This is a genomic window from Kitasatospora sp. GP82, from assembly GCF_029892105.1.
Lineage (GTDB): Bacteria > Actinomycetota > Actinomycetes > Streptomycetales > Streptomycetaceae > Kitasatospora.
On sequence record NZ_JARZAJ010000044.1, the window covers coordinates 1 to 52,778 of the forward strand.

Genomic DNA, 52,778 nt, shown 5'->3' on the forward strand with positions numbered 1-52,778 from the left:
CGACGACACGACAGGTCACCACTCCCACGGGGCCACCGACCCTATGCCCGACCAACGAAAAGGCAGACCTCAAGATCGGAAAGACAACAGCTTCTTAGCTTGTTGTTTAACCTCGCAGGTCACCCAACCTGCTGATCTGCGGTTCTTCGCGAGACAGCAGAGGCGGCCGCCCCTCACGCTTCGAGATGTCGAGTAACGAAGCTGAAGGAACGGCCGCTGGTGACGAGTCTCCCTGTGCAACTGCCCGCCGTCGAGCAGTGGGGCGTGCTGTCCCGCTTTCGGATGGACTTCTACGAGTGCCTGTACACGCGTGCGGACGTGCTCTTCGAGCTCACCGACGCGCTGCTGTGCACGGACGGGCCGGTCAAGACGCTGGTGGACCTGTCGCTGGCGGCCGAGCACCGGCGGGGGCACGGTGCGATGTACGCCGCGCTGGACCGGGGCTGGCTCGAGCCCGCCCGACTCCGCCGCGCGCTGGCCGCCCTTCCGATACCCCGTCTCGCTGACGGGCGCATCGCCCTGGCCGTCGATGTCTCTAACTGGCTCCGCCCCGACGCGCCGACCAGCGATGACCGCCTGTTCTGCCATGTCTACGGGCGCGGCCGCAGCGCGGACCAGCTGATCCCCGGCTGGCCCTACTCCTTCGTAGCCGCCCTGGAGAGCGGCCGCACCTCCTGGACCGCGCTGCTGGACGCGGTCCGGCTGGGACCGGCCGATGACGCCACCGCGGTCACCGCCGACCAACTTCGCGAGGTCACCGGCCGCCTGATCGAAGCCGGGCACTGGCACTGCGGCGACCCTGACATTCTGCTCGTCATGGACGCCGGCTACGACGTCACCCGCCTGGCCCATCTCCTGTCCGACCTACCCGTCGAGCTCATCGGCCGACTGCGTTCGGACCGGGTCATGCTCCGCGATGCGGGCGAGCCCCGCTCCACGCCCAAGGGCGGACGCCCACGCAAGCACGGCACCGCCTTCACCTTCGCCAAACCCGAGTCCTGGCACGAGCCCGACGCCACCACCTGCACCGAGACCACCCGCTACGGCAAGGCCGAAGCGAAGGCGTGGGACCGGATGCACCAGCGCCTGCAAAAACGCGGGCCCTGGCTCGACCATGAAGGCGAAATCCCCATCACCCACGGCACGTTGGTCCGCCTCAAGGTCGACCACCTGCCGGGCGAGCGCGAAGCGAAGCCGCTGTGGCTATGGTCCTCTGCCACCGGCATCGATACCGTCCATCTGGACCGGATCTGGCGCACCTTTCTGCGCAGGTTCGACCTTGAGCACACCTTCCGCCTGCTCAAGGGCACCCTCGGCTGGACCGCGCCGCACTTCCGCGCGCCGGACACCGCCGACCTGTGGACCTGGCTGATCATCGTTGCCCACACCCAGCTCCGCCTGGCCCGCCCGCTCGCCGCCGACCTGCGCCGCCCCTGGGAACGCCCGCTGCCAGCAGCGAAGTTGACTCCGGCCCGGGTCCGTCGAGGGTTCCGCAACATCCGCGTGAAGGTTCTCACTCCGGCCCGCGTGCCAAAACCCTCCCGGCCCGGCCCCGGACGGCCACCGGGTTCGAAGAACCGCAACCGGGCATCCCGTCACGACGTCGGCAAGACCATCAAACGCGAACCCACGCTCCAGGCCCACCTCGCCGCGCGAGGTTAAACGTCAAGCTTAGATCCACCTGGCGGTCGAGCAGGCGCAGAAGCTGATGTCGCTCGTGATCACGGCCGGACAGCGCGGTGACTCCCCGCAGTTCCAGGTCGTACTGGGCCGCGTCCGTGTGCCCCGGCTCGGCCCGGGACGGCCGCGCACCCGCCCGGACAAGGTCCGCGCCGACAATGCGTACGGGTCCCGCGCGAACCGCGACTACCTGCGCCGACGCGGCATCCGGTGCACGATCCCGGAGAAGCGCGACCAGATCGCCAACCGGAAGAAGCGCGGCTCCCACGGTGGCCGGCCACCGAAGTTCGACAAGGTCGACTACCGCGAGCGCCACGCCGTGGAGTGCGGGATCAATCGTCTCAAGCGCCATCGCGCAGTCGCCACGAGGTTCGGCAAGCTCGCCGTTCGCTATGAGGCCACTGTGCTGGTCGCTGCTATCAACGAGTGGCTGTGAGCAGAGGACAAGGGGTGCTCAATGGGCGTCAGCGGGGGTGGGCCACGGAGCCCACGGCAGGGCGTCGCGCCACCTTGGGCGTCCGAAGGCCCAGTCCTGGAGTACCTGGGCCACGGTCTCATGGCCGTACAGGTCGAAGGGGCCGTCCACCCGCGCCTGGAAGTGGAAGTCCTGCCCGCCTTCCCGGAACTCGACCTGACAGCTCATGTCGTCGTTGAGACAGACCTGCATGTAGTGCTGGCCCGCAGGTTCCGTGTCCAGCCGTTCAACGATCACCCAGCGGTGGCGCAGATTCATCTCGCTCAGCAGATCGAACAGTGCATCCTCGGAAGGGTCATCCCAACAGTCTCCGCTCCAGGTCCTCGCTCGCAGTACCGGCTTCACCATGGGACGACCCTAGCGATGTTGATCCACTTCTGAAAAAGACCCTAGCCTCGCGCTTTCACCAGACTCAAAGTCCGTGGATTGATCAAATAAGAGAGGCGTGCCTCTGAGCTGGGAGGATCGGGTTGTCGAAGGCTCTGTCCACCCCGGTTCAGGAAGCACTCTCCAGGTGAACACGCCCACCGGGTGCTACCCGTACTTCCGCGCCGTCGACGTCGTGAGCTGGAATGGGGACATGGATCAGATCTGGATGGACCGCCTGGTGGCGGTGACCGGCTGGCAGCAGGAGCGCCAGGAGATCGACTGGGGCCCGGTGGAGGAGGGGTTCGGCATCTCCCCGCCCGCCGACTACAAGGACATCTGTGCACTCTTCGCGCCGGGGCACTTCTCGGCGTACCTCGAGGTCCTGCGGCCAGTCGGCGAAACGTCGTCGAGGAGCCTGCTGGACAGCTGGAAGTACGACCTGCAGTTGTGTGTGCAGTATCCGCGGACCCCACGGATCTACGAGCCTTACGGGCTCTACGGGAGGTCCGAGAATTCGGGCCTGATCCACTGGGGTAGTGACCAGACGGAGGGCGATTACTACTGGCTGGCGGACCACTCGGTGGATCCCGCCGGGTGGCCCGTGATCGCCAGGAAGGACCCGGCCGAGGAGTGGCACCGGTTCGATGTGCCCACTTCCGAGTTCATCTACCGGGTTCTCGCGGACCCCGAGTTCAAACCGTTCACCGTCGCTGGGCAGATGGGGCAGCCCTTCCTGCTGCCCTACGGGCAGCCGCTGCCCTGGCCAGTGGAATGAACGCACGGTCAGCCTCGCGTTTTGATCCGGGGTGGCGTCCGACGGGTGATCAGAAAAGCAAAGAGTGCCCCTGACCTGCAACGATGGGACTTGTCTAGGGTCCTGGTCGTCGTCAAGAAAGTTGCACTCCTCAGGTGAAGAAGCGTAGCGGGTCGTACCCGTCAGTCCGCGTCGAGGGCGGTGGGGTCTCGCAGGCCGGAGCCGTGTTGTTGGTCGAGACCGCTCGCAAGGCGGGGCTGGACGCGGCGATATCGGCGGCACTGGCGCCGTGGCGCAAGACGCGCGCGGTCCATGACCCGGGCAAGATCCTGCTGGACGTCGCGCTCGCGGTGGCCCTGGGCGGGGACTGCCTGTCCGATGTCGCGATGCTGCGGGCCGAGCCCGCCGTGTTCGGGCCGGTGTCCTCCGACCCGACCGTCTCCCGCCTGGTCGACACCCTCGCCGCGGCCGGACCCCCTGCACTCGCGGCGATCCGTCGGGCACGGGCCGAAGTCCGCGAGCGAGTCTGACGGTTGGCCGGCAACGCGACGCCCGACGTGGACGGCGAGGTGATCGTGGATATCGACGGGGTGCTGGTCCTGGCGCACTCCGAGAAGGAGCTGGCCACCAGGACCTGGAAGAAGACCTTCGGCCATCACCCGCTGGTCGCGTTCGTCGACCACGGACGCGAGGGCTCCGGGGAGCCGGTCGCCGGCCTGCTCAGGCCGGGCAACGCGGGCAGCAACACCGCCGCCGACCACATCGAAGCCGCCCGCCTGGCCCTGGCCCAGCTCCCGAGGAAGTACCGGCGCGGACGTCGCACGCTGATCCGCACGGACTCCGGCGGCGGCACCCACAAGTTCCTCAACTGGCTCACCGCACGCGGCCGATGGTTCTCCTACTCGGTTGGGATGACCATCACCGGCGCCATCCACCAGGCCGTGCTGAAGATCCCCGCCTCGGTCTGGACACCGGCCGTCGAGCCCGACGGCGAGATCCGCGACGGTGCCTGGGTCGCCGAACTCGCCGGCGACGTCCTCACGGGCTGGCCGAAGGGGATGCGGCTGATCGTCCGCAAGGAACGGCCGCACCCTGGCGCCCAGTTGCGCTTCACCGACGCCGACGGGTTGCGGCTGACCTGCTTCGCCACCAACACCACCCGCACTCCGATCGCCCAGCTGGAGCCGCGGCACCGCCAGCGTGCCCGCGCCGAGGACCGCATCCGCGCCGCCCGCGACACCGGCCTGCGCAACCTGCCCCTCCACCAGGCCGCCCAGAACCAGGTCTGGCTGGAGATCGTCCAGCTCGCACTCGACCTGCTCGCCTGGATGCCGATGCTCGCCCTGGCCGGACCCGCCCGCCGATGGGAGCCCAAGCGCATGCGGCTGCGGCTGTTCTCCGCCGCCGCCCAGCTCGTCACCTCCGGCCGCCGCCGCTATCTCCGCCTCGCCCGCCACTGGCCGTGGACCGACGTGATCATCGGCGCGTTCGAGCGCCTGCAAGCCCTGCCGGACCCCGGCTGACCAACGGCAACGCCCCATCCCGACGAGCACCCGATCACTTCCGGAGCCGTGGAACCCGGTGCCCACCCGGCGCATCAGCCGGGCCATCGGCGTGCCCACGATCGCCCGCACAAGTCGAAACGGCCCGTCGGACGAACCGACGGACCGTCACGAAAGATCGAGGCTGGTAGGGCTCGGTCAGGTTCATGTGCCGGTGGCGTGTCCGTTTGATCGGGTGCGTCGTTGACCGGGTGTGATGGGTGGGGAGTTGGCCGCGGTCTGGTGTGATCTGGAGGACTTCGCGGCGGAGATGTTCGAGCCGTTCGCGCGGGCGGATCGCCGGGCCTGGTTTCGGGCGTTAGGGACCACGGCGGCGAAGCTCGATGGGGGGGGAACCAGCGCCGGTTCAGTCCTACTCATCGAGTAGGGCGTACGTGCGATTAGACAGGGCGAAACCCTGCATAGTCAGCGCTCGATAGCGATGCGTTACCGAGGTTCATCCTGCGGACTGACAGGCCGTCCGGCGGGGCAATGCATCGCGTTCCTCGCGCGCCGGAGAGGACCTGACGGCCTAGGGTTGTCACTAAGAGATCCGCCTCAAGCGGATCTCTATTTGACAGGAGGCGACATGCAAATCGGTGTGGTCTTCCCGACGAGCGAGATCGGCAGCGACGTGGGCGCGGTGCGCGCCTACGCCCTCGCGGCGGAGGAACTCGGGTACCGCCACATCGTGGCCTACGACCACGTGGTCGGTGTGGACCCGGAGGTGCACAAGGACTGGAACGGTCCGGTGGACGTGCACACCATGTACCACGAGCCGCTGGTCCTGTTCGGCTACCTGGCCGCGCTGACTTCGATGGAGCTGGCCAGTGGCGTCGTCATCCTGCCCCAGCGGCAGACCGTGCTGGCCGCCAAGCAGGCCGCGCAGGTCGACCTGCTCACTGGCGGGAAGTTCCGGATGGGGATCGGCGTCGGCTTCGTCGAGGTGGAATTCGAGGCGCTGGGCCAGGACTTCCACACTCGAGGACAGCGGATAGAGGAACAGGTCACACTGATGCGCCGGCTGTGGACCGAGCATTCGGTGACCTTCGAAGGGGAATTCGACCGGATCACCGGGGCCGGCTTCGCGCCGATGCCGCTGCAACGGCCGATTCCGGTGTGGATGGGGGCCCAGTCACCTCGTGGCTACCAGCGCATCGGACGTGTCGCCGACGGCTGGTTCCCGTTGATGTCAACGGGTCCCGGGCTCGACGAAGCCATCCAGACCGTGGCGCGGGCCGCCACCGACGCCGGGCGCGACCCGGCCGACATCGGCATGGAGGGTCGTGTCAACTGGCAGAACGAGGACCAGGTGGCCGTCGACCTCCAGAAATGGCGCGACGCCGGGGCGACACACGTCGGGATCAACACGATGTACGCCGGTTTGAAGACCTTTGACGACCACCTGGCCGCGATAGCCGCGTCCGCCCGGGCCGCGAAGACGTTCACCGACTGACGCGCACCGCGCGACGAGCGGGATTTCTCACTCTCCGGGTACCTTTTCCGCGCGTGACTGTCCGGGTGACCCGAGGACGTGACGCCCAGGTGTCGCCGGGTGGCTAGGTGTACTGACCCGTGAGGTTGGGGACGCGGCTGGCGGGTGGCTGGCCCTTGAGCGCGGTGTGTCCGCGGTGGTGATTGTAGGTGATTGTAGGTGTGGAGCCAGGTGGGGTAGGCGTCGCGTCGTTCCTGCTCGGTGCGGTAGGTCTGTGCGTAGGCCCACTCGTCGAGCAGGGTGCGGTTGAAGCGTTCGACCTTGCCGTTGGTCTGCGGGCGGTAGGGCCGGGTTCGCTTGTGGGTGATGTCGGCGGCGGCCAGCACGTCCCGCCAGGGGTGGGACTTGTAGCAGGAGCCGTTGTCGGTCAGCACGCGTTGGACGGTGATCCCGGCTTGGGCGAAGAACTCCTGGGCGCGGGTCCAGAACGCGGCGGCGGTGTCCTTGCGCTCATCGGGGAGGATCTCGCTGTAGGCCAGGCGGGAGTGGTCGTCGACGGCGTTGTGGAGATAGCTGTAGCCGGCCCCGGCGCGGTTCTTGCGGCCGGCCTGGCAGCCGAGCGCCTGGTGGCCGCCGCTGTCGGGGATGTTGCCGAGCTTCTTGATGTCGACGTGGACCAACTCGCCCGGCGCGTCGTGCTCGTAGCGTCTGATGACGCGGCCGGTGGCGCGGTCCAGGTGGGTGAGTCGGGCGAGCTTGTAGCGGGTCAGGACCCGGTGCACGGTGGCCGGGTTGAGCTTGAGCAGGTAGGCGATGCGGGCCGTTCCCCAGCCGCGCAGGACGCGGACCTGCTGAACAGACACGGGGTGGGCAAGCACGCTGCCGTGCTCACCCGCCCCGGCCGGATCAAAGAGCCTTGACGTACAGCGGTTCGCTGGAGATCACATCACCCTGCCCGTTGCGGGTCAGAACGACGGTGACCTGGTCGTCGAAATCGTCCGACGCGGTGACCTGCGCCCACGTGGTGCCCGCGCACAGGGTGTCGATCGTCGCCTGCCCGTTAACAGGCGGCTGGGACGCTGTCCCGATGACCGTGTTGTTCTTGTCGGTCAGGTAGACGCGCAGCACATCCCCTGACTGGGTGCCCCGGAAGAACACCCCTACAGAGTCCTTGGCGACCGGGACGCGGTAGACCGCGAGCCGGTTCGGGTCGCTGGCCCCGGAAAGGTGCTGGCCGCAACTGCTGACAGGACTGCTGGCCGGGGCGGCGGCTTGACTGCTGGCCTGGGTCTGCTGACCGCAGGCGGTGAGAGCCAGAAGGGGAAGAGCTACGAGGGCAATACGTGGTTTCACCATGGTCCCTTGGATGCGTCGGGGCCACCTCGGGTTCCCGGGACGGCCCGGCCATGTCAGACGTGCGGGTTGAGGTGCAGATTCCAGGAGTTCAGGATGTCGGGGGCCTCGGTCCAGTAAACGGTTCCGCCGCCTCCGGCGGACATGATGCCGCGCGCCTGACGGGTGGTGGAGCCGGAGACGGTGAAGACCAGCGCCCCGGAGTCGCCGTGTTCGGCGGTCCACCCGGAGGACTGGCCCTGGACACCGCGCACGGTGATCACGGTGCCGTCGTCCCAGGTGATGTTGTAGTAGACGTCATGGTTGGTGACGTTGATGCCGCAGGGCACGCCGCAGCCGTCGTAGTAAGAACGCGCCCCGTCCTGGCAGACGGAGTCACCGTTGTAGGAGTACTGGCCTTCAAAGCGTGAAGGCGGGCTTGCCGATCGCGCGCGGGTTCACGGGTGGGCCAGGGCGAGGCCCAGGGCCGCTACTACACCGCGGGCCCGGTCCTGCCGGAGGAAATCACCCGCGGGGTGCGCGAGCCCCGGCCGCTGCGCGACCCGTACGCATAGGTGCGACGACCAGTTGGCCGGCTCCGCGCAGGTTGTCTTTGCCGCCGCCGTCGCCGCCGCGGGCACCGTGCTGTACGTCGCGGACGCACTGCAGTGGCATGGCGCCCGGGCATCTGCGTACGGGCTGGCCGCCACGGTGCTCGCTGGCGCACTCGTCCGGGCGCGGGCACGTGGCGGCGGAGACCGGCGGCGGGACGGTGGGTGAGGGCAGGCGTGGCGGCCACATCGGGCGCGAGGGGGTCATCGGTGGCGGCGTCTGAAGACGACCATCCGCAGGACGGTGAAGCGCACCACGGTCACCAGGGCGAAGCTCGGTGCGAGTACCAGGGTCTTTTCTGAACGAGAGCCAGTCGGGAAACGTGAATGAGAGCCACATTGCTCCGTCTGTAGAGGCGGTGGACACTGAGGTAGATCCATGATCGACAACGAAACGAGAGCCACCCCTTGCGAGTGACTTCACCCAACATGACCCGCAGTGGGGGTCCACTGTTCGACTCAGCTGCTGCATCCGTCGCGGTCTACAGCGACCGCGCCGACGACTATGCGGTCACCCACGCCCCCAAGATGGCCGACCAGGTCGAGCGGTTCGCCAACTCGCTGCCGGCTCCCTCGCTGATCCTGGACGCCGGTTGCGGCCCCGGCCGCGACCTCGCGCGATTCACCGCCCACGGTCACAGCGTCCGAGGTGTCGACCTCAACCCGGTGTTCGTCGCCATGGCCAACGCCCACGCACCCACCTCACAGTGCGACCTGCGCGACATCGGATCTCAATTCCCTGCTGGAACGGTCGACGGGATCTGGGCCTGCGCATCGCTCGTGCACCTTCGCGAGTCAGAGACCGTGGACGTGCTCGGCCAGTTCGCCAGGCTACTGCGCCCCGGCGGCAAGCTGTACGCGTGCGTCAGGTCCGTCGGCCGCACCGGCTGGCTCGATGAGCCCGACGGACGCCGCTGGTACACGGTGTGGGACGCCGAGGCGTTCGCTGACGCAGTCGCCGACGCTGGGTTCGAAGTCGACCACATTGACCAGGGCATATTTGTGGAGGTATGGGCCACTCGCAGCCCCATCAGCAGCCCGTAGCCGACAGCCCTGCGGGAACGACCGCACCGGGACGTCAAAGGACCGTAGCGTGTCGCGGCCAAGTGGAGCAGTCCACGACATTCCTCCGAACGCGGGCGTGTCACGCCCCCAGCCAAGGTGGCTCTCACTCTCGTTGCCCGACCGGCTCTCAAACGACCTGCCCAATACGACCGGGGTCTCCGCCGCTGGTGAGGCGGTGGGCCGGTAGTGGCGGAAGAGCAGGACGGCGCCTGAGGTGACCAGGTACGCCAGGACGAACAGGCCACCCGCGGCCAGATGCGCCTGGGGGCCTGGACCGCGGATCCGCGGAAGCTCAGCCGGCGGTTGGCCTCCGTGTTGAGGACGGTGACGACGAGAAGGGAGGCGAAGTTGGCCAGGATGGGCGGCAACCAGTGGCGCAGCGCCCAGTACAGCAGGGCCTGGGCCGCCGTGGAGGCGGCGCCGATCACGACGAACCAGAACACTTCCCTGGTCAGCGCGGTGCGGCCAGGCGCTGCGCCGTGGGCCCCGCCATGCGCTGAGGCGTCGCACTCCACCATCATGAGGCCACCGTGCGGGGACCCGTCGAGCCGTGCGGAGCGCCGGTTCGACCGTTCGGCTGGCGACGGACACCCGCATGCACGCCAGACGCGGACAGCCGACCCGATCCGTGCCAGTTTGTAGCTGACGACTTGCCCAGCACCGCCGATGCGTGGGTTTCGGCCCAACCCCGCTGCGAGGCAGCCTGGGCACGAAGGAAGTGGCCGATGGACAGTGGCGGAGGGCCTCCTGGAACCTCAAGCTCCGGCGGCCCGCAACGCCCGAGATCGGACGAGAAGCACGCGCCGCGGCGCCTCGAACGCGTTCGCGCTGCCGCGGCGGCTCGGGCCGCCAAGGCGGCCGCTCGTACCCGGGGCCTCGTGCGGCGGGTCGAGCAGATTCCTCCGCCCCCGGGGCCGTTCCGTCCGACTTCTGGCGCAGCCCGATCCGCGGGCCCTGGCTGACCTCCGTGTTCGGCCTGGTGCTGCTGATCGGCATCCCGCTGCTCTTCGTGACCGGCGCACGTCCTACGCCGCCTACAACCCCGGTCTCGGCCTGCTCAACGACCAGACCCCGCACAAGGGCCTGCTGGGCTTCTACCTCTTCGACTGGCCCACACATCCCTACTGGCTGTACCGGCTGACCCAGGGCGTGCACGTGACGCTCGGCGTGGTCCTGGTGCCGGTGGTGCTGGCCAAACTGTGGTCGGTGATCCCGAAGCTGTTCGAGTGGCCGCCGGCCCGCAGCGCCGCCACGCGCTGGAACGGCTGTCGCTGCTGGCGCTGGTCGGCGGGATCGTCTTCGAATTCGTCACCGGGATCCTCAACATCCAGCTCTACTACGTCTTCCCCGGCTCCTTCTACACCCTCCACTTCTACGGCGCCTGGGTGTTCATCGCCGCCTTCGTCGTCCACGTATCCCTCAAACTCGGCCGGATGACCCGCGCCCTGCGCTCCCGCAGCCTGGCCGCCGAACTGCGCACCGACCTCGCCCACACCCGGCCCGAGCCACCCGACCCCGACGGCCTGGTGCCGACCGCCCCCGCGGCACCGACGATGACCCGCCGCGGAGCGGTGGGCATGGTGGGGGCGGGCTCCCTGCTGCTTCTCGTGGTCACCGCGGGACAGAGCATCGGCGGTTGGCTGCGCGGCACGGCCCTGCTCGCGCCGCACAACCGCGACCCGGGCAGCGGCCCGAACGGCTTCCAGATCAACGAGACGGCCGCCGCCGTCGGCATCAACCCGGCGCATGTCGGCCCGGACTGGCGGCTGGAGATCCACGGCCCCGGACCGACGCTCGTCTTCACCCGCACACAGCTCCTCGCGATGCCCCAGCAAGCCGCCGCCCTGCCGATCGCCTGCGTCGAGGGATGGTCCACCCCCGACCAGCACTGGAGCGGCCTGCGGCTGGCCGACCTGGCCGACCTGGCCGCCCTGGCGGGCCTGCCGGACGCCGCAAGCGTCCTGGTGGAGTCCGTCCAACCACCCGGCCACAGGGGGCCGTTGCTTCCCTGGGCGCGGCTGGGAGCGCCAGCGCTCCGCAGGATCGCCCAGGTCTTGGCCCTCAGCGTCACCGACCAGTGGCAGAGCGGCAACCGATGCTTCCTCGCCCTCGGTCACCAGGGCCCACCCTCGGGTCATCCATGCTGAGGCCGGCTGACGGCGCGCCACAGGATACGAGCGGGCGGCGCCACCGGGCCGTCCCCACCCGGTCAGGGCAACCGCCGGCGGCCGGGACAATGGCCGTCAACCGGTCGATCGAGGCTGCATGTGCGTGGGTTGCCCCTCGGCATCGCGGATGGCGCGGGCGGCGTTGATCAGGCCGATGTGGCTGAAGGCTTGCGGGAAGTTACCGAGGGCCTCCCCTGTGGCGGAGTCGGTCTCCTCGGCCAGCAGCCCGACGTCGTTGGCATGCGCGAGGGAGGTCTGGAAGACGTGCCGTGCACGGGTGGTGTCGCCGGTGAGGGCGAGGGCATGGGCCAGCCAGAAGGTGCACAGCAGGAAGGCGCCTTCGTCTTCCGGCAGCTCGTCGCTGAGGTAGCGGCGGACCAGGCCGTCGCGGTCGGTCAGGTGGGTGGCGATGGCCAGCACGGTGGACTGGACGCGGGGGTCGTCAGGCGGCAGGAAGCCGACGATGGGCAGCATCAGCGTCGAGGCGTCGAGTTCCTCACTGCCGAATGCCTGGGTGAACGCGCCCAGGCGGGGACTCCAGCCGCGCTCTTCGATGGCTTCGCGGATCCGGTCGCGCTCGTGCCGCCAGTGGGGTACGCGGGCTTCGGCCTGGAGGGTGGATGCCATGGCGATGGCACGGTCCAGGGCGACCCAGCACATCAGTTTCGAGTGCAGGAAGTGTCTGCTGGGCCCGCGTCGCTCCCAGATGCCCTGATCCGGTTGGGACCACCGCCGGGCGGCTGTCTCCGCCGCCTGGACCAGGAGGGTGCGGGTGGCTGGGTCCAGACGCTCGCCGGGCGGGAGGGTCTCGTGCGCGGCGTCGAGGAGTTCGCCGTAGACATCGAGCTGACGTTGGCGCCACGCGTCGTTGCCGCTCCGAACGGGGCTGCTGTCGCGCCAGCCGGTCAGGTGGGGTAGGAGCCGCTCGCTCAGATCGCGTTCCCCGCCGATGCCGTACATGATCTGCAGGTCGACGCCGCGGTCGAGCTGATTCACCGCGGCTCGGGCGAGGAAGTCGAAGAACTTCTCCTTCTCCTTGTGGCAGGCGGCCGTGGCCAGCGCCTGAAGGGTGAAGCTCGCGTCGCGGACCCAGGTGTACCGGTAGTCCCAGTTGCGCGTTCCGCCCACTCGCTCGGGCAGGGAGGTGGTGGCCGCCGCGACGATGGCGCCGGTCGGCGCGAAGGTCAGGGCGCGTAGCACGCGTCCGCTGTGGCCCACCTCGTCCTGCCAGGGGCCGACATACGCGCGGTGGAGCTGCGACCACGAGCGCCAGCCCTTGATGGTGTCGCCAAGGCGGCGTCGGATACGCCCGGCACGCCAGCACATCGGCTCCCGCTCCCAGGCCGGCCCAACGTGCAGGGCGAATCCCAGGCGCTGCCCTCTCCGCAGCGGGACCAGACCGTGCGCCGTGGAACCGCTCACCCGCAAGTCCACAGGGCTCGACAGGAGCAGAATGTGAGCGGCCCCGTGGGCGGCGAGTCCGCCCCGGACGGGTGCGAGGAGCGGGTGGACGAGTCCGAACTCCGGGCGCGGCGCATAGGTCATCTCGATGGTCACCCATCCTTCGGTGCAGGTGATCTGTCGCAGGAGCACTCCCGGGGAGGCGCTGCCGAGTGCGTGGCCGCGTTCGCGCCGTCCCAGGGCGAGGGCGTCGCACAGCACCACCGTGCCGTCGGCCGTGCGGAAGGTCGTCTCCAGGACGAGGGTGTCTTCGAGGTAGCGGCGGCTGATGTCGGCAGGGCCGGTGGGGCGGATGGACCAGTGGCCGGCGCTCTCGTCGAGGAGGCGGGCGAAGATCGCCGGGCTGTCGAATCGGGGAAGGCACAGCCAGTCCACTGAGCCGTCGGAGGTGACCAGGGCGGCCGAACGGCAGTCGGAGAGCAGGGCGTGGTCACCGATCGGTCGCGCGCTCATTCGTCGCATCCCGTCCATCTCGGGCCAGGCGAGGCGGTCCGGCGAGGACGACGTGAGGATCGCTCGCCCGCGCCGCAGGTCGCTTCAGATACCTGAGAAGCATTGACCCCAAAGCCTCCGTGCACGGCGGATTCGCCCAACGTCGTACCTTGGCTGTAGGAGGAGCCAAGAGCGGCCGTCCGTGCCCCTGATGGCCGCATGCACGCCGTGGCCGGCCTCGCGGTTCACGAGGTCGGGAACAGGGGACCGCCCGCCATCAGGCCGCCGTCGGCCAGGAGGACGTGCCCGGTGACATAGCTCGCCTTGTCCGACCCCAGGAATTGGACGGCCTGGGCGATCTCCTCCGGGGTGCCCGCCCGGTGCATGGGCAGCACCGAATCGACCGCTTCACGCGCCGTGTCGTCGCCGGTGAACCGCTCGTACATAGCGGTCCGGGTGTAGCCGGGCGCGACCGCGTTGACCCGGATACCGTGAGCGGCGCCTTCGAGCGCGGCCGCCTTGGTGATGCCGACGACGGCGTGCTTGCTCCCGACGTACAACGTCGCCCCGGGGTAACCCATGAGGCCGTAGCCGGAGCTGACGTTGACGATGCTGCCGCCGCCCTGTTCCCTCATGACCCGGAACTCGTGCTTCAGGCACAGCAGCGTTCCCTTGACGTTGGTGTCGAAGGTGGCCTGGTAGGCCTCGTCGGTCACCTCCGTGACAGGGCCGGGCGTTCCCTCGGTGCCGGCGTTGTTGAAGGCGACGTCGATCCGCCCGAACCGCGCGACGGCGCGGTCGACGAGGTCCTTCACATCGGCGTCGAAACGGACGTCGGCACGCACGAACTCGACCGGGGCGCCGAGATCGGACAGTTCCCTGGCAAGCTGCTCACCCACGTCCTCGTGGCGGCCGGAGACCACAAGGTTCGCGCCCTGACGGGCGTAAGCCAAGGCGGTGGCGCGACCGATACCGGTGAGTGCGCCCGTGATGAGGACGACGGGATCAGACACGTCGGGCATCCCTTCCTGTAACCGCACAGGTGAACGACGGGTACGCGGTTGGAACCCGCACAACACCGGGTTCCTCTTCGGGCAGGGGCGTATCCCCCAGTACCCCTGCAAGGAAGGTGTCCCAGCCAGACGACCGGCCGCATCGGACCCGACCGCCGCATCCATCGAACGGCGGCACGTGATGGCCCGTATGGCCCGCAGACGGCGGCCTGGACAGACAACCCGAAGGCGGCCATAGACCCACCGGCGGAGAGAAGACCGAGGGCACTCGTACCGGCGGCTCGGAAGCGGCCGATCAGCAGCCGGGTACGAAGGCCTGAGGCAGCAAGCCGAACCGGCTCACTCACGCTGCCCGCTGGGCGTGGTTACCGGCGGGATCCGCCTGCGTGGCGGTCGCCTTCCAGGGCGGCCGAGGATCGCAACGCCTTGACGTGCTCGGTCATCTCGACCAGCCGGGCGAGTGGCGGTCACCCTCCGGGACGACTGAGGATCGCAACCTGGACCCGACCTGGAACCGATCCGTGCCGATCTGGGTGGCGGTCGCCCACTGGGGCGGCCGAGGATCGCGACCACCACCGCGGGCACGGTGGCGCGCACACCGCATCATGGCGGTCGCTCTTCAGGGCGGCCGAGGATCGCAACACTCTCGCCGAACTCGGCGCCGACGTCGCCGCCGTGTGGCGGCCGCCCTTCCAGGCGGCCGAGGGCCGCAACGGATCCAGCACGGCGTAAGCGCTGATCTCCGGTGGCCCTCCCGACGGCCGACCTTCGTTCAGTTCTGCCGGGTTCCTGGCGGCCAGACCTACGCGGCCAGGCAGGCGTTCGGGATGACCGGCGTGGTGCTGTCTGCGTGGAGGGCGTCCGCGTGGTCGAGGGCTTTGGCCAGGGCGAGGACGGCTTCGTCGGCGGAGTTCTTGAGGAGGTGGCCGTAGAGGTCGGCGGTGATGGCAAGGTGGGAGTGGCGCAGGGTCTTCGAGACGATGGCGAGCGGGATGCCAGCGGCGATCATGATGCTGGCGGCGGTGTGGCGCAGGTCGTGCAGGCCGATCTTGGGCAGGTCGAGTTCGGCGGTGCGCTTGCGGAGCTGGTCGAGGACCCATTGCGGGCGCAGGGGCTCGCCGTCCGGGCGGGTGAAGACCAGGCCTTCCAGCCGGCCGTCGGGGTGGGCGGCCATCTGGAGGGCGGCCTGGCGGTGGAGGGCGGCCATGGCTCTGGGGGAGAGGCTCACCCAGGCGCGGCTGGCTTCGGTTTTGGGTCCGCCGAGGTGGATCTTCCCGTTGTTCACGGCCGTCAGGGTCCAGCGGACGTAGAGCTTGTGGTCCATGAGGTGGACGTCGTTCCAGTGCAGGCCGAGGGCCTCGCCCTTGCGCATGCCGGTGCCGATGATCACCTCGATGAGGTCGGCGAAGGCCGGGTCGACGACGCGGCAGTAGCGCAGGAACCAGGCTGCCTCGGCGACGGTCCAGATGTGGCGTTCGGCGGCGGCGGGTCGGGGGATGATCGTCGGCCGGGCGGGGTTGCGTAGCAGGCGGTGGCAGCGGACGGCGTCGCCGAGGGCGCTGGAGAGGGTGGCGAGGATGCGGTGGATGGTGACCCTGCCGCGTCCGTGGGCGAGCTGGGTGTGGACGAATCCGGCGATGTGCGGGTAGCCGAGATCGTCCAGGCGGACGGCGCCGAGAGCGGGGATGAGGTCGGTGGTGACGTAGGTGCGGTAGCGGGCCAGGGTGGTGGGCTTGAGGACGAGTTCCTTGGCCTGGAGCCAGGCGGTGAGGTACTCGGCGACGGTCTGGTTGGGGTCGGCGGTGAAGCCGCCGGTGTGGCCTTCGATCATCCGGCGCAGCGCGGTGTGGGCGGCGTCCTCAGTGGGGAAGCCGCCGCGGCGCACTGTGTGCCGGCCGACGGTCGGGGCGGGCAGGTCGACGGCGAAGGTCCAGGTGCCGTGGTCGGGGTCTGCGGTTAGGAGCGGGCAGTGGGCGCCGAGCTGGTGGCGGTCATGGTCGTGGCAGCCGCAGCGGCGGTAGACGCGGCCGTGATCGACGATGGCGCGCATCGTGATCACTTCCCAGGTCGTGAGTAGGGATATGGCATGCCCATTCTCGACCGGCTCCGGCGCTCACACCGAGACCACGAGCGGTCCGATCGGGGGCCTGACCTGGGGCGATCCCTTGTCGTGGCCACAAGTGCGTCCTCGGTGCGATGACGTCGGCTGATGGCCGCCGTTCCGGCTGGACGAGCCGCTCGGGCGAGGGTGTCGCATCGCGCATCGATCAATAGATATCCCCTCGACATCTCTCAGATTGTTCACAGTTTCCTGAATTCAGGAGTTCCTGTATCGTCTGCCTCGTGCTGACGCTTGCCTCCGATGTCGAGGCGCTCGCCCGTTTCGGCCGTGCGCTCGCGGATCCGATCCGCTCCCGAATCCTGCTCGCCCTTCGCGTTGCACCGGCTCATCCCGCGGATTTGGCGGAGGAGCTGGGGATCTCCCGGACGCGCCTGTCGAACCACCTGGCCTGTCTGAGGGACTGTGGCCTGGTCGTCGCGGTCCCGGTGGGTCGCCGGACTCGCTACGAGCTCGCCGATCGGAGGCTTGGCTTGGCGCTCGACGCCGTTCGTGCGGCGGTGGTCGCTGTTGAGGGTGAGCGTGCCTGTGCGGACGCCGAGCGGAACGGTTGCTGCTGATGCACGGCGACGTGTCGGGTCGCGAGCTCGTACTGGCGCGTCGGATAAGGCTGTTGACCGCCTGCACCATCGGGTACAACCTGGCCGAGGCCGGCGTCGCGATCGCCGCCGGAACCGTCGCCTCGTCCGCGGCGCTGACCGGCTTCGGGCTGGACTCCCTCGTGGAGGTATCCTCGGCCGCCGCGCTCGCCTGGCAGTTCTCGGCGCGGGACCGTGCGGTGCGTGAGGCGCGGGAGCGGCGTGCGCTGCGGATCACCGCGGTCTCGTTCTTCGCGCTCGTGGGCTACGTCGCCATCGAGGCCGTTCGCAGCCTGGCGGGAGCCGGCGAGGCGGGGACTTCGCTGCCGGGGGTCGTGCTCGCGGCCGTCTCGCTGGTCGTCATGCCGGTGCTCTCGGCCGCTCAGCGCCGGGCCGGACGGGAGCTCGGGTCGGCCTCGGCCGTCGCGGACTCCCGGCAGACCCTGCTGTGCACGTACCTGTCGGCGGCCCTGCTGGGAGGCCTGCTGGTCCGCGGCCTCCTCGGTTGGGCCTGGGCGGACCCGGTGGTCGCACTTGCCATCGCCGCTGTCGCCGTCAAGGAGGGGCGCGACGCTTGGCGTGGGGAGGGCTGCTGTGGCGCTCCGCAGCCGGGCGCGGACGAGCATGTCGGTTGCGGGGCAGGTTGTGGCTGCTGCGGCTGAACCGGCGGGGCCGGCGCTGGGACCGGATGCGGGGCGGTGGGTTGTGGCTGTGGGCGGCGCCGGCCGCGACGGTGCCGCCCACAGGTCTGTGCGGAAGTGGCGGGTTCAGCAGCTGCGGAGTTCGGGGGTCTGGTTGAGGACCTGGGTGCGCTGCGAGGTGAACTCGCGGTAGGTGTCGCCCTGTTCGGCGCCGGGTCGGAAGGCGGCGACGCGGTGGCAGTTGACGAAGGCGAGTTTGACGCCGAAGTGCTCCTCCAGGCTGCCGCGGATGGCGTTGCTGGCCAGGGCGCGCAGCAGCTGGGCGCGTTCGTCGTCGGTCGGGGTTGTGTTGTTGTCGACGAACTCGTCGGTGGTGGTGCCGAGTTCCTCACGGAGACCGGCGACAACCCGGTAGGCGTAGGGGAGGGAGGTGCGGACGGTTTCGATGAAATCGGCCTGGCTGACCTCGCCGGCCTCGGCCTGGGCGAGGAGGGCGGGGGAGATGTCGAGCGACATGGGGCGGGTCCCTTCGTGTCTGGGGGATCGGTCAGCTGGAGGAGAGCGCCTGGAGGGCGGCGGGGCCGTGGACGAAGCCGGCGTCGACCTGCTGGGCCAGGTCCTCGCCGGTGCTCTCGTTGGCCCAGGCCGCGGCGTTCTTCAGGTGGAAGGCGACGGCCTGGGCCTGGAATTGCTGCCAGTCCTGGGGGCGGGCGTCGAGGGCGGCGCGCAGCCGGTCCAGGGCGGCCCGGTTGGCTTCTTCGAGCCGGTCGAGCGGCGTGTGGCGGCCCTGTTCCTGGGCGCGGACGTAGGGCGAGTGCTCGAGGCAGACGAGGAGGTCCTCGCCGACGTGCCGGCGCAGGAAGTCGACGTCCTCGGGACCGGTGATCTTGTTGCCGACCACGGCGAGCGCGACCGAGTGTTCGGCGGCGTAGTCGCGGTACTGGCGGTAGACGGAGACGCCCTTGCGGGTGGGTTCGGCCACGATGAAGGTGAGGTCGAAGCGGGTGAACAGGCCGGAGGCGAAGGAGTCGGCGCCGGCGGTCATGTCGACGACGACGTACTCGTCGGGCTGGTCGACCAGGTGGTTGAGGTAGAGCTCGACGGCGCCGACCTTGGAGTGGTAGCAGGCCACCCCGAGGTCGTCCTCGGTGAACGCGCCGGTGGCCATCAGGGTGACCGCGCCGGCGGGGCGGGCGAAGCGTTGGTGGATCGGGTCGTCTCCGGCGGGCCGGAGCAGGCGTGAGCCGCGCCCGGCCGGGGTGGTCTTGACCATGGCCGCGGCGGAGGAGATCAGCGGGTTGTCGCCGCGCAGGTAGTCCTTGATCTCCGGGAGGTGCTCGCCGAGCGCGGGCAGCAGGAACGCCTGGTCCTCGCTCATGCCGAGGGCGACGGCCAGGTGCTGGTTGATGTCCGCGTCGATGGCGACCACGGTCCGCGCGGACGCGGCCAGATGACGGGCGAAGAGTGCGGACAGCGTGGTCTTGCCGCTGCCGCCCTTGCCCACGAAGGCGACCTTCACGGGGGCTCACGTTCTATCGAAGATGAAAACCATTAACGTTAATGACTGTGGGCGATGAGGTGACGCTGTGTCAAGTCCGGCTCCCGGTGGCGCGATCCCCTGGCGGCGGTGGGGTGTGGCTGGGTGGGCGTCTGGAGGTTGCCCCGTCCAGGGCTTGGGTCGTGAGCGCGGGTCGGCGCGCCCATGGGGCCCGTGGTCAAGTTTTGGCAATGGTTTTCATCTCGTGGTTGAAGTTGATAGAGATGAAAATCGTTTCTATCTAGGGTGGTGCTTGTCCACCCGAACCGGGACCTGTGCCGTGGGTCCCGCACGTTCGAGGAGTCGTGCTGTCATGACCGCTCTGTTCTCCCGCAAGGTCCGCCGTCGCTCCCTGAGATTCGCGCTCGCTACTGCGGCGGTGGCGGGGCTGGCCGCCACCAGCGCGTGCTCCACGGCCTCCAATGCCTCGTCCGCATCGTCCGGCTCCTCGGCGGCCAGCGGTGGCTCGAAAACGATCCAGGTGGTGGCGGCGGAGAACTTCTGGGGCTCCATCGCCACCCAGCTCGGTGGCTCGCACGCGAAGGTGACCAGCATCATCACGGACCCGGACACCGACCCGCACTCCTACGAGCCGACCGCCGCCGACGGCCGTACCATCGCGGGCGCGGACTACGCGATCACCAACGGGATCGGGTACGACGCCTGGTCGGACAAGCTGCTGGCGGCGAACCCGGTCTCCGGCCGCACCCTGCTCAAGGTCGGGGACCTGGTGGGGAAGAAGGAGGGCGACAACCCGCACCAGTGGTACTCGCACGACAGCGTGTACAAGGTGATCGACCAGATCACGGCCGACTACAAGAAGATAGACCCGGCCGACGCGGCCTACTTCGACACCCAGAAGCAGAACTTCGAGTCGCAGACGCTGGCCAAGTACAACCAGCTGGAAGCCGACATCAAGGCGAAGTACGCGGACATGCCGATCGGCGCCTCGGAGTCGATCGTGACGCCGCTGGCCGAGAGTGTGGGTCTGAAGATGCTCACCCCGGAGACGTTCCTGGACGCGGAGAGCGAGGGCACCGACCCGACCGCCGCCGACAAGGCCACCATTGACCAGCAGATCTCCGGCAAGCAGATCAAGATCTACGTCTACAACACCCAGAACTCGAACCCCGACGTGGTCGCCCAGGTCAACGCCGCCAAGGCGCAGGGCATCCCGGTCGCGCAGGTCACCGAGACCCTCGCCCCGGCGAACGCCACCTTCCAGGACTGGCAGACCCAGGAACTGCAGGGCATCGAGGACGCGCTGAAGCAGGCGACGGGACGATGAGCGTTCACCCGACCGAGAAGGTCCGTACGAAGGCCGGCATGAATCCGGGAGCGAGCAAAGCGGGCGCAGCGGTGACCCGCACTGGACCCGAGGTGCCGCCGGTGCTGTCGCTGCGCGCTGCGGCGGTGCGGGTGGGTGGGCGGACCCTGTGGTCGGGTGTCGATCTGGCCGTGGGGGCGGGGGAGTTCACCGCGGTGCTGGGGCCCAACGGGGTCGGCAAGTCCACTCTGGTGAAGGTGCTGCTGGGGGTGCTGCCGGCCGCGGCAGGCGAGGTGCGTGTCCTCGGCGAGGCACCCGGCGTGCACAGCGCGGCCTCGGCCAGCAGTCGGCGGCGGGCCGTGGGATAAGCGCCGAGCAGCATCTCTAGGCCGTTCTCGACCTGCTGGCTGCCGAGCCGCGACCAGATCAGGACCGGCCACAGCCACACGCCGGGAAGGAGTATGCCGGTGACGGTGTCCATCGGCAGTGCGAAACCGACCGCGGTCAGCGCGGCCGCGACGAGCCACCACCAGCGGGAGACTCCCTGCAGCAGAATGCGTACCTCGCCGACGAGCAGCCGGCCGAAGGCTCCGGCCCGCTTCGATTCGGTCTGCGGAAGTACGCCCGGAGCGGTGGCCCAGCCCGTCGAGGCCGTCTCGACAGCGGGTGCGGCGGTCGGCACCGCCGCGGCGGGTGCAGCGTCCGCCGTACCGCTGGTGCGCGCCGGATCGAACCTGCCGAACCACAGCGCCGGCAGCACCACCACCGCGACCGCCAACAAGACGAGGACCAGCCGGCTGAACACGAAGCCGCCGGACGGGTCGAAGCCCTCCCAACACAGAGATCGATCCCGTGATGCCGCCGGTGGAGCCGAGTGCCGTCGGGCGGGGTTGCGCGCGCCGCAGGAGCGGCGCGGCAAGCGGAGGGTAGCCCGGTAGTCGGCCCAGGCGCCGGAGGTCGCCGAGGGCGGTCAACACGAAGATGTCCGCCATGCCGGAGAAGTCGTAGGGGATGGGACGTGGGGCGACCTGGTCGGGGACGGAGGTGAATCCGCCGTCGGGCCGCTGCCGGCGTGCCCGTCCTACTGGAGGGCGGGCACTCCCACACGGATTTGCGGTGGTGAGTCGGTTGCGGCGTGTTCTTCGGCGATCGCTCATTGGTTTGTATGCGTCGATCGCGTTCGTCACCGTCTTGCTGGCGGTTCATCAGATGGTGCGAACTCGTGGTTGTCAGCTGGTTGGGCCAGATGGGCGTGGTTACGCTCGGTCGCGTCGTCCGAGAGGGGGCGGCACCCGTTGCGTGCCGCACGCGTTCAGGCCGTCTTGGCCGTCATGCGCTGGTACGGATCGCGCTCGGGCAGTTCCCGTGGGAGTGGACATGAGTTTCGTAGGTCGTAAGACCGTCGCGGTGATGGCCGCGGCTCTGGCATCGCTGGGCGCGGGGAGCGGTGTCACCGCGTCTGCGACCACCCCGTCGGCCGCGTCGTGCAGCAGCGGGGCGCAGTGCCCCAGCCTGAAGCCGACCAGGCTCACGGCCAGCCAGGCCACCTTGAATGTCACCCAGATGCAACTGGAGAACATCAACGCGATGGCGTCCGACGCGGTGACCGGGGAGCCCATCCGCGGTGCGAAGATCGTGTTCGCCACCATGGGCGGCCGGACGCTGGGGATGGCCTACACGGACGACTCCGGCATCGCCGCGATCGCCGCTCCGGAGGACCTGGGCCCCGGAACCCTCCAGGAGTTGCTGGGCGGCTACGAAGCCGCGCTGGTCGGCGATGGCATCCACGCCCCCGCCGGGGCCCACGGAGCGATCACCGTCGGTACCGACCAGGGCCCTGGTGTCCCGGGCAACCCGTGTGCCGTCTGCAGTGACCGTGGGCTCAAGCAGGACGTGGTCCCGGTCGACTGGAGCCGGTGAGGATGCGGGTCTTCCGCCGGCGGCCTAGGGCGGCTGACCACAGTGCCCCGGCCCGTCGTTTGGCTGGCGCGCGGGAGAGCGGCGCTGCGGCCACGGTCGGTGCGGTCAACGGCTACGCGGTTCTGGAGAGCGTGGCCGCGCTGCCCGTCAGTACCTGGCGCTACCTCTGGGAGCCCGAAGACGTGCGCCACCTCGGGCCGATGGCCCAGGACTGGCACGCCGCCTTCGGCTTCAACCAGGACGACACCACCATCCCCGTCGTCGACGGCCTCGGCGTCGCCCTGGTCTGCATCCAGGCACTGCACCGCCGCGTGGAAGAACTCACGGCCGAAGTGGATCGTCTGCGAGACGCCGCGAGCGTGGACACGCCCGAGGGCGCGTGACGACGCCGGACGGTCTGCTGTGATGCTCCAGCGGTCGAAGGGCCCGGACGGCCGGTGGCCAGGGGCGCGTGCCAGGCCGAGCGCGGCCCACGGTCACCGCCCACTCCTTGAGAGGGCTTGGGGGAGTTGGCTCCTGCGGAACACCCATCGCGATTCAGAAGGCAATTCACCATGACGAGGCGGGACACCTTGGCACGACACGACACCGTGACGGGAGCATCCGAGGCGATGGATCAGCGGTCGCCGGTGTGTCCGGACGCGATCTGGCGGCTTCCGGTGACGGTCTGCCGCATCACCCAGTTCCTGGGCGAGCAGTCGGCCGGCGCCTTACTGGAGCGCGCCATCACCGCCGCCGGCGACACGTTGAAGCCCTCCATGATTCAAGACCAGCAGGTGGTTCCCGACATTCGCCGGTCCCGCTCCTGCCAGGACTTCACCGCGCCCGAGTTGCTGGCAGCCATCGACGAGGTCCTGGAGGCGGTCGAGCACACGCTGGGCATCTCCTGCCAGTACACCGAACCCAGCTACAGCCTCAACGTGCACAACGACGGCGACTTCTACCGTCCGCACCAGGACACCAGCACCGACTTCGCCCCCCGGCGGCTGCTCACCTTCGTGTATTACCTGCATCGCACCCCCCGGCCCTTCGACGGGGGAAAACTGCGGGTGTTCGACGCCGCCCTGCCCCTGCACACCGACACAGCCGGAAAGTGGCAGGAGCGCACCTGGCGGGACTGGGAGCCCGAGCACGACAGCATCGTGTTCTTCCGACCCACCGCCTGGCACGAGGTACGGCCGGTCAGCTGCCCGAGCAAGCAGCTCGCGAACAGCCGCTTCGCCATCAACGGCTGGCTGTGCAGCCCTGACCCCGCGAACCGCGGAAATGACATGAGCCGGTGAGACTCATTGTCCCCGACGCCGACTGACAAGAATCTATCCCCGTCAGTCAGGCTCGTTCGAGGCGGGGTCACGTGAACTCCGGGGGCACAGGCGCGTCCTCGGCGCGCAGAACAGATTCGTCATCGTGGATAGCGACCGTGATCCATTCGCGGGTGTCGTCGTCGAGCAGGTCAGGCCGGCGTAGGCGCTCAGCGCGCCGGGTGGTGGGCAGCCGCGTCGGCGAAACGGTCCGCCTCGGGAAAGGTGCCGGGGACGGCCGGGGGCAGCGTGTCGGTGTCGGCGGCCCGGGCAACAGCTCGGCGGGCGAGGGTCTCGTAGCAGCCGGAACCCCACCACTGATCGATGGACTCGGTGCGCGAGCCGTGCAGGGTGAGCAGCCGAAGGACGGCCTCGGGGCCGAGTTCGTCCTCGGCCTGCTGCCAACAGGTCGCTCGGGGCCTCTGCGGACAGCAGTCCGCACAAGACCGGCGATCACGATGACCGAAATCCCAATGTTCGCTCACCGTGCCAGATTGGTAACTTGGTGTATCCGATCTGGTGGCCGACGCAGAGGAGAGACACGATGCGCAGGACTTTCAAGCAGATGTCGGTCCTGGCCGTGGCGGGACTGCTCGGTGCCCTGACCGTGCCCGGCACGGCGGCGGCTTCGGCTGATCTGGCGTCGGCCGCGGGCACCTGCTCATCCCCGGACGGGGTTGTTTCCGCGCACCCCGATGGTTGGCAGCTGTACATGGCCTGCGAGCAGGGGCTCGCCTACGTCCAGTCGTGTCCGAGCGGCTTGGACTTCAACCCCTATGGCCAGTACTGCGACTGGCCGGCGAGTGCGGGCACGCCGCCGACGGGCGCCGTTGTCCAGGCCGGCCCCGCCGTGCTGTCGCTGCTGCCGTTGCAGGTCAAGGGCCTGAGCGCGAAGGCCACTTACGGCGGGGCGACCTTCTTCGGGACAGCGCGCTTCACCACCGCAGCGGGAGACTTGCTGTGCGAGGCGAACACCGATGCCAGCGGGGTGGCACGCTGCGACAGTGCCCCGGGACTGACCGCCCCGGTCAACAGCCTGCTGCAGGGCTACCAGGCCACCTTCACCGCGACCGAGCCCACCATCCTGCCCCGGACCGGGACCGGCACAGTCAACGCCCTCTAGACATAGCGCCCGACGCGCCGTGCGACCCATGCATGGCACGCCGGGCGCCGCGTACCGCGCACGAGCGGATGCCCAAGCGGGAGTGCGGATGCCGATAGATCATCCCTCCAGGTCGTGCGCTTGCACGTCTCGTGGCAGAAGCGGATCGGGGGCTGGCTCAAGAAACACTTCCCGCTGATCCAGTTCATCGTCACCACCCACAGCCCCTACATCTGCCAGGCAGCCGACCCCGGCGGACTGATCCGGCTGCCCGGCCCCGACAGCCGGGAGGCCCCCGAGGTCGTCGGCGCCGAGCTGCACGACCGGGTGCTCTTCGGCAGCGGCGACGACGCGGTGCTGTCCGAACTCCTCGGCCTCGACACCCCCTACTCGGAGCGGGCGGACGAGGCACGTGCGCTGCTGGTCTCGCTGGAGATGAAGATTGTGGCCGGCCAGGCCAGCGAGGAAGAACTGGCCGCGTACCGGCAGCTCAAGCACACTCTCGCCAGCTCACCCAGCGCCCGCGTCGACGAGGTGGCGGCCCGACTGCACACCCTCACCGGCCACGTCGCGTGATCCGCATCAAACGGGCACCGCTGCCCGAGCCGCCCCGCTCCCGCATGGCCGAGCACACCTGCACCATCGCGCTGGCCCCGGCCCCCAAGACCAAGGCCCAGGACCTGTGGAGCAACACGACGGTCCGCACGCACGTCCATGCGCCGCTGCGTGAACTGCTGTCGGACATGGCGGCCGGCCGTGAGCGCTGCATGTACTGCGGGGACAACCAGGGCACCGACATCGACCACTTCGAGCCGATCGCCCGCCACCCGTTGCGAGCCTTCGACTGGACCAACCACGTCCTCGCCTGCTCCCTGTGTAACAGCCGCCTGAAGCGCTCCGTCTTCCCCCTCGACGCCGACGGCACCCCGCTGCTGATCGACCCGACAGGCGAGGACCCCTCACCTCACCTGCGCCTCGTCCTGGCGGTGGGCCAGTACTACCCGCTGACCCCCAGGGGCCAGGTGACCGTCGACCTGTTCAACCTCAACCGGGCGATCCTGACCAAGGGCCGAGTGAACGCCTACCGCGTCACGAAGGCATGCATCGCCCAGTGGACAGCTGCCACGGCCCACGACGACCACGAAAGCGCCGACATGTGGGCGCGGACCATCCAGGAACAGCCGATGGCCGACGTCGTGCAAGCCATGCTCCGCCAGGCCCTCGACCCCGCCGCAGAGACCGTCTTTGAGGACGACCAGCAGCTCCTTGCTCAATTGAGGGAGCCCGCGCTGCGCGCTGCGCTGCTCATCCAGTAGCGGTCAGAAGCGATCCGCAAACCCGCCACGGGACTTGGGATCGGCACGTGTCCACGCCGAAGAGTCCCTCCTCCGCGGCACCCGCACACCGGTGCCCCACGCGGTCACCCTTCCGGACTGGGCGGTCCACGACCTTATGCCGTCCAGGCACACTGCATCGTCGACCTGTTCGCGCCGATCGACCGCGCGGCGAAGGAGATGCCGGCCGCTGTAGCTCGGGCTGTCGCGGCGTACGAGGCCGCCGGGTACACGGTCGAGATCGCGCAGCAGGTGCCGACCTACGCCCGCATGAACGTCGCCGACCCGGCCACGGGGTTCCAGAGCAAGGTCGAGCTGGTCGCCGAGTTCCTCCACCACCTGCCGGTGGCTTCCGACCTCGGGCCGGTCCTGCACCGCGACGACGTCGCCGCGGGCAAGACCGGCGCGCTGTTCAGCCGCGCGGAGGTCCGCGACGCCATCGACGTCGACGGACTCCTCAGGGCCGGCTAGTCCCGTGGCCGCCTGATCGAGCTCGCCGCTCAGAACGACGCCGGTTTCGACGGACAGATGTTCGCCGACGCGCTGCGGCGCGTGGCCCGCTACAGCGACAAGCAGTTCGCCGCCTACGGGCTCGACCCGGCCGCGGCTGCCGCGATCCGCGAGCAGTTCGCCGACTGGCACCAGGAACTCACCCGACCGTAGGGGGACTGGCGTGGCGGAGAGCCTCAACTCCCCCTGGGCCCAACCACATCCTGGCCCTATGCCGCCATCGGCAGTGCGCTCTCGATGACAGGCGTGGCGCTCCGGTAGTCGGCATCGGCCTTGTCCAGGGCGCCGCCGAGGGCGTTGACGGCTTGGTCGACGGAGTCTTTGAAGAGGTGGCCGTAGAGGTTGATGGTGGTGGCGAGGGTGGCGTGGCGCAGGGTCTTGGAGACGATGGCCAGCGGGATGCCCATGGCGATCATGATGCTGGCGGCGGTGTGTCTGAGGTCGTGCAGGCCGATGCGGGGGAGGTCGATCTCGGCGGTGCGCTTGCGGAGTTGGTCGAGGACCCATTGGGGTCGCAGGGGTGAGCCGTTGCCGTGGGAGAAGACGAGTCCTTCGAGGCGCCCGTCGGGGTGGGCTGCCATCTGGATGGCGGCTTGGCGATGGAGGGCGGTCATGACTCTGGGGGAGAGGCTGATCCAGGCGCGGCTGGCGGGGGTCTTGGGCTGGCCGAGGTGGAGTTTGCCGTTGTTGACTGCGGCGAGGTTCCAGCGGACGAAGAGCTGGTGGTCCATGAGGTGGACGTCAGACCAGTGGAGGGCGAGGATCTCGCCGCGGCGCATGCCGGTGCCGAGCATGACTTCGAAGAGGTCGGTGAGCTGGTCGGCGTAGTTCTGGGTGCTGTGCCGTAGGAAGGTGGCGGCCTGTTCGGGTGTCCAGCAGGTGGTAAGGGCCCGGCATCCGAAGCCAACCCGCTTTTCCAGTCGATGCCGGGAGCCTGCTCTGGGTGCGACGGCAGCTCGCTCGTCGTCTTGCGGCGCGAGCAGCCGGCCATGAGCTCGGGTGACGGCCCGGAGCCGTGCCCTGCACATGCGCTCACGCGGTGAGGGACTGCCAGCGGCGCGTGAGACAGTCGGGCCGTTGATCGCATCAAGGAGACACATTGTGCGAGTGTTGCCCGCTGTTGCTGGCCGTGATGAATTCGCTGCCCTGGTCATCAGGACCCACTACGACACGACTCGGCCTGGCAGGTCATGGTGGCTGCGTTGACGGAGCTGGTTGTCTTTCTCGCCGACTGGACAACGATGCAGGCCGAGCACCATGGGGTACGCGAGTCCGCATCGGTGGTGACGACGCGAGTGGGGACACTTGCCGTTGGCCCGCCGGGCCACCTCGATGACCATGCCACCCCCCGGTCTCGATGTCACTGGTCGCCCGTACTGTCGACGGCATGGCAATCGTGATGTTCGTCGACGAGACGACTGCGGGGGACCGGAGCGACGGGTGGGGCCTGGAGATCGCCGAGGAAAGGCTCACCGTGCGTGAGCTGATCCGGCGCCGGGTGTTCCAGGAGGTCGCCGAGTACAACGCGCGCACACCGCAGGTGTTCCAGGGGTTGGTGCAGCCGACGAACGCCGAGCGCGTGCTGAACGGATTCGCGCTGCGCACGCCCCGCCGGATCGACCCCGAGGTGCAGACCGAGCTGGCACTCAGGGCCTTCGCGGGCAACGGCTTCCTGCTGCTGGTGGGGGACCGTCAGGTCACCGACCCGGAGGAGGAGATCGAGCTCGCGCTTGGCGCGGAGGTCACGTTCCTGAAGCTCGTGGCACTGGTGGGGGGCTGACGATGGGGGACATCGAGAGGATCGCTCACCTGGCCCGGCAGCACGCCGCCGCGGGTGAGTCGGACGCGCTCGCCGTCGAGCTGCTGAAGCTCGCGGTCGCCAACAGGGGCATCTGGAACGCGCCGTGGTCCCGCGTGCTCGACGAGGTGCGCGCGCTACCGCCGGAGAGCCGCACAGCGCTCGCCGACGCGTTGGTGGCGCAGTACCACTCGGCCGCGGCAGGCCCGGTCGCCCGCGGCAACGCCCTGACTCTGATCGGTGTCATCGCGCGCGGCCTGCCCGGCGACCGGCTCTCGGTGGAGCGCCTGAAGAAGCTCGACGAACTCGGCCGCCGGCAGTCCTTCTGGTACCTGGAACGTCACGAGGTCCTCGCCGAGGCCGAACTCGCCGCCGGTCGCGCCCTCGCGCCCGCCGTTGTGGCCGTCTTCCGGCGTACGGCCCTGGAGGCCTACCGCGACGACGCGCTCCCCGCACTCGCCGAGAAGCTCACGGACCCTGTGCTCAACGTCGGCGAGGAATGGGCCGAGCAGGCTCTGCGGGACGCTGAGGACGCGCCTGAATGGCAGTCCCTGCTGCGGCATGTGACGACCGCCACCGCGGCCAAGCCCACCCGCAAGTGGGAGCAGCAGGCCCGCGCCCTGATCGAACCGCTGGGCGCCGACCGGGTTCGGGCGGCCGTGGTGCCCTGGCTCGCCCTCGTGGGCCGTCGTACCTTCGAGCTGGAGCGTCGGGAGTACGAGCCCGACATCAACAACGCCTACGATCCGTACAACGCCAATGCCCTTCGCGGACTGACCTGGGTGCTGGCCCTGCTGCCGTCGCACCAGGACACTGCCCGCGCCCTCGGCGGCCTGGTCGAGACCTCGCTCAAGAAGGTCGCAGGGCTCGGCCCGCGCAACCCGAAGGTCGCCAACGCGGGTGTCAACGCGCTCTCTCGCATCGACGGTGAGCCCGCCCTCGCCGAACTCGCCCGGCTGGCTGCCCGGGTGACCTACAAGGGCACGCTCAAGCTGCTCGACGCCGCCCTGGAGGCCCGGGCCCGGGCGCTGGGTCTGTCCCGCGAGGAGATCGAGGAACTCGCCGTCCCGGCCTATGGACTGACCGAGGTCGGGCGCGCCGAGCGGCAACTGGGCGAGGTCACGGCCGTTCTGGAGGTCCGGGGCGCCAAGGTGGTCCTCGGCTGGCGCACCTCGGCGGGCAAGGGGGTCAAGAGCGTGCCCGCCGCGGTCAGGCGTGACCACGCCGAGGAGCTCAAGGAGCTGAAGACGGCGGTCAAGGACATCGACAAGATGCTCTCCGCGCAGAGCGACCGCCTGGATCGGCAGTTTGTCGCCAACCGCAGCTGGTCGTACGCCGGTTGGCGCGAGCGCTATCTCGACCATCCGCTGGTCGGCACCCTGGCCAGGCGCCTGCTGTGGACGGTCGACGGCGCGACCGTCGGGTTCACCGACGGCGAGTTGCGCACGCTCACCGACGACCCGGTGCGCGAAGGAGCCGAGGTCCGGCTATGGCATCCGGTGGGCCACGAGCCCGCCGAGATCATGGCCTGGCGCGACTGGCTGGAGCGGCACGCGATCACCCAGCCGTTCAAGCAGGCCCACCGCGAGGTGTACCTGCTGACCGACGCCGAGCGCGCGACGGGCACCTACTCCAACCGTTTCGCCGCGCACATCCTGCGCCAGCACCAGTTCAACTCATTGGCTGCGATCAGGGGTTGGCGCAACAAGCTGCGGCTGATGGTCGACGACTCGGCCCCGCCGGCCACGCGCGAGCTGCCGCACTGGGGGCTGCGCGCCGAGTACTGGATCCACGGAGAGGGCGACCACTACGGCGACGACACCACCGACTCCGGCAGCTACCTGCGCCTGACGACCGACCAGGTCCGCTTCTACCCGATCGACGCCCCGGATAACTCGGCGTCCTGCTACGGCGGCGACTACCGCATGTGGCTGCCCGACGGTGCCGGACCGGTGGAGCCCCTTCCGATCGCCGACATCCCGCCCCTGGTGCTCTCCGAAATCCTGCGCGACGTCGACCTGTTCGTCGGCGTGGCCAGTATCGGGAACGACCCGACCTGGCAGGACGGCGGACCCGAGGGCCGCTTCCAGGAGTACTGGACGTCCTACGGCTTCGGGGAGCTCAACCAGAGCGCCGAGACGCGCCGCGTGCTGCTGGAACGGCTGATACCCAGGCTGGCGATCGCCGACCGCTGCACCATCGAAGGCCGCTTCCTGCACGTGAAGGGCGAGCGCCACACGTACAAGATCCACCTCGGCTCGGGCAACATCCTGATGACGCCGAACGACCAGTACCTGTGCATCGTCCCGACGTCCAACCCGGCCGCCCCCCAGACCGGTTACCTCCCCTTCGAGGGCGACCGCATGCTGGCCGTGATCCTCAGCAAGGCAGTGCTGCTGGCCGACGACACGAGCATCACGGACCCGACGATCCTGAGCCAGCTGTAGCGCCCCGCGAGGCGGGCCGCACATGAAGTCCGAGGAAGTGGCTCCGAACACTCCAGCCGGACTTCTCCATTCCCCGTAGTGCTCCAAAACGGCTTCACGGGGTGTGAGCTGCTGGTGTGTCGGGTGGTCAGCTTGCTCGGTGGTACTCGTTGATGAGGCCGGCGACGGCTTGCCGGCGTTCGATCCGGGTTGTCGGGAGCGGAATGACGTTGGGGTCGTCGAGGGGTGCGAGCTGGTTGCGGCCTTGGTGATCAAGTCGCGGAGCTCGTCGGGACCAGTTCGGCGTCGTACAAGGGATTTACCGGGTTTGATGACGTGATGCCCAGGGCGGTGAGCGGTTGGCGCAGGCTGCGGGCGTGGTGGCGCAGGCCAGCGCCGACGCTGGATGCATCCGTTGAGGTGGAGTGCTCCGAGAGCGAGGTTGTGCAGGCCGGCCATGGCCCGGGGCGGGCTGCGCTCGACGCAGCCCGTGCACCGGATCCGGAGGGCGCCCCATGACGGTCCGCCGTTCTGGGACGGCCTCGTCCGCCTGGTCGAACAGCACCGGTGCCCGGGGGCGCTGACGGTTCGGCCGGGCTCTGGCCCGGAGCGTCACGCGAGCTTGCGCGGACGGACGACGGCCGGCGTCTCCGCTCCTGACGGGCGGCGTGTCGTGTGCGCGGGGGAGTTGTGGAGGTTTCGGGCTTGCCGACTGGCGGTTGGGGCGTCGGGTAGGCGCCGTTGACACACGCCGGCCCGCTCGTGGGCCGACGCGCCGCCATCGTAGGAGAGTGATCCGATGCAGACGTCCGCTGTCCGTCCGCTGCCCGTCACGTTTCCCGACAGCCCGCTGCCCGACGTCCCGGTCGACGCAGAACTCCGCTTCGACACGGCCCTCCCCTACGCGGCATGCCTGGCGTTTCCGCTGGCTCCGTGCAGCTGCACCGGCGGCGACGCCCGGGTCTGTTGGTACTTCAGCCGCGATCTGCTGAACGAGGGCCGTCACGCCCCGACCGGCAGCGGCGACGTCAACGTCAGGCCCGGATCCGCCGGCGAAGTGCTGATCACCCTGCAGACTCCCACCGGCAGGGCGGTGCTCAGCGCCCCGGACGACGCCGTTACCGCCTTCCTCGCGGAGGCATTCACCCTGGTGCCCGCCGGGTCGGAGTCCGACCACCTCGACATCGACACGGCCGTCGCCCGGCTGCGCGCCACCGGCTGATCGCACCCGGCCCCGGACGGCCCGCCCGGCGCACCACGGATCTTCTCCCGGCCCGCCCGGGTGCCACGACCGATGTCTTCCCCTCGCAGGGTCGTCGGTCCTGACCCGTGCACGACGGCCCTGGCGCGGCCTGCGAGAAGCAGCTCGAGTCCGCGACTGCCGGGTTTTGAGGCGGCGACACGGGTGAGACGCGTCGCGGGACACGATTTCGTGACCGAGGAGGGAGCACCTGATGACCAACGCCTCGCGACTGCCCGGCGCCTTCGACCACTACTGGAACTGGCAGCTGCGGGCAGCCTGCCGCAGCGTCGACACCAGCCTGTTCTTCCATCCATTCGGAGAACGCGGCGAGGCCCACGACAATCGGGAGCAGGCCGCCAAGCAGGTCTGCGCGCGCTGTCCGGTGCGCGACGCCTGCCTCTCCCACGCCCTGAGGGTGCGGGAACGGTACGGTGTCTGGGGCGGCCTCACCGAGGACGAGCGCACCGAGCTCCTGCGCCCCGTACGGGCCCACCACGCCGGGGTCTGACGGGGCGCCGGACTCCGGCGCCGCACGGCAGGGCGTCGGCCCCGGGTTCGCGACGACGGCGTCAACGCTCTCCGATGCTGCGCACGGAACCTGAGAAGTTCCTTCGCTCCCGTTGCAACAGCGCAAACTATCCAGCTGCGACCGGCTCGATGGTGAGGGAATGGATCGTCGCTCCGGCGCAGTGTTGGGTCTGCCAGGGGAGGAACAAAGCGGCTGTCTGGTTGGGCGGGTAGATTCGCACGCCCTGCGCGGGTGAGAGCTGGCACTGGGCGGGGTCGTGGCCGCTGATGCCGTTGCTGCCGTGCAGGAGCGCGCTCGCGGTGCCGCCGGGCTTGAGCGTCACGGTGGTGACATTGCCGGGCGTGTGGTCGGCGGCGTTGCCGGACTGCACGCCGTTCTGCGTGACGTACGAGACGCCGGGGTAGCCGGTCAGCGTGCAGGCGGTGGTTGAGGTGTTGGTGAATATCAGCATCGAGTAGTACTGGCCGGCGGCGACACCCGGGTTCTTCTGCTGGACCGAGAGTTGGCCGGTGGTGCAGGCGCTCGGCGCCGACATCGGCTACCTCTGCCATGCCTGCTACTACCAGCGGCGGAGTAAGCCCGCTCCCTGCTCGCGCTGCGGCACGTCCCAAGTCCTCGTCGGCCGGGCAGAGGGTGGAGGCGGCCTCTGCGGCCCGTGCTGCGGCACAGGCAACGACTTCTCATGCCGCCGCTGCGGCAACCCTGGAAACCTCCACACGGATGGCCAGTGCGCCCGTTGCGTCGCCGGCGATCGTGTCCGGGACCTCCTCAGCAGTGACGACGGGACCATCGCTCCGCAGCTCCGGCCCCTGGTGGACGGACTCGCCGCAGCCGAACACCCGGAATCTGTGCTGAGCTGGCTTCATAGGAGCACCGGCGGCCTCGACGACTTCGTGTTCGCTGACGAGGCCGCCGAGTGACCCGGCCCACGATCCCAGCGCCGCCTACGCCCGCGCCCGGACCGGTCCTGCAGCGCACCCACATCCCCCAACTGGTGTGCGCCCTGGGCCCGTTCAGCAGCGGCGAGCCCTACTGGTCTCCCGTGGACACCGTGCAGGCGTTCTCGCCGGGCCCATTCGGCGGCGGGCGGCCAAGGTCAGCCCGGCAGCCGGACAGGTCCGGGCCGCCGCTGCGGCCGGGGCGCATCAGCACGGTTGCGGTCGTCAAGCGGTGCCCGAGCCGGATGGACGAGGACTTTCGCGGTCCGGGTGTTCGCGCAGGCGTACGGCGAGGGCCGCGATGTCGTCGTCGAGTCCGCCATCGCTGTGGTCGACCAGGTCCTGGTGAAGCCGGTCGAGTAGCTGGCGGGGCGCGGTTGGGCTCTGCCGCTGCATCCAGTCCGGTAGCGGGAAGAACTCGCCGGTGCGGTCGCGGGTCTCGACCACGCCGTCCGTGTAAAGAAGCAGCAGGTCACCAGGGGTGAACGGGACGGAATCGACGCTGTAGTGGTCGCCGATCAGCTCCGCGAGGTTGAGAAGCGGCGAGGGAGCCGTGGGCTGCAGCACGCCGAGCTGCCCGGCGTGCACGAGCAGCGGCGGGGGATGCCCGCAGTTGAGGAGTCTGATGCAGCCGCCGTCTTGCGGGATCTCGGCGAGGATGGCGGTGGCGAAGCGCTCCGGCGAGTCCTGGGCGGCGTGCGCGTCGCTGTGGCGGGAAGTACTGGTCTCCAGGCGTCGGGCGACGCCGCGCAGATCCGGTTCGTCGTAGGCGGCCTCCCTGAACGAGTTGACCACTGCCGCGGCCGCCCCCACCGCAGACAGGCCCTTGCCCCGCACATCGCCGATGAGCAGCCGAACCCCGTATGGCGTGTCGACGGCTTCGTAGAAGTCGCCGCCGATGCGGGCCTGCGCCGCTGCCGCGAGATACAGCGACTCGATCTCGATGCAACCGATGAAGCGTGGCAGAGGGCGCATGACCACTTCCTGCGCTGCGTCGGCGACGAGTCGGACGTGCAGGAGGGTCGTCTCCCGCTGGAGCCGGATATGGCTCGCGTACGCGGCCGCAACCGTGACCGCGAGGATCGCCCCCACCGTGTACCACGTCCCCAGGTCCGGATAGACGAGGCTGAGGCCGATCATGATCAGAAGACAGAGCATCCCCAGCAGGACGGTGGGAAGCACGGGCCACATGCACGCGGCGAGGGCCGGTGCGGCGGTCAGGATGCGGCTGAAGGCGACCTCCCTGGGCGTCGCGAACGCCAGGCTGGCGACGACGACGGTCAGGATCACCGGCGCCAGCAGAACAGGTTCCGACCGCCCGCCGGAAGGACGGCGACGCCGCAGCCGATCACTAATCATCACAAAAGCCATCCTATCTACACAAACCGCCACCAAAGCCTGCTTGCTGATCGCAGCCGGTGAGGTTGCCGGGCTGGGCGTAGAACGCGACAATGCACCGGTCCTCGTCGATGGTTGCTGGCAAGGACGGTTCGGAGCCGTCGGATCACAGACGCTGGCTTGGCAGAGGCCGTGGAGTAGAGAACCTGCGCCTCGCCGTACTCGATCAGGCGCTCGGCCTCCACCAGCCCGATGGCCTCCAGCAGACGCCGTGTTCTCCGGGGGCTGACCGGTGTGCTCCGAAGGGCGCTCAGCGCCAGGCTCGATCCATTCTGACGCAACGCCAGTTCTCTCGCGGATGGTCGCGAGGGCCAGCCGACCCGGACCCGGTAGCCGGCGAAGATGACGGGCGGCGGCGAAAAGACCCAAGGTCCGGGTGGACCTCAGGCCCAGCTCGGCCCCACGCTGACGGCCAGTACCAGGGCGACCAGCCACGCGGAGAGCAGTGCCGTGGCGCCCCAGCTGATCCGGCCCGGGGTACGGACGGGGGACTCCGGGACGAAGAGGTGGGCGGCGCGGGTGACCGGATCGGTCAGGCGCTGCTCGGGCACGGCGGTGGAGTCGAGGCGGGTGTGGACGGCGGGAATGGCGACCTGAGGACCGCCGACGACGTAGACATTGAGCAGAGCGAACATCTCGCGCAGCTGCGCCTGAGCGCGGATACCGCCGAAGAGGCCGGGCGAGGCCCAGAGGACCATGGCGGCATGTCCGGGCAGGACGCTCGCGCCGCGGGGCCGCGAAGCCCAGTCAAGAGCGTTCTTCAGCACGCCGGGGATCGCACCGTTGTACTCGGGGGTGGCGATGATCAGACCGTCGGCGTCCGCGATGGCCTGCCACAGCTCCCGCACGGGCGCGGGCGGATCCGTCTCCAGGTCTTCACTGAAGTGCGGCAGGTCCCCCAGGCCCGGGAACAGTTCGATGTGCATGCCTTCGGGGGCCAGCGGCTGCAGGCAGCCGAGGAGCTGGGTGTGGTAGGACGCGGCTCGCAGGGAACCGGAGATGGCCAGGACACGGCTCATGACGGATGGTGCTCCAGAACTCCGGGGTGGCCGGCCCCCTGCCCGGGCGGAAGGGGGATGCGGGCAGGGGGCCGGCGGTCGGGGGGATGGCTGGGGTCAGCCGTGGTAGCTCTCGTGGCGGGCGAAGTCGGGGATCTCGACCGCTTCGAAGGCTTTGGTGTAGCGCAGGGGGCGGACGGTGTCGACGTTCCACACGTAGAACGGCAACCGGGTGCGCGGGTTGGCGTGGCGGACCTGGTCGGGGCCGTGGTTCATACCAGCTGGTGTCACGCTCGCCAGCCCCGCCGGCGGACCGACCTGGCCACCGTCCCCAGCGCCGAGGAAGACGAACAGCTCGTCGTAGTCGACATTGCGATGGGCCGGCTGCGCCCTGTCCGCGTCGTCCGCGGTCTGGGTGGGCCGGGGGGCCATGGTGACGAACCAGTTCTGCCCTGCCTGGAAGGTGGCGTGTGCCACCGGCGGCATTTCGAGGCGCTCCTCTGACGCCTTCACTCCACTAGTCAACGACCACAGCATGCCGCCAGTCCAACACCCTTCATCGGACACGTGACAGCCTGAGGCTGTTACGGTGGAGGCGTGGACCTCGACCTGCGCCAGGTGCGCTACGCCGTCACCCTCGCCGACGAACTCCACTTCGGACGGGCCGCGAGCAGGCTCACCATCGCCCAGCAGACCCTCTCCGCCCAGATCAGAACCCTGGAGAAGCGTCTTGGCGTACCGCTGTTCACCCGCGACCGCCGCCACGTCGCCCTCACCCCCGCCGGCGAGACCTTCGTCGAACGCGGCCGACGCCTCCTCGCCGACGCCGAGCGCCTGGTCGACGAGATCACCCACACCCCCGCACCGCTGCGCATCGACGTCGTCAACGAGGGCCTGCCCTCAACGCTCCTGATCCACCACCTGCGCACCCAGACCCCCGACCTGCCGTTCGAGGTGGTCCAGGGCCACGGCATGGCCGCGGCACTGCCACGTCTGCTCACCGGCGACCTTGATCTTGCCTTCGGCCGCCCCTACGGCCTCGGCCGTCCCCTCGGGACCAGCATCGCCACCATGCCCGTGGGGCTGGACCCCATCGGCGTCATCGTCCCCACCGACCACCCCCTCGCCGCCCGGGACGTGGTCCCCCTCGCCGCCCTCACCGATCACCCGCTCCTGGTCCACACTGCGGACGAGTCCGCCGAGTGGCGCGACTGGGTCGACCAGGCCGTTGCCGCCTTCGGCCTGAAGGTTGCGACACGTGTACGCGGGCACGGCCGCACCTCCGCCCTGGCCGCCGTCCGAGCCTTCCGCCACCCGGCCTTCGGCCTCACCACCGGGCACCTCCCCGACGGCCTCACCGCCCGGCCCCTGGTCGACCCCGTCCCGCTCTACTGCTGGCACGCCGTCTGGAACACCGCCACCGCGCCCCTCGCCATCAACCGAGCCCTGGAACTCATCCACACCTACGCCCGGACCCATCACGGGCACCGCCCCCCGGTCGCCAACTGGTGGCTCCCGAACCCCGATCGCGACACGCTGCAGGCCACGAACTGATCAACATCCATCCCCGGGTCCGTACGGAGACCACGGGCTCGAGAGCATCCGGATCCTCGCGCCCCCGCGGATCTGTCTGACGGGCAGTTCGCGCGGGCCATCGCCCTGGTCGATGTTTTGCAGCGAGCGGGTGCTCTCGGCGAGACTAGGCACCGGTCAGCACCCGAGAAGGCCGCCGATCAGCCCCCCCCGAGGAGCCTGGACGCCCAGGACTCCGGCCCCCGGCGCTCGTCCAACGAGGAGGGCTGCACCCACCTGCCCGACGCCTTCTTCGCCAACCACGACGGCAGCACGGCCTGGAAGCAGCGCATCGACAACAGCATCAACCGGTGCACACCAACGGCCACTTGATCAACGGCGACTGCTCCGGGCTCTCCTGCAGCCTGCTTTCGCCGTCTTCTGCACCGCGATTTCTGCACCGCGATGTTCCATGCCCTGCAGTACCCGTCGGAGAACTCCGAGCACGGCCGGTACTACAGCGCCTCCGACGACTGCGGCGGGGTGGTCGAGGCGGCCCATGCCTGCACGGCGCTCCTGCACAGCCAGACCGTGCAGGGCCTCTGTCAGGACGGCTTCGTGCCGGCCAACGGGCTGGTGCGCGTCGAGATCGACTCCCGTGGAATCCGGCGGTTGTGATGGACCTGCTGGAACGCGAACTCGGTCCGCAGGACTCCACGGCCGTCGTACGGACGGCTGACGGGCAGGTACGTCTGGCGCTGCGTCCGTTCCAGATCCTCAAGCTCCGGCTGGCAGTCGGAACGGGTGCGTGACCGGCACCCGACTCGGCGAACACCGCGCCGACGGCAGTAGCCGCCCGACTGCCCTCCGGCATTCGCCGCTCAGCCGCGCAGGGGTTCGGCCAGTCGTCCCAGCAGGCCCGCGATCAGGGCTGTTTGCGCGGGGACCGTGTCGGGGTAGATGAACTCGCCCTGGGCATGGGCGCCGTCGCCGACCGCGCCCATGCCGCACAGCACCGGCAGGCCGAGGGCGGCGACGAAGTTGGCGTCGCTGGCGCCGCCGACGGCGGCGGCGGGCAGTCCGTCGCGGCCCTGCTCACGGGCGACTGCGCGGGCGAGGCCGAGGAGCGGGGCGGAGGCGGCGTTGAGGGTCATCGGCGGCCGGTTCCAGGCGTGGTCGATGTCGATCCGGACCCGCGGGTCGCTGACCTTGATAGCCTCCAACTCCGCGTCCACGCGCCCCCGTTCGGCATCGCTGCTGACCCGGATGTCGACGCTCGCGGTGGCCAGAGCGGCGACGACGTTGGCAGCGGAGCCGCCCGTGATGAGCCCGGGGTTGATCGTCGTGCCCTTGTCGGGGGCGGCGACAGCCGCGGCGGCGACCACGAATTCGGACAGCGCGGTGATGGCGCTGGCCCCGTCCTCGGGCGCGAGCCCGGCGTGCGCCTCGACGCCACTGGCGGTGACGCGGAAGGTCCCGTTGCCCGTGCCGCAGTCCTGCCCGCCTCCACCGCGCACCGCGTCGTGCGCCGGGTCCTGGACGAGCGCTGGGTCAAACCGCGCCTGGAGATCGTGTCGGAATGGCTCGGCTTCCAGACCCCGTTCATGCTCCGCCTGCGGGTCGCCCCTGGTGAGACCCCCGAGGTCATGCGCCGCATCGACCAGCTTCCCCAGACCCGCCTCGTCGCCCACGTCGCCAGCGACCTGTCCGTCCTGTGTACCGGCCTGGTCGCCGACCGCTCCGCCCTGGCGCTCTTCATCGACAACGAACTCGCCGAGATCCCCGGCATTCTGGCCGTCAGCGTCGACGTCATGCTCGCCGAACCGCGCCGCTACTGGCTGGACCGGGACCTCGCCAGCGGCCTCGGCGAGTTCCACGCGCCGACGTTGCTCTGACCGCGACCCTGGCCGCACCGCCTCATGCGGCGCGGTTGATCGGCAGTTCGAGTTCGCACGTGGTCCGGCGGTTCAGGGCCAGCGGGCTGTGGCGGGGGACGGCCGCCGCGAGGCGGGCCGTCCGGCGTTCGGCGTGTTGCCTGCGAGGCATAGTGAAATGTCAAATAACCAGCAAGATTCGTCCCTGTTCGAACGTGCTGGAGGCTGGTACGCGGAGTGAGCAATTGTCTAGACATCAGTCGGAAGCCGCTTCCGTTGCCGACCGGGCTGCCTCTCGGTCTTCCGTCAACTTCCGCTGATCGAACCTCCAGTGATGGAGCGTCAGTCACGGCGAGTGGATGCATCCGTGTGCGAGTCCGGATCTGTTTGAACTTGTTGACTATTGCTCATTTAGCCTTCATATTGATCGGGCTTGAACCCAATTCCCCACCCTCGCCCTGGAGTCCCCCATGGGTCGCAGCGCCATGCCCGCAAGATTCCGTACCGCGTTCAGCGCCGCCCTCCTCCTTCTCGGCTGTACCGCCCTCGCCGCACCACCCGTCGCCGAAGCGGCCGCCCCCACCACGGCCGTGGCGCTCAGCGGCACCAAGCCCGGCCTCACCTTCGATGGCGTCGGGGCGATCTCCGGTGGTGGCGGCAACTCCCGCCTGCTGGCCGACTACCCGGAGCCGCAGCGCAGTCAGCTGCTCGACTACCTGTTCAAACCCGGCTACGGAGCCTCGCTGCAGGTCCTCAAGCTGGAGATCGGTGGTGACACCAACTCGACCGACGGCGCCGAGCCGAGCATCGAGCACACCAGGGGCACCGTCGACTGCAACCAGGGCTACGAGTGGTGGCTGGCCGAGCAGGCCCAGGCCCGCAACCCCAACATCAAGTTCTACGGCCTGTCCTGGGGTGCGCCCGGCTGGATCGGCGGCGGCAACTTCTGGTCCCAGGACACCATCGACTACCTGATGTCCTGGATGGGCTGCGCGGCGCAGCACCACCTGAACGTCTCCTACCTCGGTGGCTGGAACGAGCGCGGCTACGACAAGACCTGGTACGAGAACCTCAAGAGCGCCCTGGTCTCGCACGGTTACGCCGCGACCAGGGTGGTCGCCGCCGACGACTCCTGGGCCGTGGCGGACGACATGGCCAAGGACCCGGCGTTCAAGAGCGCCGTGGACATCGTCGGTGTCCACTACCCCTGCGGCTACCTGACCGACTTCTCCTCCTGCCCGAGCACCGCGAACGCGCAGGGCCTGGGCAAGCCGTTGTGGGCCAGTGAGAACGGCTCCGAGGACGCCAACGAGGGCGCCCCGGCGGTGGCGCGGGCGATCAACCGCGACTACCTCGACGGCCGGATGACCTCGTTCATCAACTGGCCGGTCATCGCGGCGCTCTACCCCAACCTCTTCTTCTCCACCGACGGCATGTCGATCGCGGCCCAGCCCTGGTCCGGCAACTACACGATCGGCAAGACCACCTGGGTCACCGCGCACACCACCCAGTTCGCCCAGCCCGGCTGGCGCTACATCGACTCGGCCAGCGGCTACCTCGGCGGCAACCGCGGCAACGGCAGCTACGTGACGCTCAAGTCGCCCACCGCCAAGGACTACAGCACGGTCATCGAGACGATGGACGCCACCGCCGCGCAGACCGCGAACTTCACCGTCTCCGGCGGTCTGTCCACCGGTCGGGTGCACGTCTGGGCCACCAACCTCAACTCCGCCGACCCGACCGCCTGGTTCGTCCACCAGCAGGACGTCACCCCCAGCGGCGGCAAGTACACGCTCACCCTCCAGCCCGGCTACGTGTACACCGTGACCACCACGACCGGCCAGGGCAAGGGCACCGCAACCCCGCCGACCGCCGCCCCGCTCAAGCTGCCCTACACGGACGGCTTCGAGACGCTGGCCACCACCACCTCGCCCAAGTACTTCACCGACATGAACGGCGCCTTCCAGACCGTCGCCTGCGGCGGCGGCCGCACCGGCAGCTGCCTGCGCCAGATGGCCCCGAGCGCGCCGATCCGTTGGACCGACGAGTCCTACGACGCCCCGTACACCATCATGGGCGACGGCAGTTGGAGCAACTACACGGTCAGTGCCGACACCATGTTCGAGCAGCCGGGCACCACCGAACTGCTCGGGCGGGTCAACCAGCAGGGCCGCAACAACAACGGCCTGAACGCCTACCACCTGCGCGTCAGCGACACCGGCGCCTGGTCCATCGACAAGAGCGACACCAGCTGGAACTTCACCACCCTCGCCAGCGGCATCACCAAGGCGCTGGGAACCGGCAGTTGGCACACCGTCAGCCTCACCATGCAGGGCAGCGCGCTGACCGCGACCGTCGACGGCACCGTGGTGGGCAGCGCCACCGACACCAGCTTCACCAACGGCCAGGCCGGCCTCGGTGTGACCGGCTACCAGACCGAGCAGTTCGACAACTTCGCCCTCGCCCCCGGCACGCCCAGCACCCAGACCGGCGCGGTCGCCTCCGCCCTGCCCGGCAAGTGCCTGGACGACAACGGCGATTCCACCGTCAACGGCACCGCCGTGCAGCTCTGGGACTGCAACGGCGGCGCCTCGCAGGTGTGGACCTGGTCGAACGGCGCCCTGACCCACGACGGCAAGTGCCTCGACGCCACCGGTCAGGGCAGCGCCAACGGGACTCTGATGGAGATCTGGGACTGCAACGGCGGCGCCAACCAGCAGTGGACGCCGCAGAGCGACGGCACCCTGAAGGGCACCCAGTCCGGCCGCTGCCTGGACGATCCGGCCGCTTCCCTCACCAACGGCACCCGGCTGGAGCTCTGGGACTGCAACGGTGGCAGCAACCAGCGGTGGACGCTGCCGTAACCACGCCCTGCGGACCGGGCGGGCTCCCGCCGCTCGCCCGGCCCGCATCCGTCACGGCGCGACAACCTTCCCCCACCCCCACCGATTTGGAGTACCTCCGTGCGTAGACCTCCCCGCGCGCCGCGAAGCGGGATCCTGCTCGCGGCGCTGGCCCTGGGCCTCGCCACCGCCTTCACCGCCACCCCGGCGCCGGCCGCCTCCATCGCCGGCACCGCGGCAGCGACCGTACCCGCATTCGCATTCGCACCCGCACCCGCGCCTTCGCAGAGCATCACGATCGACGGCTCCTCGACCGGCCGGACCTTCGACGGTCTCGGGGCGATCAGTGGTGGCGGGGCGACCTCGCGGCTGCTGGTCGACTACCCCGAGCCGCAGCGCAGCCAGGTGCTGGACTACCTTTTCAAGCCCGGCTACGGCGCCTCGCTGCAGATGCTGAAGGTGGAGATCGGCGGCGACGCCAACTCCAGCGACGGCCCCGAGCCCAGCCACATGCGCACCCCCACCGAGGTCAACTGCGACCGCGGTTACGAGTGGTGGATCATGGAGCAGGCCAAGGCCCGGAACCCCGCCATCAAGTTCTACGGCCTGGAGTGGGCCGCGCCGGGCTGGCTGAACGGCGGCATCTGGTCGCAGGACAACATCAACTACATCCAGTCCTGGCTGGGCTGCGCGCAGAGCCACGGGCTGAACATCGGCTACCTGGGCGGCTGGAACGAGAGTGGCTACAACAAGTCCTGGTTCGAGAACCTCCGCACCTCCCTCGACAGCCACGGCTACGCCGGCACCACGCTGGTGGCCTCGGACAACGACGACGTGAACTGGTCGGTGGCCTCCGACCTCGCCACCGACAGCGCCTTCAACAAGGCCGTCGGCGTCGTCGGACTGCACGGCACCTGCCGGCACTCGACCCCGTCGTACACCGGCTGCCCGGGCAGCAGTACCGCGATCGGGCTCGACAAGCCACTGTGGGCCTCCGAGGACGACAACGACAGCTACGGATCCGACCCGTCGGCCCTGGCCCGCAACGTCAACCGCGAGTACATCGACGCCAGGATGACCGCGGACATCAAGTGGGCGCTGGTCAGCTCCTGGCCCTCGAACCTGCCCTTCGCGGGCGCCGGCCTGATGGCCGCCGACCAGCCCTGGTCGGGGAACTACCAGGTGGGCCGCGACATCTGGGTGATGGCGCACACCGAGCAGTTCGCCCAGCCGGGCTGGCGGTACCTGGACGGCGCCAGCGGCTACCTGCCCGGCACCGGTCTCAACGGCGATCCGCACAGCGGCAGCTATGTCACCCTCAAGTCCGGCAAGGACTACAGCACGGTCATCGAGACCACCAACGCCTCGGCCGCGGCCACCGTCAACGTCAAGGTCGCCGGCGGTCTTTCGACCGGTGCGGTGCACGTCTGGGCCACCAACATGAACAGCAACGACTCGGCCCAGTGGTTCGTCCACACCCAGGACGTCACCCCGCAGCGCGGCGCGTACTCGCTGACCCTGCAGCCGGGATACCTCTACAGCGTGACCACCACCACCGGCCAGGGCAAGGGCACCGCCACCGGACCCGCCGCCCAGACGTTCCCGCTGCCCTACCAGGCCGACCTGAGCGGCTACCAGCCCGGCGCGACCGCCCGCTACTTCCACGACTGGGCCGGCGCGTTCGAGACCGCACCCTGCCCGGCCGGGGCCGGCACCCCGATGTGCCTGCGCCAGGTCAGCACCCAGGCCCCGCTGCCCTGGCACTCGGACATGAACTACACCCCGGCCACCTTGCTGGGCGACCCGAAGTGGAACGACTACCAGGCCAGCACGGACGTGAACCTCGAACAGTCCGGCAGCTCCGCCGAACTGCTCGGCCGCATCGACCACGTCGACCACGACCGCTCCGCCTACCACCTGAAGATCGACGACACCGGCGCCTGGACGCTGTTCACCGAGGACCGCTCCAGCACGGACACCGTCCTGGCCAGCGGCCGCTACTCCGGTGCGGGCGCCGGGACCTGGCACAACCTCACGCTCGCGATGACCGGCGACTCGATCACCGCGTCCATCGACCACGTGCAGGTCGCCTCGGTCATGGACAGCAGCCACCTGGTCGGCCAGAGCGGCCTGGGCGTCGGCGGCTTCCAGCACGCCGACTTCGCCAATGTCGCCATCATCCCGCTCGCCGGTCCGACGGCCACCACCGTCACCAACATCAACAGCGGCAAGTGTCTTGACGTGACCGGTGCTTCGACCGCCGATGGCGCGCAGGTACTCCAGTGGACCTGCGGCAGCGGTAAGGCGAACCAGCAGTGGCTGCTGCAGCCGGTGGCCGGGTCCAGTGCGGTGCAGGTGGTGTCGGTGAACAGCGGCAAGTGTCTTGACGTGACCGGTGCCTCGACCGCCGACGGCGCCCTGGTCGACCAGTGGACCTGCGGTACCGGAAAGACCAACCAGCAGTGGCTGGTTCAGCCGGTGGCCAGCTCGAGTGCCGTGCAGTTGGTGTCCGTGAACAGCGGCAAGTGCCTGGACGTGACCGGTGTTTCGACGGCCGACGGCGCCCTGGCCGACCAGTGGACCTGCGGCAGCGGCAAGACCAACCAGCAGTGGACCACCCAGTGATCCGACCGCAGCCAGCCCGCGCTACAGCGACGACCCCGGAGGTGGGCGGCCGCACCTGACCACGCCGAGCCACCGCTGGAGGCGGGTCGGGTCCGGCACTCGCCGGGCGGCCACAGCGGTCCCGGTGCCGGGTGAAAAGCAGTTTTCACCCGGCACCGGGACCGCCTGCTGTTCGGCCGATAGAGCTGATCGGTCAGTCAGTGGAGCGCCGGTTCTCCAGAGCCCGGCCCGATATTCGGTTTCCGTCCGATGGGAGTACATGTCCGGGCCCTGAGTGAGTATTTCCAGCCGTGTCGCGCTGCACAGCGGCACGGCTTTCGCGCGCCTGAGAACAGGTCGATCAGGGTCCTCAGGGCTTCCCTGAAGCTGTCCGAATCCCGGGCCTGGCACTTCCTGATCAGTTCGCTTCGAGTTCATCCACCGCGTATTCCCGGAAAAGCGGGACGTGGTCATCGTGATGATGGAGAACGAGGACTACAGCAGCATCATCGGCAACACGGCCCAGGCTCCGTGCATCAACTCCCTGGCTCAGCAAGGTGCTTCGTTCAACGAGTCGTACGGCGTGTGGCACCCGAGCCTGCCGAACTACTACGCCCTGCTGTCCGGCTCCACCCAGGGGCTGACCGACAGCGCACCCCCGCCGGTGGGGTCCATCCAGGCCGACAACCTTCCCCACGAGCTCATCAACCACGGGTACTCCTTCGGCGACTACTCGGACGAGGCCACTCCCGCCGCCTGGCTGCGCTTCGCCGACCTGCCGGGAACCGCCGCCAGCCCCACCCCGGTCGACAAGTGGCTGTCCTGCCCGGCAACGGCAACGGCACCGTCCAGGCCTTGGGCAAGTGCCTGGACGTGCTGCACAGCGGCACCGCCAATGGCACGGTCGTCCAGCTCTACCACTGCAACGGCGGCGGTGCCCAGCAGTGGGTCGCGCAGGCCGACGGCAGCCTGATGAACCCGCAGTCCGGCAAGTGCCTCGACGACCCCGGATGCATCCTCAGCAGTCCCCAGTTGATCACCTGGGACTGCCGCGGCGGCGCCAACCAGGCCTGGCACCCGCCAGCCTGACGGTTTCTCGGGGCAGGCGTCCAGCTGCGGTCACCGGCTGCGGCGGCAAATTCGCAGACGTGATCATCGGCGACCTCTTCGGATACAACCCGGCCGCGTCGACGACAGCCCGCTCGTTGCGACCGCACCGCGCGACGCGGCAGTCCCCGCAGGAGCACCGGCCGTCTCCCGGTCGTCGCCGCTCGCCTCACCGCTGACGGCCGTCGCCCGGGACGACGCGAGGACGGGGCCGCGCAATGAGCTCGTCACGTTGACCGGGAGCGACTCGGCCGACTGGTCGTTCGGCCACGGAGTGGCGCAGTCGCCGCAGCGTTCAACGCCGACGAGTTCTTCCACGCGCCTTCGAAGCCGTCGAGGACGATCAGGCCGTGGTCGTGCTGATGGGCGTGGACGCCACCCGGCCCATGGCCGAACGCGCCCGCACCCGGCTGGCCGCCCGCACCTGCAATCTGCACACCGTTGACACTGCAGGGCTGAGCCTTCCCGGCATCCCTGCTCAACTGCGCGGCGAGATCGGCCCGATCGTCCTGGAAACGGTCGGCAGCCGGCTCAGCCGCCACTACGAGGCCGTCCGCGGCGCCAGCCTGGACCGACGCCGCTACACGCCCCCGACCCTGGGCGTTGCCGACGAAGCCCGCGCCCTGCGTGCCTCCCTCGCCGCCATCTACGGCCCCGAGGATCCGCTCCCCGACACTGCCGGCGGCTGGGTCGCCCGGCAGCGCTCCGCCGACACCCGCAAGGCGTACGCCCGCTGCTTCCGCGTTTGGGAGTCCTACGCCCGCTCCTGCGGCGTCCACCCGCTCCAGGCCGGGCTGCCCGTCGCCGACGCCTACGCCCGGCACATCGAGGTGGACCCGACCGGGATCTCCTGTGGCCTAGCTGCTGACCCGGCGTGACCCGCCGCTGGTACCGCGGTTGGTCGCTCGGGACCGGCATGCGGCCTCGGTTCTTTCGTGCCGCGATCAGTCCACGAGGTCCGACCAGATGTTGAGATTCGGGTCGTCGACGACGAGCTCGTGATAGCCGAACCGCTCGCCGAGGTCCAGGAATCGCTGATACCGGGCCTCGCTGATGGGCACGAAGTACGCCTTCATGGCCCGCAGGAAAAGCCGGAATCCAAGGTCGGCGTCGACCTCGGTGACCGCCCGCTCCAGCGCCAGCACCACGTCCGGGAGGGGCGCGGTGTAGATGCTGGTGGTGGCGGCTTCCGTCAGGGCCGGCGCGACCCCGCGGATCTCCGCCAGGACGCTGCCCTGAAGCCCCGCATCCGTCCCCGTCCCGAGGGTCGGAGCGGCGGGAAGGAAGGACGGGTCGTCCTGGCGGATGCGGGAGACGCAGACGTCCGCGATCCGGCTGAGCCAGGTGCGGATGCCGAGTCCCGCGCCCACCGGGTCGAAGTGTGCCCGCGTCGCGGCCAGCCACAGCGTGCTGAGTACCTCGTCCGGCAGCGGGGCCGCCTGCAGTCGCTGTAGGTCCGCCAGCACATCTTGGGCGTACACCTTCCCGTATCGCTCCGTCAGACGGTCCGCGAGGTCGAGGCACGCGGCTTCGTCCTGGGCCACGAACGGGGAGTGGACGTACTTGGTGAACCCGCTGAGTCCGAAGTCCTCGTAGAAGGCATCGTGCGGCTTGGTCATGATCGTTGCCCTTTACTCCGGGTATGACGTGTAGACGACGAACTTCTCCGGCTTGTGGCTTTTCCCGACGTACTTCAGGAAGATCCGCACGGTATTACCAGTCGGGATGCCGTCGGAGCCGTCGCTGGCGCCGCCCTTGGTGAACACCTTGCCGAGTTGGCCCTCATCCCGGACCTGCCACTCGATCGGCAGGAGGTCAACCGTGGGATCGAAGGCGCCGCGCTTGGCCTGCGTCCCCATCCAGTTTTCCATCCTCGTCCGGTTGGCGGGCTTTGCGATCCATTGCTGGTAAGCCTTGCCGATAGCCCGGACGGCGGTGTCCTGGTCCTTCCAGTTGGTCGCCCTTCCGGTCTTGTCAGCCCTTGCCTGTGTGTCCGAGTCGCTGAGGACGTGGTCCTTGAGGGTGTGTGCACCGTACTTGTCTCCCTCGTCGGCCACGATGTCGAGGCAGTTGTGGACCAGTAGGTCCTGCGGTCGGCCGCCGGCGGTACGCACGTAGAAGGTGTGCAGGTCGTCAACCGTCAGGTCGTAGACCTTCTGCGGCGCGATGCCGGCTCGGTCGCGCAGGCCGCTGACCGGGTGGAGCGTGCCGTCCGATGCGCGCAGCTGGTCGCCGGTGTGCAGGTCGGAGGTGTAGGTCCAGCCGCGCTGTGCGACGTAGACGCGGTGCCCGGCAGTGCTGGTCAGTGTGCCGCCGTCGGCGAGGGTGATGTCCACCAGGCGCTGGGTGCTGTGGGCGAAGGCGGCAGTGACCGGCTCCGGCCGCAGCGCTCCGGTGTCCGGGGCGGTCGCCAGCAGGATGTCGCCGGTGCGTACCGCGCTGATCGGCTTGTGCGAGCCGTCGGCCATCAGGACCTGGGTGATGCCGGGGAAGCTGTTGCGGGTGCAGGCCGCGTACGCGTCCTCGGCGATGTGGACCTCGGCGTCGATGGTGGCGAGGGCGTTCGCGTCCAAGTCCAGGGCTTTGAGGGCCTTGTACGCGTCCTCGATGCCGATGCCGATGCCGATGCCTGTTTGCAGTGCGGCGTCGAGCGCGCGCATCAGATCGACGGCCTTGGCGATTTTCGCCGGCGGCACGAACCAGGTCGCGGCCCAGGCGCAGTCGAAGTTGACGGTGATGATGCCCTCGGTCTGGGCCGTGAGGAACTCGCGCCTGGTCGGGCCGGTGCGGCGCGGGGCTGGGTCGATGCCCGCCGCGTGGAGGATCTCCCACACCGTGGATGCGGCGATCGGGTGCCCGAGGCGGGAGAGCTCGCCCTGGATCCGCTTGTGGCCCCACCCTGCGTTTTCCCGAGCCAGGCGTAGTACGAGGTTCTTGAGCGCCGCTCTCGTCGGCGGACGCCCGGTGCGGGTGCGCCGTGTGCTGTAGTCCCACTTCGCAGCGATGAGTTGGCGATGCCAGGCCAGCAGGGTGCCGGGCGTGACCGGGAAGACTGCCCGCCAACGGTGACGGGGTATCAGGCTGGACAGTGCTGCCAGCCAGAACCGATCCTCCGGTTCGTAGCGGACCGGGCCGGCGAGGCGGCCGTCGGGTCGATGTCCGAGACCGCCCCGAACGGATCCTCCTCCGGCAGCCGGTTCGCGGGGCGACCTTGCACCGGAGAGGTGCCCTCACGGCTGGGCACACCGCGCGAGACCTCCACCGTCATACTCGACTCTCGCTGGGCCTCGCGACAGCACCCACATGTCGACTGGCCAGTACGGATGAGATTTCTTGCACGTGCAGGGTCAGGCGGGGGTGGGCCGGGCGAGGATCGGGGTGACGCACAGGCTGGTTTCGGCGGCTGTGCCTCGGTACGGAAGGCCGTTGCGGCGGAGGGCGGCGTGGTAGGCGCTGCGTTCGCGTGAGTCGGCGAAGTGACGCTGGTGTCGTGGGGCGGGCTCGGGGCGGGTGACGGTGAGGTGGTGGTCGGTCAGACATGCCTCCAGCTCGGCTGTGGGTTGGCCGTAGATCGGCCAACCCAGCACCACTGGTGCCGGGTCCTGCAGTGCGAGGACCCGGTTGAGGGTAGCGGCGCCCACATAGCTGAACGCGCCCGTGGCCAGGACCAGATCGGCCTCTGCCAGCGCGCTCGCCTCGCAGGCCGTGGGGTCATCGCGTTCCAGGTTGGTGTTGACGGCGGCGTCGATGAGCCCGGTCGCGAGCGCGTAGTCGGTCGCCGCGCGTGCCACGTCGACGCCGATGACTGTCAGGTCGGCATCCGCCAGGGCGGTGCGGACGAACGCGCTGTCACGGGCGATCATCTCTGGCGGGTTCAGCGCCTCATGGGCGGCGCCCCCATAGTGCTGTGCGAGGTCCCAGAAGCGAAGGTCGCACTTGAGCAAGGCGCTGTTGATGCCGTAGCCGCAGGCAAGGTCGACGACTCTCAGGTGTTTGCGGCCTGCGCGGCGACGGACCTCCGCGATGGTGGTGGGGAGCAGGTCATCGGTGAAATCGGGGCACCGGTAGCGAAGCGGCGCCAGGCTACGGAAGTACTCGGCAGGAAGGGGCTGTTGGTAGACCGATTGGAACGAGTGTTTGCCGAAGGTCCCCATGAATCCTCCCATGTGGTGCGTGGAGTCTGGATTGGGCCGCGGCGGCGACGCTGGCTGAGCTGATGCAGCGTCGGAGGGACGGACTCGGACGCCCTGCACACTATGGCATGGTCATGCGGTTCGAGTGCGGGCAACTCGCCACCCGTGCAAGGAAGATCCCCTTCGGCAGGCGTTCACGGTAGGGCTTTGCCCGTGCTGCCCCGTCCGTCACGGGACGCACCCCAGATGGACGCTCAAGTGCGCAGCACGGCCGGACTGGCCGGACCGGCCGCCGGGCCGCCGGGTGGCCGTGCGGCCTCAGGCGAGGAGCCCGGACTGCGTCGGCGGTCGATACCTCGGTCTGAGCGTCAGCGCCTGGAGTGCGTGGTGACGTCCGTGGTGGAGAAGCGCCTGGGCGCTCTGCCTGTCGCTGCCGAGTTTCTGCGCCGGCTGGATGTGGCCGGGATCGTCGACGGGCTGTGCCCTTCTGCGGCGAGTGCGCATCTGACGCACGGGCAGGTGATCGAGGCGCTGGTCGCGAACCGTCTCACTTCGCCGATGCCGTTGTTCCGGGTCGGCGACTGGGCCCGGGTCTGGGCGGTGGAGGAGGTGTTCGGTATCGAGCGAGCTGGCCCTGCTCAACGACGACCGGCTGGCGCGGGCGCTGGACGCGATCGCCCCGAAGCTGGAGCAGGTCGCGGGCACGGTCGGCGCGCGGGCGATCGCCGAGTTCGGCATCGACGTCAGCCGGTGCCACTGGGACATGACCAGCATGTCCGTCCACGGTGCCTACCTTGAGGAGGACCAGGACGACCAGTTCCCGGTCATCAAGTACGGGCACCCCAAGGACCGCCGTACGGACCTGAAGCAGGTCCAGGTTGGTCTCGCGGTCACCGGCGACGGCGGCATCCCCGTCCACGCCCGCGTCTTCGACGGCGGGGCCGCCGAGGTCAGCCAGGTCGTCGGCGCGATGAAGGACCTGCGGAGACTGGCCGGCCGGCAGAAGTTCCTGTTGGTCGCGGACGCCAAGCTGGTGTCCTACCCGAACATCGCCGCCCTGCTCGAAGCCAAGGTCCCGTTCATCGCCCCGGTCCCGGCCGTCCGGGTCAAGGACGGGGTCTACGCCGCCCTCGATCCGGGGCAGGCCGCCGTCGTGGACTGGGTTCCGGCTCGGGACGCGGGCAAGGACCCGGCCGAGCGGGAGATCTACCGGGTGCTGGAGGACGTCCACACCCTCGCGGGGCCACGCAAGGGCGGCCCGATACTCACGCTGCGGCGGATTCTGGTCCACTCCACCGCGAACGCGGCCGGCCAGCGGGCCGCCCGGGCCAAACGTCTGGCGAAGGCCGCCGAGGACCTGGACAAGCTCGCCCGCGCCGCGGGCGGCAGGCACTACAGGACGGCCGAGAAGGTCGCCGCCCGCGCCGGAGTGATCGCCGCGAAGCGCCGCGTGGCCGCATGCCTGAGCTGGCACGTGCACGAGGACGAGGCCGGCGTTCCGTCGCTGGAGTGGGGCTTCGACCAGGACGTCCTCGATGCCGAGGCGAAGGCCGACGGCTGGTACGCGCTGATCACCCCGCTCCCGGCTGAGCAGGCCGACCCCGCGCAGGTCCTGATCCAGTACAAGGGCCAGGGCTCCGTTGAACGCCGCTACGCGGACTTCAAGGGACCGCTCGCCGTCACCCCGGTCTTCGTCCAGCACAACCGCCGCGCCGCCGCCCTGATCCAGGTCATCTGCCTGGCGCTGCTGGTCTTCTGTCTGATCGAACGCCAGGTCAGACAGGCCCTGGGGCCGGAGCAGACCATGGCCGGGCTCTACCCGGACAACCGTCGGGTCCGGCCCACCGGCCGGATGATCCTCCACCACCTCGGCGAACTCAACCTGCGGATCGGCAACGTGACCGACCCGCCGACCGTCCAGATCACCCGAGGAGTCCAACTCCACCTCCTCGAACTCCTCGGCATCGAAGTCACGCAAACCCGCTGGCCACAGACCTGAACCGGTGCCGCGCGCATGGGCCTACACTCTCCGTTGTGACAGCCCTGGAGTCAGTGATCCGCCCGGCGGTCCCGGCCGATCTGGACGCCGTGGCCGAGATCTTCACGCACTACGTCCGCCACACCGTGATCACCTTCGAGGAGACCCCTCCACCGGTGGCCGCCTGGCACCAGAGGCTCGACGACCTCGCCGCCCAGGGGCTGCCCTTTCTGGTCGCCGACGTGTCTGGCGAAGTCGTGGGCTATGCCTACGCTGCCCCTTGGCGTCCCAAGCCCGCCTATCGGCACACCGCCGAGAACTCGATCTACCTCGCCCCCGGCCGGACGGGCCAAGGTCTGGGCGGCGCCCTGCTGGAAGCCCTGCTGGCCGCCTGTGCCCAGACTCACGTACGGCAGATGATCGCCGTCATCGCGGACGCCGGCACCGATGCGTCGGTCGCGCTGCACCGCCGTTTCGGCTTTACCGATGTGGGCCGGTTGGCGGCCGTCGGCTACAAGCATGACCGCTGGATCGACACCGTACTGATGCAACGAACGCTTGGCCACACGCCGGAAAGCCACACCCGGACTCGACGGATGTCACAGACCTGAATCGGTGACCTGCGAAGTACGGGTCTAGATTCAATACCAGTGACTTAGGGCTCGCAGAGCATTAACTCGCAGTCTTGATCTCCGATGGGCGGGTCATTCCTGCCGTGCTCGCGAGGCTGTAGAGGTCGTCAAGGGTGACGA

At 69.4% G+C, this 52,778-nt stretch carries 48 protein-coding genes and 7 pseudogenes; 34 read left to right on the forward strand and 21 right to left on the reverse strand.

The annotated features are described in order from the left end of the window. Window positions 1-234: 234 nt before the first annotated feature. Together P3T39_RS30570 and P3T39_RS30575 are read left to right on the forward strand one after the other, a co-directional pair. Complete coding sequence (locus P3T39_RS30570; RefSeq protein ID WP_348534409.1) at window positions 235-1,662, forward strand: NF041680 family putative transposase; 1,428 nt, start codon at window positions 235-237, stop codon at window positions 1,660-1,662. Window positions 1,663-1,681: 19 nt separating this feature from the next. Then, window positions 1,682-2,116 carry a transposase gene (locus tag P3T39_RS30575; RefSeq protein ID WP_280702500.1) on the forward strand — a complete coding sequence of 145 codons (435 nt, stop codon included), beginning with the start codon at window positions 1,682-1,684 and terminating at the stop codon, window positions 2,114-2,116. Between the two features lie 18 nt (window positions 2,117-2,134). On the opposite strand, the gene P3T39_RS30580 is transcribed toward P3T39_RS30575, so the two are convergent. Further along, a complete protein-coding gene (locus P3T39_RS30580; protein WP_280702457.1) occupies window positions 2,135-2,413 on the reverse strand; it encodes a hypothetical protein in 279 nt (92 codons plus the stop codon). A gap of 256 nt (window positions 2,414-2,669) precedes the next feature. Here P3T39_RS30580 and P3T39_RS30585 point away from each other — a divergent pair, with 256 nt between their 5' ends. The 3 genes and pseudogenes from P3T39_RS30585 (at window position 2,670) to P3T39_RS30595 (ending at window position 6,275) form a co-directional block, all read left to right on the forward strand. Continuing rightward, entirely contained in the window at window positions 2,670-3,299 is a 630-nt protein-coding gene (locus tag P3T39_RS30585) for a hypothetical protein (protein WP_280702458.1), read from the forward strand. A gap of 134 nt (window positions 3,300-3,433) precedes the next feature. After that, a pseudogene (locus P3T39_RS30590) lies at window positions 3,434-4,801 on the forward strand (IS1380 family transposase). 607 nt (window positions 4,802-5,408) lie between these two features. Next, window positions 5,409-6,275: an LLM class F420-dependent oxidoreductase gene (locus P3T39_RS30595; RefSeq protein WP_280702459.1), complete on the forward strand. Its 867-nt coding sequence runs from the start codon at window positions 5,409-5,411 to the stop codon at window positions 6,273-6,275. Window positions 6,276-6,378: 103 nt separating this feature from the next. Here P3T39_RS30595 and P3T39_RS30600 read toward each other — a convergent pair. The 3 genes and pseudogenes from P3T39_RS30600 to P3T39_RS30610 all read right to left on the reverse strand — a co-directional run. Beyond that, a pseudogene (locus tag P3T39_RS30600) lies at window positions 6,379-7,102 on the reverse strand (IS481 family transposase); the annotation flags it as partial. Between the two features lie 58 nt (window positions 7,103-7,160). After that, window positions 7,161-7,610 (reverse strand): hypothetical protein, encoded by a 450-nt coding sequence (locus P3T39_RS30605; RefSeq protein WP_280702460.1) that lies wholly within the window; start codon window positions 7,608-7,610, stop codon window positions 7,161-7,163. 53 nt (window positions 7,611-7,663) lie between these two features. Next, window positions 7,664-7,936 carry a hypothetical protein gene (locus tag P3T39_RS30610; protein WP_280702461.1) on the reverse strand — a complete coding sequence of 91 codons (273 nt, stop codon included), beginning with the start codon at window positions 7,934-7,936 and terminating at the stop codon, window positions 7,664-7,666. 675 nt (window positions 7,937-8,611) lie between these two features. On the opposite strand from P3T39_RS30610, the gene P3T39_RS30615 reads away from it, so the two are divergent. Both P3T39_RS30615 and P3T39_RS30620 read left to right on the forward strand, forming a co-directional pair. Next, window positions 8,612-9,241, forward strand: coding sequence for a class I SAM-dependent methyltransferase (locus P3T39_RS30615; RefSeq protein WP_280702462.1), 630 nt, complete (start codon window positions 8,612-8,614; stop codon window positions 9,239-9,241). Window positions 9,242-10,205: 964 nt separating this feature from the next. Further along, window positions 10,206-11,241, forward strand: a pseudogene (locus P3T39_RS30620) (hypothetical protein); the annotation flags it as partial. A 264-nt stretch (window positions 11,242-11,505) separates the two neighbouring features. Here P3T39_RS30620 and P3T39_RS30625 read toward each other — a convergent pair. The 3 genes from P3T39_RS30625 to P3T39_RS30635 form a co-directional block, all read right to left on the reverse strand. Continuing rightward, entirely contained in the window at window positions 11,506-13,344 is a 1,839-nt protein-coding gene (locus P3T39_RS30625; RefSeq protein WP_280702463.1) for a glycoside hydrolase family 15 protein, read from the reverse strand. Between the two features lie 224 nt (window positions 13,345-13,568). Next, complete coding sequence (locus tag P3T39_RS30630) at window positions 13,569-14,336, reverse strand: glucose 1-dehydrogenase (protein WP_280702464.1); 768 nt, start codon at window positions 14,334-14,336, stop codon at window positions 13,569-13,571. Window positions 14,337-15,138: 802 nt separating this feature from the next. Continuing rightward, entirely contained in the window at window positions 15,139-16,386 is a 1,248-nt protein-coding gene (locus P3T39_RS30635) for a site-specific integrase (protein ID WP_280702501.1), read from the reverse strand. A 293-nt stretch (window positions 16,387-16,679) separates the two neighbouring features. Here P3T39_RS30635 and P3T39_RS30640 point away from each other — a divergent pair, with 293 nt between their 5' ends. Continuing rightward, entirely contained in the window at window positions 16,680-17,015 is a 336-nt protein-coding gene (locus tag P3T39_RS30640) for a metalloregulator ArsR/SmtB family transcription factor (protein ID WP_280702465.1), read from the forward strand. Next, entirely contained in the window at window positions 17,015-17,695 is a 681-nt protein-coding gene (locus P3T39_RS30645; RefSeq protein ID WP_280702466.1) for a cation transporter, read from the forward strand. Before P3T39_RS30640 ends, P3T39_RS30645 begins: the two co-directional genes overlap by 1 nt. A 105-nt stretch (window positions 17,696-17,800) precedes the next feature. On the opposite strand, the gene P3T39_RS30650 is transcribed toward P3T39_RS30645, so the two are convergent. After that, on the reverse strand, window positions 17,801-18,190 hold the full coding sequence (locus tag P3T39_RS30650; protein WP_280702467.1) for an SCO5389 family protein: 390 nt from the start codon (window positions 18,188-18,190) through the stop codon (window positions 17,801-17,803). A 31-nt stretch (window positions 18,191-18,221) separates the two neighbouring features. Further along, the gene (locus P3T39_RS30655) at window positions 18,222-19,193 is read right to left on the reverse strand and encodes an ATP-binding protein (RefSeq protein WP_280702468.1); all 972 of its coding nucleotides are present in this window, start codon (window positions 19,191-19,193) and stop codon (window positions 18,222-18,224) included. 331 nt (window positions 19,194-19,524) lie between these two features. Between P3T39_RS30655 and P3T39_RS30660 the strand changes: the two genes are divergently transcribed. The 5 genes from P3T39_RS30660 (at window position 19,525) to P3T39_RS30680 (ending at window position 23,681) form a co-directional block, all read left to right on the forward strand. Beyond that, on the forward strand, window positions 19,525-20,499 hold the full coding sequence (locus P3T39_RS30660; RefSeq protein WP_280702469.1) for a zinc ABC transporter substrate-binding protein: 975 nt from the start codon (window positions 19,525-19,527) through the stop codon (window positions 20,497-20,499). Between the two features lie 38 nt (window positions 20,500-20,537). Then, window positions 20,538-20,846 (forward strand): ATP-binding cassette domain-containing protein, encoded by a 309-nt coding sequence (locus P3T39_RS30665; protein ID WP_280702502.1) that lies wholly within the window; start codon window positions 20,538-20,540, stop codon window positions 20,844-20,846. 1,009 nt (window positions 20,847-21,855) lie between these two features. Next, a complete protein-coding gene (locus P3T39_RS30670; protein WP_280702470.1) occupies window positions 21,856-22,398 on the forward strand; it encodes a hypothetical protein in 543 nt (180 codons plus the stop codon). A gap of 59 nt (window positions 22,399-22,457) precedes the next feature. Next, complete coding sequence (locus P3T39_RS30675; protein WP_280702471.1) at window positions 22,458-22,781, forward strand: tail fiber domain-containing protein; 324 nt, start codon at window positions 22,458-22,460, stop codon at window positions 22,779-22,781. A gap of 228 nt (window positions 22,782-23,009) precedes the next feature. Beyond that, complete coding sequence (locus P3T39_RS30680; RefSeq protein ID WP_280702472.1) at window positions 23,010-23,681, forward strand: 2OG-Fe(II) oxygenase; 672 nt, start codon at window positions 23,010-23,012, stop codon at window positions 23,679-23,681. A 188-nt stretch (window positions 23,682-23,869) separates the two neighbouring features. Here the strand turns inward: P3T39_RS30680 and P3T39_RS30685 are convergent, their stop codons facing one another. After that, window positions 23,870-24,184, reverse strand: a complete 315-nt coding sequence (locus P3T39_RS30685) for a hypothetical protein (protein WP_280702473.1) — start codon at window positions 24,182-24,184, stop codon at window positions 23,870-23,872. A 59-nt stretch (window positions 24,185-24,243) separates the two neighbouring features. Here P3T39_RS30685 and P3T39_RS30690 point away from each other — a divergent pair, with 59 nt between their 5' ends. The 5 genes from P3T39_RS30690 to P3T39_RS30710 all read left to right on the forward strand — a co-directional run bounded on the left by P3T39_RS30690 (window position 24,244) and on the right by P3T39_RS30710 (window position 26,798). Next, complete coding sequence (locus P3T39_RS30690) at window positions 24,244-24,822, forward strand: carbohydrate-binding module family 14 protein (protein WP_280702474.1); 579 nt, start codon at window positions 24,244-24,246, stop codon at window positions 24,820-24,822. A 114-nt stretch (window positions 24,823-24,936) separates the two neighbouring features. Continuing rightward, window positions 24,937-25,377, forward strand: a complete 441-nt coding sequence (locus tag P3T39_RS30695; protein WP_280702475.1) for a hypothetical protein — start codon at window positions 24,937-24,939, stop codon at window positions 25,375-25,377. Next, entirely contained in the window at window positions 25,374-26,117 is a 744-nt protein-coding gene (locus P3T39_RS30700) for an HNH endonuclease (RefSeq protein WP_280702476.1), read from the forward strand. The genes P3T39_RS30695 and P3T39_RS30700 overlap by 4 nt, the downstream gene beginning before the upstream one ends. Window positions 26,118-26,315: 198 nt before the next feature. Further along, the gene (locus tag P3T39_RS30705; protein ID WP_280702477.1) at window positions 26,316-26,606 is read left to right on the forward strand and encodes a hypothetical protein; all 291 of its coding nucleotides are present in this window, start codon (window positions 26,316-26,318) and stop codon (window positions 26,604-26,606) included. A 57-nt stretch (window positions 26,607-26,663) separates the two neighbouring features. Further along, a complete protein-coding gene (locus P3T39_RS30710) occupies window positions 26,664-26,798 on the forward strand; it encodes a hypothetical protein (protein ID WP_280702478.1) in 135 nt (44 codons plus the stop codon). A gap of 56 nt (window positions 26,799-26,854) precedes the next feature. Here P3T39_RS30710 and P3T39_RS30715 read toward each other — a convergent pair whose 3' ends face one another. Further along, complete coding sequence (locus P3T39_RS30715) at window positions 26,855-27,673, reverse strand: site-specific integrase (RefSeq protein ID WP_280702479.1); 819 nt, start codon at window positions 27,671-27,673, stop codon at window positions 26,855-26,857. A 359-nt stretch (window positions 27,674-28,032) separates the two neighbouring features. On the opposite strand from P3T39_RS30715, the gene P3T39_RS30720 reads away from it, so the two are divergent. From P3T39_RS30720 to P3T39_RS30735, 4 genes are all read left to right on the forward strand, one after another. Further along, entirely contained in the window at window positions 28,033-28,425 is a 393-nt protein-coding gene (locus P3T39_RS30720; RefSeq protein ID WP_280702480.1) for a hypothetical protein, read from the forward strand. A gap of 2 nt (window positions 28,426-28,427) precedes the next feature. Then, on the forward strand, window positions 28,428-30,890 hold the full coding sequence (locus tag P3T39_RS30725) for a DUF4132 domain-containing protein (RefSeq protein ID WP_280702481.1): 2,463 nt from the start codon (window positions 28,428-28,430) through the stop codon (window positions 30,888-30,890). A gap of 778 nt (window positions 30,891-31,668) precedes the next feature. After that, the gene (locus P3T39_RS30730; protein ID WP_280702482.1) at window positions 31,669-32,091 is read left to right on the forward strand and encodes an SsgA family sporulation/cell division regulator; all 423 of its coding nucleotides are present in this window, start codon (window positions 31,669-31,671) and stop codon (window positions 32,089-32,091) included. Window positions 32,092-32,323: 232 nt separating this feature from the next. Further along, window positions 32,324-32,620 (forward strand): WhiB family transcriptional regulator, encoded by a 297-nt coding sequence (locus P3T39_RS30735; protein WP_280702483.1) that lies wholly within the window; start codon window positions 32,324-32,326, stop codon window positions 32,618-32,620. 127 nt (window positions 32,621-32,747) lie between these two features. On the opposite strand, the gene P3T39_RS30740 is transcribed toward P3T39_RS30735, so the two are convergent. The 4 genes from P3T39_RS30740 to P3T39_RS30755 all read right to left on the reverse strand — a co-directional run bounded on the left by P3T39_RS30740 (window position 32,748) and on the right by P3T39_RS30755 (window position 36,488). Beyond that, window positions 32,748-33,176 (reverse strand): DUF4232 domain-containing protein, encoded by a 429-nt coding sequence (locus P3T39_RS30740; protein ID WP_280702484.1) that lies wholly within the window; start codon window positions 33,174-33,176, stop codon window positions 32,748-32,750. A 628-nt stretch (window positions 33,177-33,804) separates the two neighbouring features. Next, complete coding sequence (locus tag P3T39_RS30745; RefSeq protein WP_280702503.1) at window positions 33,805-34,938, reverse strand: PP2C family protein-serine/threonine phosphatase; 1,134 nt, start codon at window positions 34,936-34,938, stop codon at window positions 33,805-33,807. Window positions 34,939-35,360: 422 nt separating this feature from the next. Further along, window positions 35,361-35,996 carry an NAD(P)H-dependent oxidoreductase gene (locus P3T39_RS30750; RefSeq protein ID WP_280702485.1) on the reverse strand — a complete coding sequence of 212 codons (636 nt, stop codon included), beginning with the start codon at window positions 35,994-35,996 and terminating at the stop codon, window positions 35,361-35,363. Between the two features lie 96 nt (window positions 35,997-36,092). Continuing rightward, window positions 36,093-36,488, reverse strand: coding sequence for a hypothetical protein (locus P3T39_RS30755; RefSeq protein WP_280702486.1), 396 nt, complete (start codon window positions 36,486-36,488; stop codon window positions 36,093-36,095). Window positions 36,489-36,572: 84 nt separating this feature from the next. Between P3T39_RS30755 and P3T39_RS30760 the strand changes: the two genes are divergently transcribed. From P3T39_RS30760 to P3T39_RS30770, 3 genes are all read left to right on the forward strand, one after another. Then, the gene (locus P3T39_RS30760) at window positions 36,573-37,529 is read left to right on the forward strand and encodes a LysR family transcriptional regulator (protein WP_280702487.1); all 957 of its coding nucleotides are present in this window, start codon (window positions 36,573-36,575) and stop codon (window positions 37,527-37,529) included. A 423-nt stretch (window positions 37,530-37,952) separates the two neighbouring features. Beyond that, the gene (locus P3T39_RS30765) at window positions 37,953-38,165 is read left to right on the forward strand and encodes a hypothetical protein (protein WP_280702488.1); all 213 of its coding nucleotides are present in this window, start codon (window positions 37,953-37,955) and stop codon (window positions 38,163-38,165) included. Beyond that, the gene (locus P3T39_RS30770) at window positions 38,165-38,299 is read left to right on the forward strand and encodes a hypothetical protein (protein WP_280702489.1); all 135 of its coding nucleotides are present in this window, start codon (window positions 38,165-38,167) and stop codon (window positions 38,297-38,299) included. The genes P3T39_RS30765 and P3T39_RS30770 overlap by 1 nt, the downstream gene beginning before the upstream one ends. Before the next feature lie 69 nt (window positions 38,300-38,368). Here P3T39_RS30770 and P3T39_RS30775 read toward each other — a convergent pair. Beyond that, window positions 38,369-38,959, reverse strand: a pseudogene (locus P3T39_RS30775) (M20/M25/M40 family metallo-hydrolase); the annotation flags it as partial. A gap of 33 nt (window positions 38,960-38,992) precedes the next feature. Here P3T39_RS30775 and P3T39_RS30780 point away from each other — a divergent pair. After that, window positions 38,993-39,382, forward strand: a pseudogene (locus tag P3T39_RS30780) (Lrp/AsnC family transcriptional regulator); the annotation flags it as partial. 22 nt (window positions 39,383-39,404) lie between these two features. Here the strand turns inward: P3T39_RS30780 and P3T39_RS30785 are convergent. Next, window positions 39,405-39,533: a hypothetical protein gene (locus tag P3T39_RS30785; RefSeq protein ID WP_280702491.1), complete on the reverse strand. Its 129-nt coding sequence runs from the start codon at window positions 39,531-39,533 to the stop codon at window positions 39,405-39,407. A 298-nt stretch (window positions 39,534-39,831) separates the two neighbouring features. Between P3T39_RS30785 and P3T39_RS30790 the strand changes: the two genes are divergently transcribed. The 5 genes and pseudogenes from P3T39_RS30790 to P3T39_RS30810 all read left to right on the forward strand — a co-directional run bounded on the left by P3T39_RS30790 (window position 39,832) and on the right by P3T39_RS30810 (window position 46,793). Further along, entirely contained in the window at window positions 39,832-42,225 is a 2,394-nt protein-coding gene (locus P3T39_RS30790) for a ricin-type beta-trefoil lectin domain protein (protein WP_280702492.1), read from the forward strand. 99 nt (window positions 42,226-42,324) lie between these two features. Continuing rightward, on the forward strand, window positions 42,325-44,829 hold the full coding sequence (locus P3T39_RS30795) for an RICIN domain-containing protein (RefSeq protein ID WP_280702493.1): 2,505 nt from the start codon (window positions 42,325-42,327) through the stop codon (window positions 44,827-44,829). Window positions 44,830-45,289: 460 nt separating this feature from the next. Further along, a pseudogene (locus tag P3T39_RS30800) lies at window positions 45,290-45,550 on the forward strand (alkaline phosphatase family protein); the annotation flags it as partial. 71 nt (window positions 45,551-45,621) lie between these two features. Further along, window positions 45,622-45,897 (forward strand): ricin-type beta-trefoil lectin domain protein, encoded by a 276-nt coding sequence (locus P3T39_RS30805; RefSeq protein ID WP_280702494.1) that lies wholly within the window; start codon window positions 45,622-45,624, stop codon window positions 45,895-45,897. Window positions 45,898-46,265: 368 nt separating this feature from the next. Next, complete coding sequence (locus tag P3T39_RS30810; protein ID WP_280702495.1) at window positions 46,266-46,793, forward strand: hypothetical protein; 528 nt, start codon at window positions 46,266-46,268, stop codon at window positions 46,791-46,793. A 66-nt stretch (window positions 46,794-46,859) separates the two neighbouring features. Here P3T39_RS30810 and P3T39_RS30815 read toward each other — a convergent pair whose 3' ends face one another. From P3T39_RS30815 to P3T39_RS30830, 4 genes and pseudogenes are all read right to left on the reverse strand, one after another. Beyond that, window positions 46,860-47,534 carry a hypothetical protein gene (locus P3T39_RS30815; RefSeq protein ID WP_280702496.1) on the reverse strand — a complete coding sequence of 225 codons (675 nt, stop codon included), beginning with the start codon at window positions 47,532-47,534 and terminating at the stop codon, window positions 46,860-46,862. A 12-nt stretch (window positions 47,535-47,546) separates the two neighbouring features. Further along, window positions 47,547-48,575: a polymorphic toxin-type HINT domain-containing protein gene (locus P3T39_RS30820; RefSeq protein ID WP_280702504.1), complete on the reverse strand. Its 1,029-nt coding sequence runs from the start codon at window positions 48,573-48,575 to the stop codon at window positions 47,547-47,549. A 75-nt stretch (window positions 48,576-48,650) separates the two neighbouring features. Continuing rightward, window positions 48,651-49,013 (reverse strand): annotated as a pseudogene (locus P3T39_RS30825) (integrase); the annotation flags it as partial. A 249-nt stretch (window positions 49,014-49,262) separates the two neighbouring features. Next, the gene (locus tag P3T39_RS30830; RefSeq protein ID WP_280702497.1) at window positions 49,263-50,069 is read right to left on the reverse strand and encodes a hypothetical protein; all 807 of its coding nucleotides are present in this window, start codon (window positions 50,067-50,069) and stop codon (window positions 49,263-49,265) included. A gap of 631 nt (window positions 50,070-50,700) precedes the next feature. On the opposite strand from P3T39_RS30830, the gene P3T39_RS30835 reads away from it, so the two are divergent. Together P3T39_RS30835 and P3T39_RS30840 are read left to right on the forward strand one after the other, a co-directional pair. Continuing rightward, window positions 50,701-52,047 (forward strand): IS1634 family transposase, encoded by a 1,347-nt coding sequence (locus P3T39_RS30835; protein ID WP_280702505.1) that lies wholly within the window; start codon window positions 50,701-50,703, stop codon window positions 52,045-52,047. Between the two features lie 35 nt (window positions 52,048-52,082). Continuing rightward, window positions 52,083-52,637, forward strand: coding sequence for an N-acetyltransferase family protein (locus P3T39_RS30840; protein ID WP_280702498.1), 555 nt, complete (start codon window positions 52,083-52,085; stop codon window positions 52,635-52,637). Window positions 52,638-52,778: the final 141 nt, after the last annotated feature.

Bases quoted from the DNA above. Each gene is read 5' to 3' on its own strand.
- P3T39_RS30580 (WP_280702457.1), bottom strand. From the start codon at position 2,413: ATGAATCTGCGCCACCGCTGGGTGATCGTTGAACGGCTGGACACGGAA.
- P3T39_RS30595 (WP_280702459.1), top strand. From the start codon at position 5,409: ATGCAAATCGGTGTGGTCTTCCCGACGAGCGAGATCGGCAGCGACGTG.
- P3T39_RS30605 (WP_280702460.1), bottom strand. From the start codon at position 7,610: ATGGTGAAACCACGTATTGCCCTCGTAGCTCTTCCCCTTCTGGCTCTC.
- P3T39_RS30625 (WP_280702463.1), bottom strand. From the start codon at position 13,344: ATGAGCGCGCGACCGATCGGTGACCACGCCCTGCTCTCCGACTGCCGT.
- P3T39_RS30635 (WP_280702501.1), bottom strand. From the start codon at position 16,386: ATGCGCGCCATCGTCGATCACGGCCGCGTCTACCGCCGCTGCGGCTGC.
- P3T39_RS30645 (WP_280702466.1), top strand. From the start codon at position 17,015: ATGCACGGCGACGTGTCGGGTCGCGAGCTCGTACTGGCGCGTCGGATA.
- P3T39_RS30650 (WP_280702467.1), bottom strand. From the start codon at position 18,190: ATGTCGCTCGACATCTCCCCCGCCCTCCTCGCCCAGGCCGAGGCCGGC.
- P3T39_RS30660 (WP_280702469.1), top strand. From the start codon at position 19,525: ATGACCGCTCTGTTCTCCCGCAAGGTCCGCCGTCGCTCCCTGAGATTC.
- P3T39_RS30665 (WP_280702502.1), top strand. From the start codon at position 20,538: ATGAATCCGGGAGCGAGCAAAGCGGGCGCAGCGGTGACCCGCACTGGA.
- P3T39_RS30670 (WP_280702470.1), top strand. From the start codon at position 21,856: ATGAGTTTCGTAGGTCGTAAGACCGTCGCGGTGATGGCCGCGGCTCTG.
- P3T39_RS30680 (WP_280702472.1), top strand. From the start codon at position 23,010: ATGGATCAGCGGTCGCCGGTGTGTCCGGACGCGATCTGGCGGCTTCCG.
- P3T39_RS30690 (WP_280702474.1), top strand. From the start codon at position 24,244: ATGCGCAGGACTTTCAAGCAGATGTCGGTCCTGGCCGTGGCGGGACTG.
- P3T39_RS30705 (WP_280702477.1), top strand. From the start codon at position 26,316: ATGCCGGCCGCTGTAGCTCGGGCTGTCGCGGCGTACGAGGCCGCCGGG.
- P3T39_RS30710 (WP_280702478.1), top strand. From the start codon at position 26,664: ATGTTCGCCGACGCGCTGCGGCGCGTGGCCCGCTACAGCGACAAGCAG.
- P3T39_RS30715 (WP_280702479.1), bottom strand. From the start codon at position 27,673: ATGTGCAGGGCACGGCTCCGGGCCGTCACCCGAGCTCATGGCCGGCTG.
- P3T39_RS30720 (WP_280702480.1), top strand. From the start codon at position 28,033: ATGGCAATCGTGATGTTCGTCGACGAGACGACTGCGGGGGACCGGAGC.
- P3T39_RS30725 (WP_280702481.1), top strand. From the start codon at position 28,428: ATGGGGGACATCGAGAGGATCGCTCACCTGGCCCGGCAGCACGCCGCC.
- P3T39_RS30730 (WP_280702482.1), top strand. From the start codon at position 31,669: ATGCAGACGTCCGCTGTCCGTCCGCTGCCCGTCACGTTTCCCGACAGC.
- P3T39_RS30735 (WP_280702483.1), top strand. From the start codon at position 32,324: ATGACCAACGCCTCGCGACTGCCCGGCGCCTTCGACCACTACTGGAAC.
- P3T39_RS30740 (WP_280702484.1), bottom strand. From the start codon at position 33,176: ATGTCGGCGCCGAGCGCCTGCACCACCGGCCAACTCTCGGTCCAGCAG.
- P3T39_RS30745 (WP_280702503.1), bottom strand. From the start codon at position 34,938: ATGATTAGTGATCGGCTGCGGCGTCGCCGTCCTTCCGGCGGGCGGTCG.
- P3T39_RS30750 (WP_280702485.1), bottom strand. From the start codon at position 35,996: ATGAGCCGTGTCCTGGCCATCTCCGGTTCCCTGCGAGCCGCGTCCTAC.
- P3T39_RS30765 (WP_280702488.1), top strand. From the start codon at position 37,953: ATGTTCCATGCCCTGCAGTACCCGTCGGAGAACTCCGAGCACGGCCGG.
- P3T39_RS30770 (WP_280702489.1), top strand. From the start codon at position 38,165: ATGGACCTGCTGGAACGCGAACTCGGTCCGCAGGACTCCACGGCCGTC.
- P3T39_RS30785 (WP_280702491.1), bottom strand. From the start codon at position 39,533: ATGCCTCGCAGGCAACACGCCGAACGCCGGACGGCCCGCCTCGCGGCG.
- P3T39_RS30790 (WP_280702492.1), top strand. From the start codon at position 39,832: ATGGGTCGCAGCGCCATGCCCGCAAGATTCCGTACCGCGTTCAGCGCC.
- P3T39_RS30815 (WP_280702496.1), bottom strand. From the start codon at position 47,534: ATGACCAAGCCGCACGATGCCTTCTACGAGGACTTCGGACTCAGCGGG.
- P3T39_RS30820 (WP_280702504.1), bottom strand. From the start codon at position 48,575: ATGCGCGCGCTCGACGCCGCACTGCAAACAGGCATCGGCATCGGCATC.
- P3T39_RS30830 (WP_280702497.1), bottom strand. From the start codon at position 50,069: ATGGGGACCTTCGGCAAACACTCGTTCCAATCGGTCTACCAACAGCCC.